This is a genomic window from Streptomyces sp. a15, from assembly GCF_059026085.1.
The window spans coordinates 57,066-112,245 of sequence record NZ_JBWLKM010000015.1 but is presented as its reverse complement, the minus strand read 5'-3'; the positions used below and the strand labels follow the sequence as shown (position 1 = coordinate 112,245).

Annotated in this window: 56 protein-coding genes, 3 tRNA genes and 2 pseudogenes (2 of these 61 only partly in view); 32 read left to right on the top strand and 29 right to left on the bottom strand. The window is 69.6% G+C overall.

Features of this window, described 5'->3' with window-relative positions; all coding sequences use genetic code 11:
* The 7 genes from AC5P09_RS18255 to AC5P09_RS18225 all read right to left on the bottom strand — a co-directional run.
* Positions 1-1,149: the 5' portion of a DHA2 family efflux MFS transporter permease subunit gene (locus tag AC5P09_RS18255; RefSeq protein ID WP_493874923.1), read on the bottom strand. 294 nt of this gene lie to the left of the window's left edge; 1,149 of the gene's 1,443 nt are visible here — the first part of the coding sequence; the start codon lies at positions 1,147-1,149; its stop codon lies beyond the left edge, outside the window.
* A 126-nt stretch (positions 1,150-1,275) separates the two neighbouring features.
* Entirely contained in the window at positions 1,276-1,845 is a 570-nt protein-coding gene (locus AC5P09_RS18250; protein ID WP_493874922.1) for a TetR/AcrR family transcriptional regulator, read from the bottom strand.
* Positions 1,846-1,972: 127 nt separating this feature from the next.
* On the bottom strand, positions 1,973-2,401 hold the full coding sequence (locus AC5P09_RS18245; protein WP_411149753.1) for a MaoC family dehydratase: 429 nt from the start codon (positions 2,399-2,401) through the stop codon (positions 1,973-1,975).
* 4 nt (positions 2,402-2,405) lie between these two features.
* Positions 2,406-2,858: an FAS1-like dehydratase domain-containing protein gene (locus AC5P09_RS18240; protein ID WP_493874921.1), complete on the bottom strand. Its 453-nt coding sequence runs from the start codon at positions 2,856-2,858 to the stop codon at positions 2,406-2,408.
* A gap of 86 nt (positions 2,859-2,944) precedes the next feature.
* The gene (rpmG, locus tag AC5P09_RS18235) at positions 2,945-3,109 is read right to left on the bottom strand and encodes a 50S ribosomal protein L33 (RefSeq protein ID WP_003948671.1); all 165 of its coding nucleotides are present in this window, start codon (positions 3,107-3,109) and stop codon (positions 2,945-2,947) included.
* 96 nt (positions 3,110-3,205) lie between these two features.
* A tRNA-Met gene (locus AC5P09_RS18230) sits at positions 3,206-3,278 on the bottom strand.
* Positions 3,279-3,324: 46 nt separating this feature from the next.
* Positions 3,325-3,397, bottom strand: a tRNA-Thr gene (locus AC5P09_RS18225).
* 292 nt (positions 3,398-3,689) lie between these two features.
* Here AC5P09_RS18225 and AC5P09_RS18220 point away from each other — a divergent pair.
* The 3 genes from AC5P09_RS18220 (at position 3,690) to AC5P09_RS18210 (ending at position 6,231) form a co-directional block, all read left to right on the top strand.
* The gene (locus AC5P09_RS18220; protein ID WP_493874920.1) at positions 3,690-4,988 is read left to right on the top strand and encodes an amidohydrolase family protein; all 1,299 of its coding nucleotides are present in this window, start codon (positions 3,690-3,692) and stop codon (positions 4,986-4,988) included.
* Positions 4,989-5,194: 206 nt separating this feature from the next.
* The gene (locus tag AC5P09_RS18215) at positions 5,195-5,851 is read left to right on the top strand and encodes an SDR family oxidoreductase (protein ID WP_493874919.1); all 657 of its coding nucleotides are present in this window, start codon (positions 5,195-5,197) and stop codon (positions 5,849-5,851) included.
* Between the two features lie 2 nt (positions 5,852-5,853).
* The gene (locus AC5P09_RS18210) at positions 5,854-6,231 is read left to right on the top strand and encodes a nuclear transport factor 2 family protein (protein ID WP_493874918.1); all 378 of its coding nucleotides are present in this window, start codon (positions 5,854-5,856) and stop codon (positions 6,229-6,231) included.
* A 55-nt stretch (positions 6,232-6,286) separates the two neighbouring features.
* On the opposite strand, the gene AC5P09_RS18205 is transcribed toward AC5P09_RS18210, so the two are convergent.
* Positions 6,287-6,499 (bottom strand): hypothetical protein, encoded by a 213-nt coding sequence (locus tag AC5P09_RS18205; RefSeq protein WP_266435177.1) that lies wholly within the window; start codon positions 6,497-6,499, stop codon positions 6,287-6,289.
* A gap of 211 nt (positions 6,500-6,710) precedes the next feature.
* On the opposite strand from AC5P09_RS18205, the gene AC5P09_RS18200 reads away from it, so the two are divergent.
* The 6 genes and pseudogenes from AC5P09_RS18200 (at position 6,711) to AC5P09_RS18175 (ending at position 13,552) form a co-directional block, all read left to right on the top strand.
* Complete coding sequence (locus tag AC5P09_RS18200; protein WP_493874917.1) at positions 6,711-9,152, top strand: MFS transporter; 2,442 nt, start codon at positions 6,711-6,713, stop codon at positions 9,150-9,152.
* Positions 9,153-9,389: 237 nt separating this feature from the next.
* A pseudogene (locus tag AC5P09_RS18195) lies at positions 9,390-9,587 on the top strand (YceI family protein); the annotation flags it as partial.
* 179 nt (positions 9,588-9,766) lie between these two features.
* The gene (locus AC5P09_RS18190) at positions 9,767-10,084 is read left to right on the top strand and encodes a winged helix-turn-helix domain-containing protein (RefSeq protein WP_493874916.1); all 318 of its coding nucleotides are present in this window, start codon (positions 9,767-9,769) and stop codon (positions 10,082-10,084) included.
* 476 nt (positions 10,085-10,560) lie between these two features.
* On the top strand, positions 10,561-10,812 hold the full coding sequence (locus AC5P09_RS18185; RefSeq protein WP_493874915.1) for a hypothetical protein: 252 nt from the start codon (positions 10,561-10,563) through the stop codon (positions 10,810-10,812).
* A 720-nt stretch (positions 10,813-11,532) separates the two neighbouring features.
* Complete coding sequence (locus AC5P09_RS18180; RefSeq protein WP_493874914.1) at positions 11,533-12,666, top strand: hypothetical protein; 1,134 nt, start codon at positions 11,533-11,535, stop codon at positions 12,664-12,666.
* 97 nt (positions 12,667-12,763) lie between these two features.
* Positions 12,764-13,552 (top strand): NUDIX domain-containing protein, encoded by a 789-nt coding sequence (locus tag AC5P09_RS18175; RefSeq protein WP_493874913.1) that lies wholly within the window; start codon positions 12,764-12,766, stop codon positions 13,550-13,552.
* Here the strand turns inward: AC5P09_RS18175 and AC5P09_RS18170 are convergent.
* Positions 13,536-14,543: an NsdA family TPR-like regulatory protein gene (locus AC5P09_RS18170; protein WP_493874912.1), complete on the bottom strand. Its 1,008-nt coding sequence runs from the start codon at positions 14,541-14,543 to the stop codon at positions 13,536-13,538. The genes AC5P09_RS18175 and AC5P09_RS18170 overlap by 17 nt on opposite strands.
* An 807-nt stretch (positions 14,544-15,350) precedes the next feature.
* Between AC5P09_RS18170 and AC5P09_RS18165 the strand changes: the two genes are divergently transcribed.
* The 8 genes from AC5P09_RS18165 to AC5P09_RS18130 all read left to right on the top strand — a co-directional run bounded on the left by AC5P09_RS18165 (position 15,351) and on the right by AC5P09_RS18130 (position 20,748).
* Positions 15,351-15,617, top strand: a complete 267-nt coding sequence (locus tag AC5P09_RS18165; protein WP_493874911.1) for a DUF6284 family protein — start codon at positions 15,351-15,353, stop codon at positions 15,615-15,617.
* The gene (locus AC5P09_RS18160; RefSeq protein ID WP_493874910.1) at positions 15,614-15,940 is read left to right on the top strand and encodes a hypothetical protein; all 327 of its coding nucleotides are present in this window, start codon (positions 15,614-15,616) and stop codon (positions 15,938-15,940) included. The genes AC5P09_RS18165 and AC5P09_RS18160 overlap by 4 nt, the downstream gene beginning before the upstream one ends.
* Entirely contained in the window at positions 15,937-16,839 is a 903-nt protein-coding gene (locus AC5P09_RS18155; protein WP_493874909.1) for a DUF2637 domain-containing protein, read from the top strand. Before AC5P09_RS18160 ends, AC5P09_RS18155 begins: the two co-directional genes overlap by 4 nt.
* On the top strand, positions 16,839-17,186 hold the full coding sequence (locus AC5P09_RS18150; RefSeq protein ID WP_493874908.1) for an RRQRL motif-containing zinc-binding protein: 348 nt from the start codon (positions 16,839-16,841) through the stop codon (positions 17,184-17,186). Before AC5P09_RS18155 ends, AC5P09_RS18150 begins: the two co-directional genes overlap by 1 nt.
* A gap of 2 nt (positions 17,187-17,188) precedes the next feature.
* Positions 17,189-17,506 (top strand): hypothetical protein, encoded by a 318-nt coding sequence (locus AC5P09_RS18145; protein ID WP_493874907.1) that lies wholly within the window; start codon positions 17,189-17,191, stop codon positions 17,504-17,506.
* Positions 17,507-17,614: 108 nt separating this feature from the next.
* Positions 17,615-19,744: an FtsK/SpoIIIE domain-containing protein gene (locus tag AC5P09_RS18140; protein ID WP_493874906.1), complete on the top strand. Its 2,130-nt coding sequence runs from the start codon at positions 17,615-17,617 to the stop codon at positions 19,742-19,744.
* A 204-nt stretch (positions 19,745-19,948) separates the two neighbouring features.
* The gene (locus AC5P09_RS18135) at positions 19,949-20,413 is read left to right on the top strand and encodes a hypothetical protein (RefSeq protein WP_493874905.1); all 465 of its coding nucleotides are present in this window, start codon (positions 19,949-19,951) and stop codon (positions 20,411-20,413) included.
* Positions 20,414-20,427: 14 nt separating this feature from the next.
* Positions 20,428-20,748, top strand: coding sequence for a MazG-like family protein (locus AC5P09_RS18130; RefSeq protein WP_493874904.1), 321 nt, complete (start codon positions 20,428-20,430; stop codon positions 20,746-20,748).
* A gap of 98 nt (positions 20,749-20,846) precedes the next feature.
* Here AC5P09_RS18130 and AC5P09_RS18125 read toward each other — a convergent pair whose 3' ends face one another.
* Positions 20,847-21,497 (bottom strand): hypothetical protein, encoded by a 651-nt coding sequence (locus tag AC5P09_RS18125; RefSeq protein ID WP_493874903.1) that lies wholly within the window; start codon positions 21,495-21,497, stop codon positions 20,847-20,849.
* Between the two features lie 147 nt (positions 21,498-21,644).
* Between AC5P09_RS18125 and AC5P09_RS18120 the strand changes: the two genes are divergently transcribed.
* From AC5P09_RS18120 to AC5P09_RS18095, 6 genes are all read left to right on the top strand, one after another.
* On the top strand, positions 21,645-22,814 hold the full coding sequence (locus AC5P09_RS18120) for a DNA cytosine methyltransferase (protein WP_493874902.1): 1,170 nt from the start codon (positions 21,645-21,647) through the stop codon (positions 22,812-22,814).
* Complete coding sequence (locus tag AC5P09_RS18115) at positions 22,811-23,704, top strand: bifunctional DNA primase/polymerase (protein ID WP_493874901.1); 894 nt, start codon at positions 22,811-22,813, stop codon at positions 23,702-23,704. The genes AC5P09_RS18120 and AC5P09_RS18115 overlap by 4 nt, the downstream gene beginning before the upstream one ends.
* Positions 23,701-24,057 carry a hypothetical protein gene (locus AC5P09_RS18110; RefSeq protein ID WP_493874900.1) on the top strand — a complete coding sequence of 119 codons (357 nt, stop codon included), beginning with the start codon at positions 23,701-23,703 and terminating at the stop codon, positions 24,055-24,057. Before AC5P09_RS18115 ends, AC5P09_RS18110 begins: the two co-directional genes overlap by 4 nt.
* Positions 24,054-25,199, top strand: coding sequence for a DUF3631 domain-containing protein (locus AC5P09_RS18105; protein ID WP_493874899.1), 1,146 nt, complete (start codon positions 24,054-24,056; stop codon positions 25,197-25,199). Before AC5P09_RS18110 ends, AC5P09_RS18105 begins: the two co-directional genes overlap by 4 nt.
* A gap of 190 nt (positions 25,200-25,389) precedes the next feature.
* Positions 25,390-25,599: a helix-turn-helix transcriptional regulator gene (locus tag AC5P09_RS18100; RefSeq protein ID WP_493874898.1), complete on the top strand. Its 210-nt coding sequence runs from the start codon at positions 25,390-25,392 to the stop codon at positions 25,597-25,599.
* The gene (locus AC5P09_RS18095) at positions 25,596-26,960 is read left to right on the top strand and encodes a tyrosine-type recombinase/integrase (protein WP_493874897.1); all 1,365 of its coding nucleotides are present in this window, start codon (positions 25,596-25,598) and stop codon (positions 26,958-26,960) included. The genes AC5P09_RS18100 and AC5P09_RS18095 overlap by 4 nt, the downstream gene beginning before the upstream one ends.
* A gap of 154 nt (positions 26,961-27,114) precedes the next feature.
* Here the strand turns inward: AC5P09_RS18095 and AC5P09_RS18090 are convergent.
* A tRNA-Tyr gene (locus tag AC5P09_RS18090) sits at positions 27,115-27,196 on the bottom strand.
* Positions 27,197-27,430: 234 nt separating this feature from the next.
* Here AC5P09_RS18090 and AC5P09_RS18085 point away from each other — a divergent pair.
* Positions 27,431-27,919, top strand: coding sequence for a YajQ family cyclic di-GMP-binding protein (locus AC5P09_RS18085; RefSeq protein ID WP_266435209.1), 489 nt, complete (start codon positions 27,431-27,433; stop codon positions 27,917-27,919).
* A 110-nt stretch (positions 27,920-28,029) separates the two neighbouring features.
* On the opposite strand, the gene AC5P09_RS18080 is transcribed toward AC5P09_RS18085, so the two are convergent.
* Positions 28,030-28,296 carry a GlsB/YeaQ/YmgE family stress response membrane protein gene (locus AC5P09_RS18080; RefSeq protein WP_266435211.1) on the bottom strand — a complete coding sequence of 89 codons (267 nt, stop codon included), beginning with the start codon at positions 28,294-28,296 and terminating at the stop codon, positions 28,030-28,032.
* Positions 28,297-28,473: 177 nt separating this feature from the next.
* Between AC5P09_RS18080 and AC5P09_RS18075 the strand changes: the two genes are divergently transcribed.
* Positions 28,474-29,724 (top strand): APC family permease, encoded by a 1,251-nt coding sequence (locus AC5P09_RS18075; RefSeq protein ID WP_493874896.1) that lies wholly within the window; start codon positions 28,474-28,476, stop codon positions 29,722-29,724.
* 180 nt (positions 29,725-29,904) lie between these two features.
* On the opposite strand, the gene AC5P09_RS18070 is transcribed toward AC5P09_RS18075, so the two are convergent.
* From AC5P09_RS18070 to AC5P09_RS18010, 13 genes are all read right to left on the bottom strand, one after another.
* A complete protein-coding gene (locus tag AC5P09_RS18070; RefSeq protein WP_493874895.1) occupies positions 29,905-31,062 on the bottom strand; it encodes a barstar family protein in 1,158 nt (385 codons plus the stop codon).
* 11 nt (positions 31,063-31,073) lie between these two features.
* Entirely contained in the window at positions 31,074-31,466 is a 393-nt protein-coding gene (locus tag AC5P09_RS18065) for a YccF domain-containing protein (protein ID WP_307676680.1), read from the bottom strand.
* Positions 31,463-32,326, bottom strand: a complete 864-nt coding sequence (gene htpX, locus AC5P09_RS18060; protein WP_493874894.1) for a zinc metalloprotease HtpX — start codon at positions 32,324-32,326, stop codon at positions 31,463-31,465. Before htpX ends, AC5P09_RS18065 begins: the two co-directional genes overlap by 4 nt.
* Before the next feature lie 207 nt (positions 32,327-32,533).
* Positions 32,534-34,057 (bottom strand): NADH-quinone oxidoreductase subunit N, encoded by a 1,524-nt coding sequence (locus AC5P09_RS18055; protein WP_493874893.1) that lies wholly within the window; start codon positions 34,055-34,057, stop codon positions 32,534-32,536.
* The gene (locus tag AC5P09_RS18050) at positions 34,054-35,628 is read right to left on the bottom strand and encodes an NADH-quinone oxidoreductase subunit M (protein ID WP_493874892.1); all 1,575 of its coding nucleotides are present in this window, start codon (positions 35,626-35,628) and stop codon (positions 34,054-34,056) included. Before AC5P09_RS18050 ends, AC5P09_RS18055 begins: the two co-directional genes overlap by 4 nt.
* 6 nt (positions 35,629-35,634) lie before the next feature.
* Positions 35,635-37,629, bottom strand: a complete 1,995-nt coding sequence (locus AC5P09_RS18045) for an NADH-quinone oxidoreductase subunit 5 family protein (protein ID WP_493874891.1) — start codon at positions 37,627-37,629, stop codon at positions 35,635-35,637.
* Positions 37,626-38,051 carry an NADH-quinone oxidoreductase subunit NuoK gene (gene nuoK, locus AC5P09_RS18040; protein WP_493874890.1) on the bottom strand — a complete coding sequence of 142 codons (426 nt, stop codon included), beginning with the start codon at positions 38,049-38,051 and terminating at the stop codon, positions 37,626-37,628. Before nuoK ends, AC5P09_RS18045 begins: the two co-directional genes overlap by 4 nt.
* Positions 38,051-38,704, bottom strand: coding sequence for an NADH-quinone oxidoreductase subunit J family protein (locus AC5P09_RS18035; RefSeq protein ID WP_493874889.1), 654 nt, complete (start codon positions 38,702-38,704; stop codon positions 38,051-38,053). Before AC5P09_RS18035 ends, nuoK begins: the two co-directional genes overlap by 1 nt.
* A complete protein-coding gene (locus AC5P09_RS18030; protein WP_493874888.1) occupies positions 38,701-39,372 on the bottom strand; it encodes a NuoI/complex I 23 kDa subunit family protein in 672 nt (223 codons plus the stop codon). Before AC5P09_RS18030 ends, AC5P09_RS18035 begins: the two co-directional genes overlap by 4 nt.
* Before the next feature lie 2 nt (positions 39,373-39,374).
* A complete protein-coding gene (locus tag AC5P09_RS18025) occupies positions 39,375-40,343 on the bottom strand; it encodes a complex I subunit 1/NuoH family protein (protein ID WP_307676672.1) in 969 nt (322 codons plus the stop codon).
* The gene (locus AC5P09_RS18020; RefSeq protein WP_493874887.1) at positions 40,340-42,241 is read right to left on the bottom strand and encodes an NADH-quinone oxidoreductase subunit C; all 1,902 of its coding nucleotides are present in this window, start codon (positions 42,239-42,241) and stop codon (positions 40,340-40,342) included. The genes AC5P09_RS18025 and AC5P09_RS18020 overlap by 4 nt, the downstream gene beginning before the upstream one ends.
* The gene (locus AC5P09_RS18015) at positions 42,238-42,855 is read right to left on the bottom strand and encodes an NADH-quinone oxidoreductase subunit B (RefSeq protein WP_493874886.1); all 618 of its coding nucleotides are present in this window, start codon (positions 42,853-42,855) and stop codon (positions 42,238-42,240) included. Before AC5P09_RS18015 ends, AC5P09_RS18020 begins: the two co-directional genes overlap by 4 nt.
* Positions 42,846-43,274, bottom strand: a complete 429-nt coding sequence (locus tag AC5P09_RS18010; protein ID WP_307676669.1) for an NADH-quinone oxidoreductase subunit A — start codon at positions 43,272-43,274, stop codon at positions 42,846-42,848. The genes AC5P09_RS18015 and AC5P09_RS18010 overlap by 10 nt, the downstream gene beginning before the upstream one ends.
* A gap of 194 nt (positions 43,275-43,468) precedes the next feature.
* Here AC5P09_RS18010 and AC5P09_RS18005 point away from each other — a divergent pair, with 194 nt between their 5' ends.
* The 5 genes from AC5P09_RS18005 to AC5P09_RS17985 all read left to right on the top strand — a co-directional run bounded on the left by AC5P09_RS18005 (position 43,469) and on the right by AC5P09_RS17985 (position 50,495).
* Complete coding sequence (locus AC5P09_RS18005) at positions 43,469-44,707, top strand: sensor histidine kinase (protein ID WP_493874885.1); 1,239 nt, start codon at positions 43,469-43,471, stop codon at positions 44,705-44,707.
* Positions 44,708-44,857: 150 nt separating this feature from the next.
* Entirely contained in the window at positions 44,858-46,219 is a 1,362-nt protein-coding gene (locus AC5P09_RS18000) for a sensor histidine kinase (protein ID WP_493874884.1), read from the top strand.
* 330 nt (positions 46,220-46,549) lie between these two features.
* Positions 46,550-47,209, top strand: coding sequence for a response regulator transcription factor (locus AC5P09_RS17995; protein WP_307680173.1), 660 nt, complete (start codon positions 46,550-46,552; stop codon positions 47,207-47,209).
* A gap of 270 nt (positions 47,210-47,479) precedes the next feature.
* Positions 47,480-49,405 (top strand): 2-oxoacid:acceptor oxidoreductase subunit alpha, encoded by a 1,926-nt coding sequence (locus AC5P09_RS17990; RefSeq protein WP_493874883.1) that lies wholly within the window; start codon positions 47,480-47,482, stop codon positions 49,403-49,405.
* A complete protein-coding gene (locus tag AC5P09_RS17985; protein WP_493874882.1) occupies positions 49,398-50,495 on the top strand; it encodes a 2-oxoacid:ferredoxin oxidoreductase subunit beta in 1,098 nt (365 codons plus the stop codon). The genes AC5P09_RS17990 and AC5P09_RS17985 overlap by 8 nt, the downstream gene beginning before the upstream one ends.
* Positions 50,496-50,553: 58 nt before the next feature.
* Here AC5P09_RS17985 and AC5P09_RS17980 read toward each other — a convergent pair whose 3' ends face one another.
* The 3 genes from AC5P09_RS17980 to AC5P09_RS17970 form a co-directional block, all read right to left on the bottom strand.
* Positions 50,554-50,793, bottom strand: coding sequence for a hypothetical protein (locus AC5P09_RS17980; RefSeq protein ID WP_307680172.1), 240 nt, complete (start codon positions 50,791-50,793; stop codon positions 50,554-50,556).
* A gap of 131 nt (positions 50,794-50,924) precedes the next feature.
* Positions 50,925-51,494 (bottom strand): DUF6082 family protein, encoded by a 570-nt coding sequence (locus AC5P09_RS17975; RefSeq protein WP_493874881.1) that lies wholly within the window; start codon positions 51,492-51,494, stop codon positions 50,925-50,927.
* A 232-nt stretch (positions 51,495-51,726) separates the two neighbouring features.
* The gene (locus AC5P09_RS17970; RefSeq protein WP_493874880.1) at positions 51,727-52,134 is read right to left on the bottom strand and encodes a winged helix-turn-helix transcriptional regulator; all 408 of its coding nucleotides are present in this window, start codon (positions 52,132-52,134) and stop codon (positions 51,727-51,729) included.
* 94 nt (positions 52,135-52,228) lie between these two features.
* Here AC5P09_RS17970 and AC5P09_RS17965 point away from each other — a divergent pair, with 94 nt between their 5' ends.
* Together AC5P09_RS17965 and rarD are read left to right on the top strand one after the other, a co-directional pair.
* Positions 52,229-53,083, top strand: a complete 855-nt coding sequence (locus AC5P09_RS17965) for an SDR family oxidoreductase (protein ID WP_493874879.1) — start codon at positions 52,229-52,231, stop codon at positions 53,081-53,083.
* Between the two features lie 185 nt (positions 53,084-53,268).
* A complete protein-coding gene (rarD, locus tag AC5P09_RS17960; protein WP_493874878.1) occupies positions 53,269-54,282 on the top strand; it encodes an EamA family transporter RarD in 1,014 nt (337 codons plus the stop codon).
* An 80-nt stretch (positions 54,283-54,362) separates the two neighbouring features.
* Here the strand turns inward: rarD and AC5P09_RS17955 are convergent.
* Positions 54,363-55,180: pseudogene (locus AC5P09_RS17955) on the bottom strand (MFS transporter); its annotated part runs 262 nt beyond the window's last position; the annotation flags it as partial.

The window sequence follows — 55,180 nt, the reverse complement described above, 5'->3', positions numbered from 1 at the left end:
CATCACCAGGTTGGCGGCGGGAGCGAAGTACAGGGCCATGCCGACGCCGCTGATGATCAGGCCGGGCAGCTGGGCACCGTAGGACGCGTCGGCGGTGACCACGGAGGCCATCCAGGCGAGGCCGGCCGCTTGGAGGAAGAGGCCGGCGGCGACGACGGGGCGGCCCCCGATGCGGTCGGAGAGTATGCCCGCGATGGGCGCCACGAGCATCGGCATGCCGGTCCAGGGCAGCATCCGCAGGCCCGCCTCGGTGGGCGAGTAGCCGAGCACGCCCTGCATGTACTGGCTGAGCAGGAAGATCGACCCGAACATGCCGAGGAACATCAGGAGGCTGGCCGCGTTGATCCCGGAGAAGGCGCGGGAGCGGAACAGCCGCATCGGCAGCATGGGGTGCTTGGCGCGGATGCTGTAGAAGACGAAGCCGGTGAGCAGCGCCGTCCCGGCGAACAGGCCGGTCAGGACGAGAGGGCTGGTCCAGCCGTCGACGGGGCTGCGGACCAGGCCGTAGACGATCCCGAAGAGGCCGCTGCTGGCGAGCACGGTGCCGAGCACGTCGAGCCGTGCATCGGAGCCGCGGGACTCGGCCAGGCGGAGTCGGGCGAGCGGCAGCAGGGCGATGCCCAGCGGGACGTTCAGCCAGAAGATCCACTGCCAGGAGATGTGTTCGGTGAGGCTGCCGCCGATGAGCGGTCCGGAGGCGACGGCGAGTCCGTTGACGGCGCCCCAGATGCCGTACGCCATTCCGCGCTTGGCGGCGGGCACGGCCGCTGTGAGAAGGGTGAGTGTCAGCGGCATCATGATCGCCGCGCCTACACCCTGGACCGCGCGGGCCGCGATGAGGGAGTCGATGCCGGGCGCCATGGCCGCCGCGGCGGACGCTGCGGTGAAGACCGCCGTGCCGATGATGAAGAGCCGGCGGCGGCCGAAGCGGTCGCCGAGCGCCGCGCCGAACATGAGGAAGACGGCGAAGGTGAGCGTGTAGGCGCTCACCGTCCATTCCAGGTCGTCCAGCGCTCCCCCGAGGTCCTTGCGGATGGAGGGCAGGGCGGTGGTGACGACGAGGTTGTCGAGAGCCGCCATGAATCCGGCGACGCTGGTGATGACGAGGGCCCAGACGGCTCCCCCGCGACGTGCTGTCTGCTGTGACATCTCTCCCCCAGAGAGTGAGTCAGAGCGTGACCAGAGAGTGTTGAGCGACTGATCACCAAGATCGGTTAGTTATTGATGACTAACTTTCACGCGCATAAAAAGGCGCCTATGACGCCTTCTCGTTTCCTAGTGCTCCAGCCGGCCCTTGGCCCGCGCCGACGGATAGAGCCCTTCCCAGACCCGGTGCTCGGGCGGGAAGCCCATGGCGACCAGGCAGTTGACGAGCATTCCGTACGCCAGGAAGGTCGTCGTCTCGTTGACGTCGGCACCGAGGGGCAGGTGGACGGTGTCCCACAGCCGCATCCAGCCGGCCCGCACCGCCTCGCCGAACTCGTGCTCACCGGCCTCCTCGGCGGCAGCCACGGCGACGTACATCTGCATCTGCATCATCAGCTGCTCGGGGTGCTCCGCGATGACCTTGGTGTACGCGTTCGCCATGGCATGGAGGGCCTCTTCGCCCTCGAGCCCTTCGGCGGCCTCCTTGAAGGTGCGGATGGTGTCCTCCACGCACCGCTCGGCCGCCGCGAGGAAGATCGCCTTCTTTCCCGGGAAGAGCCGGAAGAGGTAGGGCTGCGAGACGCCGACCCGCTTCGCGATCGCCTCGGTCGAGGTGCCGTGGTACCCACCACGGGCGAACTCGGCCGTCGCCGCGCGGATGACACTCTCGCGCCTCTCTTCTGCGCTCATCCTGACCATGCCAGTAAGTTAGTACTCAATCACTAACTACGTCAAGGCTGCCGGACTTAGCCTTTTAAGTGGTGAGATGCGCCTGTGCGTAAGGGGCGCCCCGCAATGGAGGACGCCCCTTACCGCTACTCCAGGGTCAGGCCAGTCGTACGACCGCCCGCGACATCCCCAGCACTTTCTGCCCGGCACTGGTCGCGGTGAGGTCGACGCGGACCGTGTTGTCGTCGAGCTTGGCCGCGACCTTGCCGCTGACCTCGATGGTGGCGCCCTGGTCGTCGTTCGGGACGACGACGGGCTTGGTGAAGCGGACGCCGTACTGGACGACCGACCCCGGGTCGCCGGCCCAGTCGGTGACCACGCGGATCGCCTCGGCCATGGTGAACATGCCGTGCGCGATGACGTCCGGCAGCCCGACCTCCTTGGCGAACTTCTCGTTCCAGTGGATCGGGTTGAAGTCGCCGGAGGCGCCGGCGTACTGGACGAGGGTGGCCCGGGTCACGGAGAAGGTCTGGGCGGGCAGCTCGGTGCCGACCTCGACGTCGCTGTACGCGATCTTGGCGGTCATCTGCTCACGCCTCCTCGGCCGCACGGGCCACGAGCTTGGTCCAGGCGGTCACGACGTGCTCGCCGGCCTCGTCGTGGACCTCGCCCCGGATGTCCACGATGTCGTTGCCCGCCATGGACTTGATCGCCTCGATGGTCGAGGTGACGGTGAGCCGGTCGCCGGCGCGCACAGGGCGGACGTATGCGAACTTCTGGTCACCGTGCACCACCCGGCTGTAGTCGAGGCCGAGCTGCGGGTCCTGGACGACCTGTCCCGCCGCCTTGAAGGTGATCGAGAACACGAAGGTCGGCGGCGCGATCACATCGGGGTGACCGAGCGCCTTGGCGGCCTCCGGGTCCGTGTACGCCGGGTTGGCGTCCCCCACCGCCTCCGCGAACTCACGGATCTTCTCCCGGCCCACCTCGTAGGGGTCGGTGGGCGGGTAGCTCCGCCCGACGAAGGACTGGTCGAGCGCCATGGCTCGGCACCTCCTGAAGTCTGCTGTACCGAAACGACGTGAGGCCGCCCCCCGACTGCGGGGGCGGCCTCACGTACGAGCCTGATTTATCGCGTTTCGCGGTGCGCGGTGTGCGCGTTGCAACGCGGGCAGTGCTTCTTCATCTCCAGTCGGTCCGGGTTGTTACGCCGGTTCTTCTTGGTGATGTAGTTCCGCTCCTTGCACTCCACGCAGGCCAGCGTGATCTTCGGGCGGACGTCGGTGGCAGCCACAGGAGTGCTCCTTGACGAACGGATGGGACGGTTTAAGCATTAACGCATAGAAGAGTAGCCGATCGAAGGACCGACCCCACAATCGGCTACTGTCAGTAGCGGTGACCGGACTTGAACCGGTGACACAGCGATTATGAGCCGCTTGCTCTACCGACTGAGCTACACCGCTGAGATGCGATCGGGCCCCGCCTTGCGACGGGAACCTTTCACACCAGAGCCCCAATACGGAATCGAACCGTAGACCTTCTCCTTACCATGGAGACGCTCTGCCGACTGAGCTATTGGGGCGAGCGATGAAGACATTACACGCTCGCCCGCCGTTCGCCCAAATCCGTTTCGCGGCTCCCGTCCTGCCCCGATCTGCGGTCCTCCCACGGGCCTCGCAGGCCCCTCCGGTGCGGCGGACCACACCGGTACGACTATTGCGCTCCTCCCTGTCGCGAGCGGGTGGTCACCCTAGGCTCGACTCACTCTGCGTGATCTTGCGTCCCCTTGCGATCTTTCCGCAGTCCTTAGCCAGCAGTCCCCGAGCCCCCTCCGTAGTCCCCGAGCCCCGCAGCCCCCGAGCCCCTGGAGCGCGATGCCCGACAGTCAGCCGCAGCCGCCCCCCTCCTCGTCCGGTTCGTCGTCCTCGTCCTCGTCCGGTTCGTCGTCGAGTTCGCCGTCCGGACGGGCCGAGGGGGCGTCTCTCCTGTTGTGCGGCGCGCGACTCGCGGACGGCCGGGCCGTGGACGTACGGCTGGGCGGCGGGCGCATCGAGGCGGTCGGTACGGCGGGGAGTCTCTCGGCGGGCGGGGCACGCGCGCGTGGCGCGCGCCTGGACCTCGGTGGCTATCTGCTCCTGCCGGCCCCGGTCGAGCCGCACGCCCACGCCGACACCGCGCTGTCCGCCGACGACGAGGGTCCGGTTTCGTACGACATCCAGGACGTCCAGCGTCGGGCCACCGAGGCCGCCCTGCTGCAACTCGGGCACGGAGCCACCGCGCTGCGGGCACACGTGCGCGTGGGCGACGTCCCGGGGCTCGGCGCGCTGGCCGCCGTACTCCAGGCACAGCGGGCGCTGCGCGGGTTCACCGAGCTGACGACCGTGGCGATGCCGAGGGTGCTGACCGGGGTGGCCGGGGCCGACGGGCTCGCGATGCTGCGGGACGCGCTGAAGATGGGCGCCTCCGTGGTGGGCGGCTGTCCGGATCTCGACCCCGATCCGACGGGCTATGTACAGGCCGTCCTGGATGTCGCCTCCGAACACGGCTGCCCCGTGGACCTGCACACCGACGCCACCGACCCGGCCCGCCTGTCCCGGCTCGCGGCCATGGCCGGCGGACTGCGCCCCGGAGTGACCCTCGCGCCCTGCGGCGGTCTGGGGCGCCTGCCCGCCGAGGTGGCGTCCCGGACCGCCGACCAGCTCGCGGCGGCCGGCGTGGCGGTGGTGTGCCTGCCACAGGGCGGCTGCGGGGGTGTCGACCGGCGGGGCACGGCTCCGGTACGGCTGCTGCGCGCGGCCGGAGTGCGGGTGGCCGCGGGCAGCGGTGCTCTGCGGGACGTCTCGAACCCCGTCGGGCGCGGCGACCCGCTGGAGGCGGCCTATCTCCTGGCCTCCCGCAACGGCCTGCGGCCCGAGGAGGCGTACGACGCGGTGAGCGCGTCGGCCCGGGCGGTGCTGGGGCTGCCGGAGGTACGCGTGGAGGCCGGGTTCCCGGCCGAGTTGCTCGCGGTACGCGGTGAACGACTGGCGGGGGCGCTCTCGCTCGCGTACAGCCGGATCGTGGTGCACCGAGGGCGCGTGGTGGCGCGGACGAGCGCGGTACGGGAGTACTGCGACACGGCTGCGACAGGGGAGTTGGGGCTGCCTCGGCAGGGGCGGGGGCAGTTGTCGTAGGGGGCCGTTGTCGTAGGGGGCCGTTGTCGTAGGGGGCCGTTGCCGAAGGGGGCAGGCGTCGTAGGGGGCAGGCGTCGTAGGGGCAAGCGTCGTAGGGGGCAGTTACCGAAGAGGGCGGTCACCGGGCGGTGTGCCTGATGTGTAGGCCCTGAGGTGTGGCCGGAGTCGTGCGGCGGATGCGGCTCTTCGGGCGTACGGTCGGAAGCATGCGCATTGTCATCGCTGGTGGTCATGGTCAGATCGCGCTGCGGCTGGAGCGGCTGCTCTCCGCGCGCGGGGACGAGGTCGCGGGGATCATCCGCCGCGCCGAACAGGGCGACGACCTGCGGGAGGCCGGTGCCGAACCGGTGCTGCTGGACCTGGAGTCGGCCTCGGTCGAGGAGGTCGCGGCGCAGCTGCGGGGCGCCGACGCGGCGGTCTTCGCGGCGGGCGCGGGTCCGGGCAGCGGGGTGGCCCGCAAGGACACGGTCGACAAGGGTGCGGCGGTGCTGTTCGCGGACGCGGCGGTCCGGGCGGGCGTACGGCGCTTCGTGGTCGTGTCGTCCATGGGCGCGGATCCGGCGCACGAGGGCAGTGAGGTCTTCGACGTCTACCAGCGCGCCAAGGGCGAGGCGGACGCGTACGTGAGCGGACTGGACGCCCTGGACTGGACGATCCTGCGCCCCGGTTCGCTGACGAACGACGCCGGCACCGGTCTCGTACGGCTGGAGGCGCACACCGGCCGGGGCGCGGTGCCGCGGGACGATGTGGCGGCCGTACTCGCGGAGTTGGTGGATTCCCCGGCGACTGCCGGGCTGACCCTGGAACTGGTCAGCGGGCCCTCGCCGGTGTCGGTGGCGGTGAAGTCGGTGGCGGGGAACTGAAGATGGCCGCCGAGGGGGTGCCGGCCACGCGGGAGGCGCTGCTGCGGCGGATGTACGAGGTGTTCTCCACCGACGAGCGGGACGTCTTTCTCGCGCGGTGCCTGGCCCCGGACGTGGACTGGCCGAACATGCTGGACGGGGTCCGGCTGCACGGCCGCGAGGCGGTACGCGCGTACTGGGCACGGCAGTTCGCGGCCGGGCATCCCCTCGTAGGGCTGGAGGGGCTGCGGCTCGACGGGGACGGCGAGGCGGTGGTCGCCACCGTACGACTCGGGATGCGGGACGCGAGCGGGGAGCACTGGGCCGGGACGGTCGAGCATGTGTACCGGTTCGACGGGGACGGGTTGGTGGCGCGGATGGACGTACGGACCGGTTCGTAGCGGTACGCGGCCGCGGGGCTCGCGCCCAGAACCTCCCAGAACTTCCTAGAACCTCCTAGAACAGGGGCAGCTGCCCGGGATAGACGGGGACTGCGTACCCGTCCAACGTGGGCTGCGCGGCTCCGAGTTCCGCCTGCCGCCGGGAACCGGGGCACGAGACGAGTACGCCGTTCTCGCGCGCGCCGGGTGGGTCGTGCCGGGCGAAGCGTCCGGCGACGACGGCGATCTCGCGACGGCATTCGGGGCAGTGTCTGCGGCGGGTGGACATGGGATCAGTGTGCCCCGGGGGTGTTCGCCGTACCGGGAGCCCGTCTTCGCCGTACCGGGAAGCGGTCTGCCGATGGGAGAAACCGAGGCAGCCGGCGACCCCGAATCCTTCACCATCCCTCCCCGAAAACCGACCACACTTGCTTAAGTCAATCAACTGACTTAGCTTGGACATGTCGCGCTGCCCCCAACCCCACCCGGAGGCTCGACCCATGTCCCACGCGCTGCCGCGCCCCACCGACGACGGAGAGGTCGCGGGCCCCAGGGCCAACACCGTCGTAGCGGTCCTGGCCTTCGGCGGGATCGTCGTCTCGTTGATGCAGACCCTGGTGATCCCGATCGTCCCGGAGCTGCCGCAGCTTCTGAACGCCCCGGCCTCGGACACCGCCTGGGCCGTCACCGCCACGCTGCTCGCGGCCGCCGTCGCCGTACCGATGATGGGGCGGCTCGGTGACATGTACGGCAAGCGCCGCATGCTCCTGATGAGCCTGGTCCTGCTGGTGGCCGGATCGGTCACCGCCGCCCTCAGCGACTCCCTGACCCCGATGATCGTCGGACGCGTCCTGCAGGGCATGGCGGGCGGTGTGATCCCGCTCGGCATCAGCATCATGCGGGACGAACTGCCCGCCGAACGGCTCGGTTCCGCAACCGCCCTGATGAGTGCGTCCCTGGGGGTCGGCGCCGCCCTCGGACTACCCGCCGCCGCGCTGATCGCCGACAACTTCGACTGGCACATGCTGTTCTGGAGCTCGGCCGTCATGGGCGCCGTCGCCCTCCTGCTGGTCCTGCTCCTCGTACCCGAGTCCAAGGTCCGCACCGGCGGCCGCTTCGACCTGGTCGGTGGCCTCGGCATGGCGGTCGGCCTGGTCTGCCTGCTGCTGGCCATCTCCAAGGGCGGTGACTGGGGCTGGGGCAGTGGCACGATCCTCGGGCTCTTCGCGGCGGCCGTCGTGGTCCTGCTGGTGTGGGGCTGGTGGGAACTGCGCACGGAGCAGCCGCTGGTCGACCTGCGCACCACCGCCCGCCGCCAGGTGCTGTTCACCAACCTCGCGTCGATCGCCCTCGGCTTCGGCATGTTCGCGATGTCCCTGGTCCTTCCGCAGCTCCTGCAGTTGCCTGAGGCGACCGGCTACGGTCTGGGCAAGTCGCTGCTCACCGCCGGCCTGGTCATGGCGCCGAGCGGCCTGGTGATGATGGTCATCGCCCCGGTCTCCGCGGCCCTGTCCAAGGCCAAGGGCCCCAAGGTGAGCCTGATGCTCGGCGCCCTGATCGTGGCCGCCGGCTACGGCCTGCAGATCCTCCTGATGGACGAGGTCTGGCAGTTCGTGATGGTCTCCTGCGTCATCGGCACCGGCATCGGCTTCACGTACGGCGCCATGCCCGCCCTCATCATGGGCGCCGTGCCGCCGTCCCAGACCGGCGCCGCGAACAGCCTCAACACCCTGATGCGGTCCATCGGTACGTCGGTCGCGAGCGCCGTCGCCGGCGTCATCCTGGCCCAGATGACCACCGACCTCGGCTCGGTCGCCCTGCCCTCCGAGGACGGCTTCAAGACCGTCCTCGCCATTGGCGGGTGCGCGGCGCTGCTTGCCTTCGGCCTCGCCGCGTTCATTCCGCGCAGGGGGGCGGTCGAGGTGGGGGCGGTGGGTGGCGGCGGGGGTCCGGCCGTCGGGGGTCCGGTAGTTGGGGCGCCGGCAGTCGAGGACGGGGCAGTTGGGGGTCCGGTAGTTGCGGGGCCTCGGACGCCGGACGGTGAGCCGGTTGCGGTCGGGCAGGCTGGGCAGGCCGTCGGCGTGGCGTCGGTACATGCGGGGGCGCTCGCCTCCGTCGCGAGCGCCGAGGGTGACGACGGTCCGAGCGGCTCACTCACCGGCCCCGTCGGCGTCGGCAACGGCGTCACGGTCAGCGGACACATCCTCGGGGCCGAGCGCGTCCCCGTGGCCGCGGCCGCGGTCACCCTGATCTCCCTCGGCGGGAAGCAGCTCGGCCGGTCGGTCTCGCGGAGCGACGGTTCGTACGGCGTGGACGCGCCAGGAGCCGGTTCGTACGTCCTGATCGCCTCCGCCGACGGCTACCAGCCGCAGGCCTCGACGATCGTCGTCGCCGGTGACGCGCCGGTTCCGTACGACATCCTGCTCAGCGGCACCAGCGGTCTCGCCGGTGTGGTGCTGTCCGCCGACAGCGGGGCCCCGGTCGCGGAGGCCGTGGTCATCGTGACCGACGTCCGCGGGGACGTCCTGGCCACCGGACGCACCGACGGTCTGGGCGAGTTCGTCATCGCCGACCTGGTGCCGGGGACCGTGACCCTGGCGGTCAACTCCCCCAAGCACCGCCCGCTGGCCCTGCCCGTCGAGATCGGCGGCACCGGGACCACCCGGATAGAGGTCGAGCTGCGGCCGGGGGCGCAGGTGCGGGGCACGGTACGCGGAGCGGGCGCCCCGCTGGGTGACGCGCTGGTGACCCTGGTGGACGCCGCGGGCAACGTGGCCGCCACGGCCACGACCGGCCCCGACGGGGCGTACGCCTTCTCCGACCTGGACAGCGGCGCGTACACGGTCATCGCGACGGGCTACCCGCCGCGGGCCGCCTCGGTGACGATCGCCGGCGGTGGTGTGGACGACCATGACATCGAACTCGTCCACGCTGGTGAGTAGTTCGAGCCGAGGCGTTGTTCACGCCCTCATCTGACCCGGCCGGCCCACCCGGGCAGGCGCCTTGAGCGCGGGGCGCCTGCCCGGGGCCGGCGGAGAAACGGCGGGAGGGGCGGGGTGGAGGGGGGCCGGTCGTACGCCGTCGCCAGAGGCGGCGAGGAAGGCATCCACCCCCACCCGCACCCACACAGGACACGGGACACGGGGGCCGCCCCACCCGGGACCGACCGAGCCCCGGCCATCAGTGCGGTCGGTTACGCCTCCACCGCGTCCACCGCGCTCGTCACGGTGAGCGGCCGCGCCGACGTCGGCCAGGTGGTCCTCGGCCGGCAGGCGGGCGTCGAGCTGCCGCCACCGGGCCCGTGGACCATCGACCCGGCCCACTCCTCCGTCGGGGCGGTCCCCCAGCACCTGGGTATCGCCAGCGTGCACGGCCGCCAGCAGCGTGGTCCCAGGTCACGGCCGCCCGACCATACGGCTACCACCCATGGCTGAACCTCAGGCAAGACGGGGTGTTTCTTCCAACGGGCTTGAGTGCCCCAACTGCCCTCGAAACAGGTCAACTTTCTCTGCGGAGGGTGCAGCACAAGCCAGAGCGGAGGCCTACGATCGCCGGCATGCAGTTGACTCCCCACGAGCTCCTCGGCCGTTGGCTTCTCGTAACGCTTGGCGAGATGGGCGGCGCGGGTTCCAAGCAGGACGTGCTTCGGAGGATCCACGAGCGATACGGCTCGCAACTCACTGAGACCGACCACCTGCCGCAACCCTCCAACGGGGAAGTCAAGTGGGAGAATCGGACCGCCTGGCAGCGGAATCGGATGGTCAAGGCACGGCTCCTCAAGCCATACGAAAGGCATGGTGATCCGTGGGAGCTCACCGAGGCTGGTTGGGCGGCTCACCGTGCTCTTGTGTCCGGTGACGGAGGGTCTGCTTGAAGGTGGATTACGACGGCTCAGGCGGAAGGCACGGCCAGCGAAACGATGAGTGTCCGACTGCGTGACAACGCCGACGGACAACCGCGCACACCTGCGGACCGTCGCAGCAGGCGAGAGGCACCCCAGCCCAAGGCCGAGCGCGCACCCAAGTTGCTTCGGGTCGAAGCGGCCAACGCGGAAACGCCTTGGAGCCTGAGCCATGGTGGCCCTAAAGTCGCGTCGTCCCGACAACAGGTGCCCCGGGGCGCCCGAGGCGAAAGCCGAACCAGTAGGAGCAGAGAAGTACAGCAACCACAGCAACCGGTCCTCCTGTCCCGTAGTGTCCCCCCGAGGCCGTTGCGCAACTGCTATGACCGCTGTGACTGGTCTGCATAGAGCTACGGATACAAGGTCCGGCATCCAGTGCGGGGCGCCGCCCGTCACAGCGGTGCCAGATGCCACTGATCCTCGCCAGGCGACTTGGGCAGCATGAGCGTATGTCCGTGCGGTCAGCCGCCGAGAAGGGCGTCGAAGGCGTTCTGTTCGGCTCGCGGAGCGTTCTCACCACCTTCCCGGTGGCTGCTGGTGCAGTCGGCCTGAGTCTCCGCGACGGCGAGCGACGGCTGAACTGGATCAGGATCCACTCCTTCGAACGCGGCACCGGGCTCACGGACGAAGCAGGGAGCGACCGTGAACGGCTCTACCGTCCTACCTTCAACCTTGGTCCGCGTCTGGTCCGGAAACCCTGATCAGCCCCGGATCCGGGCGTAACAGGGGGAGACAAGTCGCCTGCTTTCGATTCCACTCGAGAGTTGGCCCCCGAACGCGAAGAGACCCCCTCCGTCCTGCGTTTCCGCAGATCGGAGGGGGTCTACCTTCATGTGGCGGCGCCAGGATTCGAACCTGGGAAGGCTGAGCCGGCAGATTTACAGTCTCACAGCGAGGGCCTCGCCATCAGTCCTGTGAACTGGAGGTTCAGTTGCAGTCCCGAGGCCAGACAGGCTCACCGTCCACACGTCGTCCACGGACGTCGTGTTAGTCCGAGTGTGACCCGGCACAAGTTCAACCCCGCAGAGCACTGACCAGAGTGGCCAGTGCCCCGACCAATGCAGCTACTGCCGTGATGATCGACGCCCAGCGGTTAAGTCCGTTGGCGTTGCTGTCGCCACGTTCCCCCACGGCAGAGTTGTCGGGCTTCATCGAACTGATTCCTCCACTGCTTCACGGCCGGTCCAGGTTCACTGGCACGCGCCAAGACTGTGCCTGCCTCTCATCAAGACCGGCCCTTCGTGAGTAAGCGAACATGTCCGGCATGGAGTCGGCGACCGCCTCGGCCAACTTCGGCGAAGTCCGGACAGCTAAACCGCAGGCGACATAGCGTCTTGCTCCAACAGTCGGACGCCCACGGACGATGACAGACAAGGCCGGACAGCAGCGGACAGCCGGACAGTTACGGACAGGGGGATTGGATGAGCGTGGCCGATCGGTTGCAGGAGCTGCGGGTGCGGGCAGGGAACCCAACAATCCGTGAGATCGAGCGCCTCATAGCCAGGCAGGGGCAGGGGCAGGGGCGCACCATGGCACGATCTACCATTCAGGAGAAGATTTCGGGTACAAGTTCTGCGAACCTCTCCCAAGTTTTGTCAATCGTGGAGGCGCTTGCCGAACATGCCCGCCTTGCGAACGCTCCCCTTCCCGCACGGGAGACAGATCAAAGCGTCTGGCGTGAACGAGTTACAGCATCCTTCAAGCATGCCAGCCGCAAAGCAGCGGAGCCAATTCCACCCGCCGAGACGCATGAAAACCCGTGGAGCGTCGGGCCGCTCATACATGCCCAGATGTACGACCTGATAGAAATTGTGGAGAGTTCTCAGCAGAGTCCAACTGATACTTGGCTTCCGAGCGTCATCGGCCCCATGCTCAAAGCCCAGATGTCGGTCTCTTCCTTTATGGAGCGCGCAGCACAAGACGACCCCCAAACGATCATTCGAACCGTGGCAGCACTTCACCTCAGCTTCCCTCCCCCACCCCCGGAAGACGACCCGTGGGGCGCAACAGGGAACCCGTGGGCAGTCACAGACAACAACATGACCGTGGGTGCACTTCTAACACATACAGCGAGACATCAAGGAGCGAATTCAACGCCTGCCCTGGTGGCAGGTATGAGACGAGCTGACCTTGGAGAACTAGTAAAGGTATATCTGCAGGCCCTAGCTAAAACTCAGACCGCCGTCGGCATCCAGAAGGCATGTGTACTTCTCAGAGCAGCTTCGCTCGACAGAGATGCCGTTGCTCTTTTGCGCTTCGTAGGTTCACTGCGACGCACTAGCGAGTCTATAGAAGTCGCCGATCGCTTCCATAATAATAGCCAGATCGCAGACAGGGACCGAATCTTGCAAGGAATTAGCGAAGGAGGCCCATACGGCATCAAGGCAGCCTTGGAAGGGATACGGGGGAGAAGCACCGAAGAGGAATACAAACTCGAAATCCTTCGCGGCATCCCCCACGAGAAGCATGAAGAATACGCCAAAAATCTCAGTGCCTCTGGATTTCTAGAAATGGCGCAGACCGTGCGAGATGCAGTAAACATTCCGCCGTTCTGAACCGAGGTATGGGAACGAGGCAAGGTGCACCGGAGGCAGGGTGACGCTTGGCCGCTACGCTGGTACACACCACCTCAGAACGGAGAGTGCTCCGCGGATGGGACCGAAGACGACCAAGGTCTACGAGACGCTTCGCGCACGGCTCGCCGCCGGCAAGTACGCCCCCGGCGACAAGTTCCCCTCAGAACGCACGCTGGTCGAAGAACTCGGCATCGGCCGAACCGCACTCCGCCAAGTACTGGCCCGACTCGTATCCGAAGGTGCGTTGGAGGTTCACGGGCGAAGCTCGTACCGAGTGCCAGGGGCAGTCAGCGTGAAGGCCCCGACGGGGCTCGAACCGTGGCGCATCCACGGCGAACGCGACCTGTACGACAACCGCTGGGTCAAACTCCAACTCTGGGACGTGGAGCCGCCCGGCATGGAGCGGTTCGAGCATCACGTAGTGAGGCTGCACCACGTCGCCATCACGGCAGTACTGGATGACCAGGATCGCGTCCTCATGATGTGGCGGTACCGCTTCGTCCCACAGCAATTCGGCTGGGAACTGCCCGGCGGCATCGTGGACGAAGGGGAGGACCCGGCGGACACGGCGCTTCGGGAGGTTGTGGAAGAGACGGGTTGGCGCCCGACGTCGCTGGAACACGTCGTCACCTATCAGCCCATGGTCGGCATGGTCGACTCGCCTCACGAGATCTTCGTGGGCCACGGAGCCGAACAGGTGGGTTCACCGACGGACCCGGAAGAGGCAGGACACATTGAGTGGGTGCCGCTGGCCGACATTCCCGGGCTGATGGCTCGCGGTGAGCTGATGGGCTCCGGCACCCTCGTGGCTCTACTCCACATCCTTGCGAACCGTGGCAAGCAGGGGCTTACAGCCGCGCACTGAGCAGGTCGACACGGCGGCGCTGCCGCACCGAACCGGTGCGGCTCGCCAACAGCCGTGCCTGCCTGAGATGGGTGTTCGCGTCGTCGTACTCGTCTCGCGCCAGGTGAGCCTGTACGAGGTCAGCGTGAAGTCCTGCCTGCGCTCGGACAAAGGACGGGTCCACCACGTTCAGGGCGCCGTACAGGCTGGTCACCGCGTCGTCGTCCCCCAGTAGAGCAAGGACGTTGCCGCGCCATCGAGCCAAGTGAGCGCCGTTCAGGAAGATGCTCAGCATGTCCGGGTCTCGGTCATCGGAGCCAGGCGGAATGGTCGTCATGGCCGCATCGAGTGCCCGCCGGCAGTCATCAGGCATTCCGGCATGGGCGCACAACTCCGCTTCCGCGGCGTACAGCCATGCCCGGAGGCGGGGAGATCCGGCCTGGCCAAGGGTGCGTTGCGCATCGCGGACCAGGTCGACGCCGAGAGACGGCCGGCCAGCCTCGCACAGTACGTACGCCTGCTCTGCCATCGCGTGCGCGAGGTACATCGGAGCCTCAGCATCGCGCGCTGCCCGCTTCGCAAGCTCGTAGTGCCGCCAGGCACGTTCGACCGCCCCCGAGTCGATCGCCTGCCACGCAGCAAGGGTCGACGCCCCCGCGAGCGCAAGAGCCACGGGGCGGCGCGTACCCGGCAACACCGCGAAGTTCAGCGCGTCTTCGAGGCGTGCGAGATGCCCCGTCATCTGGTCTACAAGGCCCGAAGCGCCCAACTGCCGGTCCATCGTGCGCAGTAGCTCGGTCTGATCGTTGAACGTCTTCACCATGGATTCGCTGACGCTGCTGGCTGAATCGATCCTGCTCAACAGTTCGTCGTACCCGTCGGCCATCGACGGAGCGACCGCGAGCGGGCTGCCCCGCAACTCTGCGTCCGTGACGCCGAGAAGCTGCCGCAGGATTGCTGCGTAGCGGTCCGAGATCGTGCGCTTGCCGTTCTCCCACTCGGAAACGTACACCCGCAAACTCGCGGTTGAAGCAACGTCGGTGACGTGCCGTCGGGCGTACTGCTCGATCTCGCGAACCAGTCGCTCCTGAGACCAGCCACGCGCCGTTCGCGCACTCCGAAGTCCTGTGCTCACAGGCCACCGTCCGGCGATAGGTCCACACACTGACCTTCCCAGCATGCCTCACATCGCCGCAGGTCAATAGGGGTTAACAAGACGGGAGTTAAGTCCTGTTGGCTACCGGGTCCCCCTCTCAACCGGTCTTCTGGAAGTGCACCGAGGCGGGCAATCGCCACTCGAACCGGCGAAGGGCCTTGACTCTGGTGCGCACCAGATGCCACTCTTCTGGTGCGCACCAGATTACGGATCGCTTCCGATTCGCGGTGTGCAAAGCAGAGGGCGGGGACGCTGCAATCCCGCTAAAGGCCAGGCAGAACAGGGTTTCGGCCCGTACTGGCGAGGTGGCCCGGTGACCGCGAGCAACGGCCGGAGAGTGGGGACTTGGTCCCCCTTGCAGTGCTTACCCCGTTCCCTTCGGCCGACAGGAGTTCTGATGCGCCAACGACAGCTTTGGGCGTCGCCGTGATGGACCAGCCGGCGTCGCCTGTGCGCTAGCTCGGTCCACTGTCTTTCAGCCTTCGCGGCGGCTCACGCCGCGCCGGTTGCCTCCCCCGGCCGTCCGGTCCCGCACCTTGCGGAGTCCGTACGGGCGGGGTGGCAGGGAGCCGGACATTCCGACCCCAACGGCAAGCGCCCCCGGTGCTCGAACACCGGGGGCGCGGTTCGGGCCGTTGCCACCTTGCAGGGAGAACACGACCCATGAAGTACATCGTCACTGTTCAGGACGCTGTTACCGCATTCGCCGACTGGAACGAGCCGACGGACACCGAGCTTGACGCGATCGAGCAGGAGTTGCCGCTGATCCTGGCGGACGTCGACCTGTTGGACGCGCAGATCATGACGCTTGACCGTGCCCCGAGCGAGCTGGACGCGCGGCGTGTCCGCCGGGCCCGCCGCCGGGTGCTCGCCGCCCGCCGCGAGCTGGCGAACACGGTCGCGCCGCTGCTGCCGGGGGTGGGAGCGTGAGCGGGAACCTGACGCTGGACGGCCTCACCCTCCCGCTGCGGGCGCTGCGGGTGCTGGCGGTCGACTTCGGACACCTGCCCGCGCCGACCGTGGACGTGACCACGGTCTACCCGGACCGGCTGCAACTGCGCTTCCACGACGACCTGTCCGCCTTCGAGGCGTGGCGGGACGCTCTGGGGGTCGACCCGGACGACGTGGTCTATCGCGAGGAGAGCGCCGGCCGGACGCGCGTGTTGAAGGCGACCGCCGACTTCGCGGGCGCCGTGCTGGAGCTGACCGGCTACGGCGACGTGCACGTTGCGTCGGAAGCGGGTGCGGCATGAACCGCACCGGTAAGACGCTGCTGGTACTGGCCCTGGTCGCGGTCGTCGCCATGGCGTTCCGGGTCTCGTGGAACGCGCTGCGGGACATCGCGAACGCGGTCGGCGCGGACCACACCGCCGCCACCCTCTATCCGTTCGTAGTCGACGGCCTGATGGCCCTGGCCCTGGTCGCCACCCTCGTACTCGCCGACAAGGACCGCACGTTCGCGCTGCGGGTGCTGGGCACCTACACGCTCGCCTCGCTCGTCCTCAACTACGTGCACGGCCTCGTGCCGGAACTGCACGGCCGCACGGTCGACTGGGGACGGCTCGCCGACTGGGACCCCGCCAACTGGGCGTTGGTCCTACTGGCCACGTCACTTCCGGTCGGGTCGATCTACTTCGGATCCGACCTGGTCGCCAAGGTCCTGCACCACCGGCCCGCGCCGATTCCGGCCGTAGACACGGATGCGGAGGAATCCACCAAGACCGAGATGAATCGGTCTACGGCTGACCTGCCGGATTCGACCCCCGCCCCGATCACGGCAACGGTGGTGCGGGTGCCCGATCCAGTGGCCGTTGACTTCGTGAAGTCGACGCTTCCGCTCAAGCCGGTCCCCGCGATCGCCGCGCCGGTCGAGTCGGCTCCGGTCACGTCGATCGGCCGGCACACGGTGGCTGCCGAGTCGCCCCGATCGCGCCGCGCCACCGGCCGCGTGCCGGCCGTCGCGAAGTCGACGCGGCCCAAGCGCACGCCGGAACAGTTGCTGGCCGAGGCGAGGGCGGCGACGGCCGATTGGCCGGACGCGAAGGTGACCGGCGAGGGCATCCGCCGCGCGGTGCACACGTCCCCGGCGAACGCGCGGTCACTGCGGGACACGATCCTCGCCGAACGTGCCGCATCGGCCGAGGTCGCGTGATGGGGGCGCTGCCGGTGTTCCGGTGGCGCCTGGCACCGGACGGCTACGCCACCCGCCGCCAACTCCGCGCACAAGGTCTACGCCCCGGTGGTCAGTGCGTGGCCGCGCAACTCGAACGGCCGCGCCGCCGCCGTGAACCGCTGGTCGCCTACCTCTACCGCGTCGACCTGGCCAAGCCCGTGAGGCCGATGACCCCGGGCCGGTGGGCGGCGCTGGCCAAGGCGAACGCCGCCCGCCGCATCTGCCCGGAGTGCCGGACGGATGCGGGCTACGTCATCCCCATGTCGCTCGGCATGTGTGTGCCCTGCGCCTACCCCGACCCTGCCGACTCCCCGAGGAGCGTCTGACCATGCGCAATGCCGACATCCGCCGCCTGGACCGCGCGATTCAGGCGGCCACGAAGAAGCTGGAAGCGGTCCGCCGGGGTGAGTGGTGGCCGCTGAACGGAAGCGAGCGCCGCGCCATGGCCCGCGCTCTGGCCGGCGGCTCGTACCGGACCGTGCGCGCCAGGAGCACCACCCGCGCCGAACAGCAGATGGACACCACCGGATCCGCCGCAGAGGCCCGGCTGAACGCCGAACTGATGGCCCTGCACGCCGAGCGTCAGCGACTCATCACCGAGGCCGCCCGCGCCAAGGCCGTCAAGAAGTCCTCCGGCTGGTGGTGACACCCCCGCACGCGTAGCCGGGGGCGGCCCTGCCCTGCCACGGATCCAGGCCGCCCCCGCACTCCCTCAACTCCCGCCCCGTTCGGGGCAGTCAGGAGCACTTCCAGCATGAGTGAGAACGTCGTTCACCTCCACAAGAACCCCGACCCCCGTGCTCAGGACCCTGCCGTGACCACCTTGACGGTGGTCCCCGACCCGGCCCCGGCCAAGCGGGTCCCGCTGTGGGTACGCTCCGGCCGCGCGGTGCGCACGGCGGTCACCCACGAGACGACCAGGACGACCGCCCGCGCCGTGGTCCGCCATGGTCTCTACACCGTCAACGGGGGCCGGATCGTTGCCCGCCGCACCTGGGACGGCAAGACCGGAGCCCGCTACGAACGCATGCTCCGCGCCGCTGAGGCCGCCGGGAACTTCGAGGTGGCCGAGGAGTGGGAGGAGCGCTTGCAGCGCTTCCGGGAGGCACGCCACCGCCGCCGCATGGACCTGCTCCACTCCCCTCTGGATGTGGCCAAGGGCGTCGGGGTCGGCGTCGGGATGAGCATCGGCGTGCTGGTTGCGCTCGGGGTCGTGATGGCCATCAACAACCACGACGTCACCGACGTCATCACGCCGCTCGCGGCCACGGTCGAGTTCATCGGCCTGCTGATCCGGATCGTTCAGGTCGTGTGGCCGTACGCGGTCGTGCTCGGTCCGCTGTTCGTCCTGCTGGGCATGTGGGCGGTCGGCAGCAAGCAGCAGGCCGCACCGCAGTGGGCGCTGCCCGCCAACGTCCGCAACGGTGAGGGCGAGCCGATCACCCCGTCCATCGTCGTCAAGGCCCTGCGCGACCTCGGAGTACCCGCGCTGCGCAACGCCATCAGGGAGATGGGCGACGCCGGCGCCTCCATGCTCGGACCGATCCGGATCGCCGGGTGCGGTGTCGAGGTGGACGTGACCCTGCCGTCCGGGGTGGCCACGAATGAGGTGCAGGGCAAGCGGCGCAAGCTCGCCGAGAACCTGACCCGGCACGAGCACGAGGTGTTCATCACCATCCCGACCGCCGCCCGCACGGTGCGCCTTTGGATCGCCGACTCGGGCGCGCTGGACGAGCCGATCGGCCCCTCTCCGCTGGTCACCGACGAGACGATGACCGCGAACTACAAGACCGGCAAGGCCCCGTGGGGGCAGGACCTGCGCGGCGACGCCGCCGCAATCAGCCTGTATCAGCGACACCTGTTGGTCACGGGTCTGTCCAACCAGGGCAAGACCGCCGCCTTGCGCGCCCTGGCTCTGTGGCTGGCCCTGGACCGGTCGGTGCAGTTCTGGATCGCCGACCTGAAGGGAATCGGCGACTGGGCCATGTTCGAGGGCATCGCGCAGGTGCTGATCGAGGGGCCGTCCGATGACCACGTCATCCAGGCAACCGAGATGGTCGAGGACGCGGTCGAGGAGATGAACCGGCGGATCGAGGAGCGTCGCCGCGATCCGAGCATCGTGTTCGAGCCGCTGATTGTGGTGGTGGACGAGGCGCAGTTGGCGTTCATGTGCCCGGTCGTCGGCGACGACAAGCGGCCCTACGGCGGAGCCAAGGCCACCTCGAGGTACTTCATGGGCGTCCGCAAGATTCACAACCAGGGGCGTGCGGTCGACGTGCTGATGTGGCAGGGCACGCAGGACCCCACCGACCAGAACCTTCCCAAGCTCGTGCGGGAAGGTGCCCACACCCGCGCGTCCCTCGTGCTGGGCACAGAATCACAGGCCCGGATGGCGCTGGGCGACAAGGCCGTGGACGGCGACGCCGCCCCGCACCTGCTGCGCCAGGGCCTGGACAAGGGAACCCTCGTGGTCGCCTCGGACGGCATCACCATCCCTGCCGGGCAGGCGTCCATCACGGTGCGCACCCACTTCATCGACGACGAGCCGGCCGCCGAGATCGCCGACCGGGCCAAGGCACTGCGCGACGGCGTCACCACCCTGCACGTCATCGACCAGGGCGAGGAGCGTGACGCACTCGCCGACGTCGCCACCGTCCTCGGCGACGCCCCGCGGCTGCGGACCAACGAGGTACTGAAGCGGCTGCACGCCCTGGACCCGAACGCCTACGGCGACCAGTGGACCAACGACCGGCTCAAGAGCCTGTTGGAGGAGCACGGCGAGGAGCCGAAGAAGTCGCACGGGGTCATGGTCGTCCACCGCGATCACGTCCTGCGGGCACTCGCCAACCGCGACGTAGAGGGTTCCGCTTCCGCCGCCGAATAGCGGGGAGGCACGGCCGTCCGGCCCGGGGAGGCGGGGAGAACTCCCCAACCCCCTCCCCGGGCCGCCTCCCCCACGTTGATCAGCGAAAACACCGCTTCGGGGAGGCGGGGAGCCTCCCAGCTCAGACCCCCGAAACACCCCTCCACACAGCACCCCGAAGGGGGTGCCTCAGCCTCCCCAACCGAGCACCGGAAGGCATTCCGCATGTACCCCGAACCCGCCCGCCACGCACCCGACCAGCGGGCCGTGGAAGTCCACCAGCCCACCCCGCTCCCACCCGCCGTGGCGATGCCGGCGCCGATGGTGGCCATGCAGCCGGGCACCATCCCGGCGGTGTCGAGCATCGTCCTGCCGGACGGACGCGTCGTCACCGGCTACGCCATCAACCCCATGCAGCCCGAACCCCTCGCCGCCAAGCCGCCGGTCTCCCGCGCGGCGGTGAACGTCGCCCTCGGGGGCGTCGGGTTCCTCGCCGTGTGCGGCGGACTGCTCCTGCTGACCACGTTCATCACCGCACTGACCGCGCTGATCACTCAGCTCATCACCCTCGCAGCCGTCATCTTCGGCGGATGGATCGCCGTGCAGGTGTTCGGCGCACGCAGCCACGGCGCCGGGACCACGGTCAACATCCGCAAAGCGATCTTCAAGCGCAACCACTTCCACGGCTGACAGGAGAAACCGACATGAGCGCCATCCTGATCCCCGTCGCGGCCCGCATCACCGCCGCCCTGAACACCGCCAACGGCACCGCCGAACACGAGACCGCAATGCGGCTGATGAAGGTCACCGAGGAAGCCGGCGAAGCGTCCGCCGCATACATCGGCATGACCGGCCAGAACCCCCGCAAGAACATCACCCACACCACCGCCGACGTCGCCGACGAACTGTGCGACGTCATCATCGCCGCCACCGTGGCCCTGCACTCCTTCACCACCACACCGGCCGCCGACCTCACCGCCAAGCTCGATGCCGTCGCCCGCCGCCTGAACGCCACCCGGCAGTAGCTACGCCGAGGGCCGCCCCCACCTCTCGCCAAAGAACGCGGGGCCGCCCTGAGCAGGGCGAGGCGGGAGCCGCGTGGGTCGCACGGTCCGGGGCGTGGTCAGCGCTTGAACGACTGCCGCTCGGCCTTGGTGACGATCCGGTTCGCCAGATCCATGAGATTGCTGATGGACGGCGCTTCTACGAGCAGTAGTTCGCCGTGCCCGCTGCCGTCTCCGAACCCGCAGCCGCTGTCACGGACCAGAGGTTCGAGCCAGTGGACGGTAGGGCGTTCGGCCGCGAAGTAGACGACCGGCCGATGCGACCACGAATGGCCTGAGGCGTGGCTACGACAGCTCGCCGCCGGGAAGCACCCGATGGAAGAGAGGGCGTAGGACAGACCCGCCACGCCGATCTCCAAGTTGTCCAGAACGCCTTCGTCCCGGTCGCCGTCTCCGACGATCTCCAGGATCTCGCTGCCCGGGTGCCGGGCAGCGAAGCCGGGCGGCAGGGAGTCGGGCGCCCCGTCCTCCACCGCCTTGGCGACGGCTTCGAACTCCTCAAGTGTCGCGGTCACTTGGTCCACCAGGTCGGCCAGGCGCCGTTCCTCTTTGATCGCCCAGAGGGCATCTTCGCGACTGGCGTCGCTGATGTCCCACACGCCGCGGAAGAACCCGTACCCCTCCTCATCGATCTCCTCCTCTGGAGGCATGGCCATCGGCACGCCCTCCGGGAAAGACGGATCGACCTTCAAGTCGATGCGTGGGATCACGAAAACCTCCTGATGGCTGCCGGAACACCCCGGTGCACGCCGAACGCCCACCTCTAGCTACGCCAAGAGCGGCCCCAACCTCACGCCAATGAATCCGGGGCCGCTCTTTGTCCACCAGCACCCTCAACAGGACTGGAGACATTCAGCATGACCGATCCGACCGACATTCGGCGAGCCCTTGGCGGGCCGCCGACGATCGTTGCCCTGTGCGCCGGCTACGGCGGACTCGAAACCGCCATCCGCGCGGGCATCGGCGGCCAGGTCGCCGCGTTCGCGGAGAACGACCCGTACGCGGCGGCCGTGTTCGCCGCGCACCACCCCCAGGTGCCCAACCTCGGGGACATTACCACCGTCGACTGGAACCAGGTCCGCGACCTGTACGCGCCGGACGTGGTCGGCGCCGGCTTCCCCTGCCGCAACATCTCGAACGCTGGACGAAGGGACGGAATCAATGGGCAGTGGTCTCGGGTCTGGAAAAACGTCGCTCAGGCTGTGGGCGTCCTTCGACCGCGTCTCGTGTTCCTGGAAAATGTGGCGGCGATCCGCTCGCGGGGGCGGGGTCTGGACGTCGTCGCCGCAGACCTGGCCGCGCTCGGGTATGACGCGCGGTGGACATGTCTACGAGCTGGTGACCCCGAAACCGGCGCCCCGCACCCGCGGGACCGCTGGTTCGCAATTGCCCATCCCGCTGATGCCGACCCCAACCACCTCGGACGGCACTGGCGGCCCCGGCACCTCACCGAAACGCAAGGGCGGACTGAACCTGCGCACCGCCGTGACCAGGCTCCCCGCCCCGCCTCCGGAGGCGTGAGCCTGCTCCCGACTCCGGCTGCGCGGGACTGGAAGTCGGGCGCCTCCAACCTGCTCGGCCGCAACGCCCGCCCGCTCAACGAGTTCGTGGTGAACCTGCTGCCCACGCCGAAGGCGTCGGACGACTCGAACGGCGGCCCGAACCAGCGTGACACCCAGGGCCGTTACTACCTGCCCGGCCAGGCCGTCCGCCTGGATGACCGATGGGTGGCCACGGACGGCACCGACTACGGACCGGCCATCCACAGGTGGGAGCACGTCACCGGACGGCCGGCGCCGTGCCCGACCGAGCCCGGCACCCGCGGCAACCGCCGCCTCTCCCCGGTCTTCGTGGAATGGCTCATGGGCCTGCCCACCGGCTGGATCACCGCCGTCCCCGACATCCCCCGCAAAGAACAACTCAAGATCCTCGGAAACGGCGTCGTGCCCCAACAGGCCCACCACGCCTACGGCCTGCTCCTCGGGGCCCGCAACGTCGCACGCCTCGAATGGGAGGCCGCCGCATGAACAACACCCTGACGACCGCCGCCCTGGACGCCGCCGCCCGTGGCTGGCACGTCTTCCCCCTACGCCCCGGCACCAAGCGCCCCGCCCTGCACGGTGAGGCCACCTGCCGGCTCACCGGCCCGTGCGCCAGCGGTCACCGGAAGTGGGAGGACCGCGCGACCACCGACCCGGACCGTATCCGCGCCGCCTGGTCGCGCGCCCCATTCAACGTTGGCATCACCACCGGCCCCTCCGGTCTGATCGTCGTCGACCTGGACACGCCAGAGCACAAGGGCAGTTCGGACGCGCCTGACGGCGCAACGACCTTTCGAGCGCTCTGCGAGCGCGCCGGCCACGCCGTCCCCGACACCTACCGCACCCGGACCCCGAGCGGTGGGACGCACCTGTACTTCACCGCGCCGGACGACGTCCGGCTCGGCAGCACGGCGGGCACCGTCGCCGACTCGGTCGACACGCGAGCGTGGGGCGGCTACGTCGTAGCGGCCGGCAGCATCACCCCCGCCGGACCCTACGAAGCCCTCAACGCCCCCGTGGCGGCCCCTCTGCCCGCGTGGCTGCAAAGCATCCTGCAACCCGCCCCCAGGGCGCCTCAGGCGCCCTCAGTGCCCGTAACGGCACAATCTCGGCGATACGCGGATGTAGCGCTCACTGCTGAGGCTCGAAACGTCGCCACTGCCCAGCTCGGGGAGCGCGAACGGAAGTTGTTCGTCGCCGCGCGCGCCCTGGGGCGGTTCGTCGCGTGGGGCGACCTCCCCCGGCACGTGGTCGAGCAGGCTCTTCAGGAGGCGGGGGAGGCGGCCGGCCTCACCGTCGCCGAGTGCCGCTCCACCCTCCGCAGCGCACTGAACTGGTCCATCACCCACAACCAGAGCAGGCGGGACGCGGCATGAACACCCCCTCCCGCCCCCCTCTGAAGAGCATCACCGCCACCCCGACCGACCCGCGCGCCGCCGAACCGGCCTCACCTCGTCCGGCCATGGGCGAGCCGAAAGGCGCCGCCCGCAAGGGCGTCCGCACTGCTGTTGGCCCTGACCCGCGCCAGGGTGACGGGCGCTACCCCGTGGCTTGGCTCTGCATCGCGGCCCCGCGCGGCGCCACCCCGACCGCCACGTCGAAGTGCCTGTGCGGCTGGGACCGCAGCGCCACCGGCCACCCGAGCGTGCTGGCCCTGATCACCGACCACACCGAACACCGCGACACCTGCCCGCTCCGGAGCTCCCAGGAAGGGAGGAACGCCGCATGACCGACACCATCGACGGCGCCACACTGCTGGACGAGGTGGAAGCCTTCCACCGCCGCTTCAACGTCTTCCCGCATGAGGCCGCGTACGTCGCCGTCGCATTGTGGGACGCACACGCCCACCTGCTCGACTGCTTCGACTCCACGCCCCGCCTCGCCTTCCTCTCCCCGGAACCTGGGTCCGGGAAGTCACGGGCACTGGAAGTCGTGGAAACCCTCGTCCCTCAGCCCATGACGGCCGTCAACGCGTCCGCCGCCGCCCTGTTCCGGTCCGTGTCCAACCCCAACGGCCGTCCCACGATCCTGTTCGACGAGATCGACACGATCTTCGGGCCCAAGGCAGGCGACAACGAGGAACTGCGCGGATTCCTCAACGCCGGACACCGCCGTACCGGGGTCACCTACCGGTGCATCGGCGACGGCGGCAACCAGACCGTTCAAGCCTTCCCCTCGTACTGCGGGGTCGCGGTCGCCGGACTCGGCGCCCTCCCGGACACGATCATGACCCGCTCGGTCATCATCCGAATGCGCCGCCGGGCCAGGAACGAGCAGGTGGAAGCCTTCCGGGCCCGCCTGCACGAGGCGGAGGGGCACGCTCTGCGTGACCGGCTCGCCCAATGGGCCGAACACGCCCGCGGCTTCGTCATGGGCGCCTGGCCAGACATGCCCGACGGCGTCACCGACCGCCCCGCCGACGTGTGGGAACCCCTGCTCGCCATCGCCGACGCGGCCGGCGGCAACTGGCCTACCCGAGCCCGCGAGGCATGCGTAGCACTGGTCACCGCGTCCAAGGCCAACGACAAAGGAAGCCTCGGGGTTCGGCTCCTGACCGACCTGCGCGATCACGTCATGGTCGGAATCGACCGCCTGCCCACCGTCGCCATCCTGGACCGGCTCAACGCCCTCGACGACGCCCCCTGGGCCGATCTGCACGGCAAGCCGCTCGACAACCGGCGGCTGTCGAAGATGCTCACGGAGTACATGACGGCCGACAACGAGCCGATCGCATCCCGCAACATCAAGACCGCCGGAAGCGTCCTCAAGGGCTACTACGCCGCCGATCTCTGGGACGCGTGGGCCCGCTACTGCCCCCCACCCCCGGAAAGTCCGCTACCTCCGCTACCCGGCACCGAAAACGTGGCCTGACCTGCAACAACGGGGTAGCGGCAACCGGCCTCGGTTGCCGCTACCCCGCCGCTACCCATCCGCTACCGCTACCTCTTCCCGCTACCCCGAACAGGCCCCTGACCTGCGAGGTAGCGGCGGTAGCGGAAGTAGCGGACTTCAGAGAAGGGGCTCTGAGCCCGCCCTCTCCTCACCCCAAGGAGATCCCCGCATGAGTACCCCGACCCGCCGACGCCGCGTGCCGAAGGACGAACTGATACCGCTGAGCGACGCCTTGGTAGAGATCGGCATCAGCCGGGCCACCTGGTACCGGTGGCGCGACCACGGCTACGCACCAGAGGCCAAGCGCACGCCCTCCGGTCGCATTTGCGTGCGCCGAAGTGTCCTGGACGCCTTCAAGGAAGAATTGGATGCCGCGTGACCGAGTGGAGCTACGCCGTAAAGATCTGGGCTATCCGCAAGCGTGAATCGCGGAATCCCTACCAACTCCGCTGGAAGGTGGGTATACGCCCGCACGCGGAGACCTTTCAGACCCTGGGCCTGGCGGAGAGTCGCCGGGCCCAGTTCGTTACCGCCTCCCGCGCTGGTGAGCCGTTCGACGTGGACAGCGGCTTGCCGAAATCCATGGTCGCCAAGGAACGGGACATCTCGTGGTACGAGCACGCTCGCAACTACATCGAGATGAAGTGGGATGCCGCGCCCGGCTCCACACGGCGCACTCTGGCTGAGGCCATGGCCAGTGTGACGCCCACCTTCGTGAAGGACACCAAGGGCATGCCCGACGCCAGAGTCGTCCGTCGCGCGCTGTACAGCTGGGCCTTCAATAGGAACCGTTGGGATGAGGAGATTCCCGACGACGTGGCCAAGGTGCTGGACTGGTTCCAGCGCAAGTCGCTCCCCACGTCTGCGCTCTCTGAACGCCTGATCGTTCGGGCCGCCCTCAATGCCCTCTCCAAGAAACTGGACGGCAAGACCGCAGCACCAGGAACGATCAGCCGAAAGCGCGCGATCTTCTACAACTCTCTTGAGTTCGCGGTAGAAGCGGACCTGCTCGCCGACAACCCGCTCACCCGCATGAAGTGGAAAGCACCGGAACAGGTGGTGGAGGAGGTAGACCCTGCCTGCGTTCCCAACCCCAGGCAAGCGGCCAAGCTGCTGACGGCAGTACGAGACCAAAGCCCGCGTGGCCGCCGTCTCGTGGCGTTCTTCGGCTGCATGTACTACGCAGCCGCGCGGCCGGCCGAGGTGATCGGGTTACGGCTCACGGATTGCGAGCTACCCCGGCGAGGGTGGGGCTTGCTTCAGCTCCGGGAGACTCGCCCCCGCTCCGGCTCAGCGTGGACGGACAGCGGCCAGGCACACGACAAACGGGGACTGAAGCACCGCCCCCGGAAGGCGGTCCGGCATGTGCCGATCCCGCCAGAGCTGGTCGCCCTGCTGCGCTGGCACGTGACCGCGTACGGCACGGCCCGCGACGGTCGGCTGTTCCAGACCATGCGGGGTGGGCTGATCCAGGACACCGGTTACGGCGAGGTCTGGGCTGAGGCTCGCACGCGTGCTCTGACCCCGGCGGAGTTCGAGTCGACGTTGGCCAAGCGCCCTTATGATCTTCGTCATGCCGCGGTGTCCACCTGGCTCAGCTCAGGTGTGGAGCCTCAGCTTGTGGCACAGCGCGCCGGCCACAGCGTGGCCGTGCTGTTCCGCGTGTACGCGAAGTTCCTGAAGGACGGGGACGAGGCCGCGAACGCCAAGATCTCCGCTCGTCTGGGACGGCACGCTTAACGGGCCCGAAGTCCTGTCCACGTCTCGTCCACGAACTCCGAGATAGGGCGTTCGAACGCGAGACAGAGTGAGACAGTGCGTCGATCGACAAGGCGCATGACGAAGGGCCCGTGACCTGCGATGTTCGCAGGTCACGGGCCCTTACGTTCCCGTGTGGCGGCGCCAGGATTCGAACCTGGGAAGGTAGAACCGGCAGATTTACAGTCTGCTCCCTTTGGCCGCTCGGGCACACCGCCGGGGTTTGCCGCCCTTCGAACCGCTTTTCGGCGGTGTTCCGTGGCAACGACGTAAACGATACCCGATGGGGAGGGGTGCTTCGCCACCCGATTGATCTGCGCTCGGAGGTCGGTGGGTGGCTAGGCTTGTCCGGATGCGGCCCGGGACCACGCCGGGCTCGGCGCTCGCCTCCACGTACGCCGATACGCACGTACGCACCCCGATACGCACCCCGATACAAGGAGCCACAGGACATGGCCGACTCCAGTTTCGACATCGTCTCGAAGGTCGAGCGGCAGGAGGTCGACAACGCCCTCAACCAGGCCGCCAAGGAGATCTCGCAGCGCTACGACTTCAAGGGCGTGGGTGCCTCGATCTCGTGGTCCGGTGACAAGATCCTGATGGAGGCGAACTCCGAGGACCGGGTGATGGCTGTCCTCGACGTCTTCCAGTCCAAGCTGATCAAGCGCGGGATCTCACTGAAGGCGCTGGACGCGGGCGAGCCGCAGCTCTCCGGCAAGGAGTACAAGATCTTCGCGACGATCGAGGAGGGCATCTCCCAGGACAACGCGAAGAAGGTGGCGAAGATCATCCGCGACGAGGGTCCGAAGGGCGTGAAGGCGCAGGTGCAGGGCGACGAGCTGCGGGTCAGCTCGAAGAGCCGCGACGACCTGCAGGCCATCATCGCCCTCCTGAAGGGCAAGGACTTCGACTTCGCGCTGCAGTTCGTGAACTACCGGTAGGTAGTGCGAGCGGACTGCTTGTACGAGGAAGGGTGGGCGCCCGCCGGTTTCCCGGTGGGTGCCCACCCTTCTCGCCTGCTGGCTGCGGTCAGAGGGGTGCTTCCTCGCGGTCAGTTGCGCGAGTTGCCGAACAGGAGGCGGTAGGCGATCAGGAGGACGAGCGAGCCGCCGATCGCCGCCGCCCAGGTCGTACCGTCGTAGAACTCCTTGGTGACCGGGTGGTCCAGCCAGCGGGCCGATATCCAGCCGCCGATGAACGCGCCCGCGATGCCGATGAGTGTCGTGCCGATGAATCCGCCCGGGTCGCGGCCCGGCAGCAGGAACTTGGCGATGGCTCCGGCCAACAGACCGAGGATGATCCAGCTGATGATGCCCATGGCCTGAACCTGCCCTTCCGTTCTGTGCCCGCACTGTCTTCTGCCTGTGACTTCCGTCGCGGCAGGCTGTCCTTGCGGGCAGTGCACGTACCGCTGTGCGCGAGTGTTCGTGCTGCGTTGATGAAGAGGACGTCACTGCTGCATCCGGCGGTTGCAGCGATCAGTAGGGTGCCGCACATGACACGTTCCGAAGCCGGGCTGCGGCGCACCCTGGGGGTGGGAGACGCAGTGGTCATCGGGCTGGGCTCGATGATCGGCGCCGGCATCTTCGCCGCCCTCGGGCCCGCAGCGCACGCGGCCGGGTCCGGGCTGCTGCTCGGGCTGGCGGTCGCCGCCGTGGTCGCCTACTGCAATGCCACCTCCTCGGCTCGGTTGGCGGCCCTGTATCCGGCGTCCGGCGGCACGTACGTGTACGGGCGCGAGCGGCTCGGGCCGTTCTGGGGTTATCTCGCGGGCTGGTCGTTCGTGGTCGGGAAGACGGCCTCCTGTGCGGCGATGGCGCTCACTGTCGGGACGTACGTCTGGCCGGGGCAGGCGCATGCGGTGGCGGTCGCGGCGGTGGTGGCGCTGACCGCGGTGAACTATGGCGGGGTCCAGAAGTCGGCCTGGCTGACCCGGGCGATCGTGGCGGTGGTCCTGGCGGTCCTCGCTTGCGTGGTGGTCGTGTGTCTGGGGTCCGGAGCCTCTGATGCCGGGCGGCTGGACATCGGGGCGTCGGGCGGGGTGGGCGGGGTGCTCCAGGCGGCCGGTCTGCTGTTCTTCGCGTTCGCGGGGTACGCGCGGATCGCGACCCTCGGCGAAGAGGTGCGGGATCCGGCGCGCACGATCCCTCGGGCGATCCCGCTGGCCCTGGGCATCACGCTGGTGGTGTACGCGTGTGTCGCGGTGGCTGTCCTTTCCGTACTGGGGGCGGGTGGTCTCGGCGACGCGACCGCGCCACTGGCCGACGCGGTGCGGGCGGCCGGGGTGCCGGGGCTGGTGCCGGTGGTGCGGGTGGGTGCCGCCGTGGCCGCGCTGGGCTCGCTGCTCGCCCTGATCCTGGGCGTCTCACGGACCACGCTGGCCATGGCGCGGGACCGTCATCTGCCCGGCGCGCTGGCCGCCGTGCATCCGCGGTTCCAGGTACCGCACCGGGCGGAACTGGCCGTGGGCGTGGTGGTCGCCGTCCTGGCCGCCACGGTGGATGTGCGGGGTGCGATCGGGTTCTCCTCCTTCGGTGTGCTGGCGTACTACGCGGTGGCCAACGCGTCGGCCTGGACGCTCGGTTCGGCTCCGGCGACGCGGGTGGTGCCGGCGGTGGGGCTGCTCGGGTGTGTGGTGTTGGCCTTCGCGCTGCCGGGAGTGTCGGTAGTGGTGGGGGCGGGTGTGCTGGCGGTGGGTGCGGTCGCGTATGGGGTACGGCGGGGGGTGGCGGGTCGCGGGCAGTAGCGGCCGAGGGGTCGGGAGGTCGGTGGGCGGGAGTGTGTGACGGCATTCCCAGGCGCCCGCCCGTGTCGGCAGCCGGGCGCTCTCGGCCATGGGTTCATCATGCAAGGCCCCACTGACAATCGGGCGGGGCTGTGGACAACCGCCGGCCTGTGGAAAACCCCGCGTGTGAAAGTCCGGCGCTCAGGCGAGGCGGACTTCGACGCCTCTCTCGGTCATGAAGGCGAGCAGCTCGTCGAAAGTCGGCGGGCGGTCGTCGAGCAGTGGGGTGACGCCGAGGCAGGCGCGGGCGATGTGGGCGTCGTGCCAGACGAGGGTGAGGGGCGGGGCGGCACCCCAGCGGCCTCGGAGGCAGTCGTTCAGGGCGCTGAGACCCCAGCCGAAGTAGCCACCGGGACCGTTCACCGCCTCGCCCACCGCGCAGAAGAAGCCGATGGCGTCGGTGATGTGGCGGCCGTCGAGGTCATAGACCGTGTCGGACGGCTTGTCCGGCGCTTCGTGCACGTGGTTGTCCAGGGCCGTGCGCAGCCAGAACCGACGGCCTTCCGGGCCGCACCTCGCCCATCGGTTGGGCTCTGCGGGCCGTCCGTCCCCCCACAGCTCCCAGACCTCACGAGCCGCCAGTGGAGGCCGCTCCGACCACAGGTCGAGGGTGAGGTCGACCAGGCCCGCACCGCGGGCGGAGGGGATCCAGGCCCGCAGTTCGCCCTCGGCGGCGGCCTGCACGGGCCGGCCGGAGGAGTCGATGCGCAGTACCTTCACCTGGCCGAGGTCCTCCTCGCCGGCGTCCAGTGCGGTGCGCAGGGCTCCGCTCGGCGCACAGCCCAGGAGGCGCAGCGGGGGCTCCAGGGGTTCCTCCTCGACCTCTCGCACACGGGCCAGGTCACGGCAGGTGCCCCATGGCTGGCACTCCGCGTCCCGCAGGCGGTAGCCCGGGGACAGCGGCGGGCACTGCGGATAGTCGTACGGGTTGTCTTCGGGTTCTCGGGCCTCGATCGTGACATCTCGCAGGGTCAGGTCACGGGCGCAGGGGCGGACGTCGAGAACGCGGGCGTCTTCGACGTACCACTCCCCGACCGCCGTCCCGGACTTGTCGAGCATCTCCAGGGCGAGGACGCCGAGCGGAACCGAGCCCTCGGCACGCACGCGTGCGAGGGCTTCGGAGAGCTCGCCCTCAGAAGCACAGCCCAGCAGGTCGTACCTGTCCCGCGTGGGCGGAGGGGGGTCGGCGAAGAGGTCGTCGGCGTCCTGGCACAGGGCCCACGTCTCCTCGTAGCCCTCCTCGCCCTCGAACTCGGCCTGTCCGTCGTACGACAGCAGGAGGTACTTAGGCTCCCCCACCCCCGGATCCGTCAGCGGGTCGCGAACGGCTGGTCGCTCGGCACGATTTCGCGGCCCAGGGGGAACAGCGAGACCGGGATGAGCTTGAAGTTGGCGATGCCGAACGGAATGCCGATGATCGTCAGGCACAGGACGAGGCCGGTGACGATGTGGCCGATGGCCAGCCACCAGCCGGCGAGGACCAGCCAGAGCACGTTGCCGAGGAAGGACGGGGCACCCGCGTCGCGGCGCTCGACCGTGGTGTAGCCGAAGGGCCAGAGGGCGTAGACGCCGATGCGGAAGGCCGCTATGCCGAACGGGATGCCGATGATGGTGATGCACAGGAGCAGGCCCGCGGCCAGGTAGGCGAGGAAGAGCCAGAAGCCGCTCAGCACGAGCCATATGACGTTCAGGATGGTTTTCACTGGGGTCGACCTGCCATCTTCTCGAGCCGGGCGATGCGTTCTGCCATCGGCGGGTGTGTCGAGAACATCTTGGAGAGTCCCTGGCCCGGGCGGAAGGGGTTCGCGATCATCATGTGGCTCGCGGTCTCGATGCGGGGCTCAGGGGGCAACGGAAGTTGTTTGGTGCCCAGTTCGAGCTTGCGCAGGGCGCTGGCGAGGGCGAGGGGGTCGCCGGTGAGCTGGGCGCCGGACGCGTCGGCCTCGTACTCCCTGGAGCGGCTGATGGCCAGTTGGATGAGGCTGGCCGCGAGCGGCCCCAGGATCATGATCAGCAGCATGCCGAGGAGGCCGGGGCCGTCGTCGTCGTTGGAGCGGCCGATAGGGATCAGCCAGGCGAAGTTGACCAGGAACATGATCACGGAGGCGAGGGCGCCGGCGACCGAGGAGATCAGGATGTCGCGGTTGTAGACATGGCTGAGTTCGTGGCCGATGACGCCGCGCAGCTCGCGTTCGTCCAGGATGCGCAGGATGCCCTCCGTGCAGCACACGGCGGCGTTGCGCGGGTTGCGGCCCGTCGCGAAGGCGTTCGGTGCCTCCGTCGGGGAGATGTACAGGCGGGGCATGGGCTGGCGGGCCTGAGTGGAGAGATCACGGACCATGCGGTAGAGACCCGGGGCCTCGAACTCGCTGACGGGGCGGGCACGCATCGCGCGTAGAGCCAGTTTGTCGCTGTTCCAGTACGCGTACGCGTTGGTCCCCAGGGCGACCACGACCGCTACGACGAGCCCCATGCGGCCGAAGAGGCTGCCGATGACGATGATGAGTGCGGACAGTCCCCCGAGGAGTACTGCGGTCCTAAGCCCGTTGTGCCGGCGGTGCACGGTACGCCCTCCAAGTCGCGCAGCAGGGGAACCCTTTGCTTGCTGATCTCGCTCGATGATCTTGCTTACTGACTCCGATGCCACCGGTGTCGTGGTGTCACGTCCAGTGGACCCTCCCGTTCTGGTCAACGCCAGGCGAGGGCCTCTAGTTCCCTTGTGCGTACGGCGGCCTGCGTGGGCCGTCCGGGTGAGGGCAGCGGTGAGCGCTCAGAAGAGCCCGGTGTCGGTGAAGCGCAGGACCAGCTGAGGTGCTCCGGAGAAGGCGATGCCGAGGACGCCGGTGAGGGCGATCGCGGCGGTGAGGGGGGCCGGGACGCGGTGGGCGGCGACGTCGCCCTCGGGGGCGCGGAACAGCAGGGTCGTCCACTGGAGGTAGTAGAACAGCGCGATCACGACGTTGACGGCCATGACCACGGCGAGCCAGCCGAGGCCCGCGTCGACGGCCGCGGAGAACACGGTGACCTTCGCGAAGAGCCCGATGATGCCGGGCGGCAGTCCGGCGAGGCAGAGCAGGAAGAAGGCCAGGAGGAGCGCGGCGAGCGGGTTCGACGCGTACAGGCCGCGGTAGTCGGAGACGCGGTTGAGGGACTTCGTACGGCCGACCAGTGCGGCCACCGCGAAGGCACCCAGGTTCACGGCGGCGTACATGAGGGCGTACGCGACCGTGGAGCCGATCGACTTCTCGGCGTCGTCGGAGTACGCGGCGGCGGCGATCGGGACGAGGAGGTAGCCGGCCTGGCCGACGGACGACCAGGCGAGCAGCCGTACCGCGCTGTACGCGCGCGTGGCCTGCTGGCGGAGGGCGCCGACGTTGCCGACGGTCATGGTGAGGGCGGCCAGCGCGGCGAGGGCCGGGCCCCAGACGTCGGCGTACGACGGGAGGGCGACGACGGTGATGAGGATGAGGCCGGAGAAGCCGACCGCCTTGCCGACGACCGACAGGTAGGCGGCGATCGGGAGGGGCGCGCCTACGTAGGTGTCCGGCACCCAGAAGTGGAAGGGCACGGCGGCCGTCTTGAAGGCGAAGCCGATGAGGGTGAGGACGACACCGGTCTGGGTGAGGGTGTGGAGCTGCCCGTCGACGTTCTGGATGCGGTCGGCGACCTGGGTGAGGTAGAGGGTGCCGGTGGAGGCGTACACGAAGCTGATGCCCATGAGGCTGACCGCGGTCGCGGTGACCGAGGACAGGAAGAACTTCAGGGCGGCTTCGGAGGATTTCCGGTCGCCGTGCCTGAGGCCGACGAGGGCGAAGGCGGGCAGGGAGGCGACTTCCAGGGCGACGATCAGGGTCGCGAAGTCGCGGGAGGCGGGCAGGAGGGCGGCGCCGGCCGCGGAGGACAGCAGGAGGAACCAGTACTCCCCTTCGGGGAGTCCCTTGTCGGCGTCCTTGAGGGCGGTGACCGACAGGAGGGCGGCGAGGAGGGCGCCGCCGAGGACCAGGAGCTGCAGGACGAGGGTGAAGCGGTCGGCGGTGTAGCTGCACACGTCGGGGGCGCCGGTGAGGCAGAAGGTGCTGCGGTCGCCGTCCAGGAGGGGCAGCAGCATGAGCGTCGAGACGGCGAGGCCCGCGACCGATCCCCAGCCGAGCAGCGCCTTCTTCTTCTCGCCCACGAACAGGTCGGCGACGAGGACGACGAGTCCGACGACCGCCGCGATGGTGGGCGGCGCGATGGCGAGCCAGTCGACGGACTGGACGAGATTCACGGCCAGCGGCTGGACCGGGGAGCTCATCGGGTGCCTCCTGCGAGGAGCTGTTGCACGGCCGGGTCGGTCAGGCCGAGGAGGGCCTTCGGCCAGAGGCCGGCGACGACGGTGAGGACGACGAGCGGAGTCCAGGCCGCGAACTCGTATGTCTGGACGTCGGCGAGCTTCGGCGCTTCCTGCCGTACGGCGCCCATGCAGACGCGGCGGACCACGATCAGCATGTACGCGGCCGTCAGCAGCGTGCCGAACGCCGCGATCGCCATGAAGGTGAGGAAGGCCGGGCGGCTGAGGTCGGCGGCGGGCTCGAACGCGCCGAACAGCGCCAGCATCTCGCCCCAGAATCCGGCGAGGCCGGGCAGGCCGAGCGAGGCGACGGCGGCGAAGGCGAGCAGACCGCCGAGACGGGGTGCCTTGCCGTAGAGCGCGGCGCCGGTGGCCTCGGCGAGGGTGTCGAGGTCGGACGTGCCGGTGCGGTCCTTCAGCGCGCCGACCAGGAAGAAGAGCAGGCCGGTGATGAGGCCGTGGGCGATGTTGGCGAACAGCGCGCCGTTCACGCCGGTCGGGGTCATGGTCGAGATGCCGAGGAGGACGAAGCCCATGTGGCCGACGGAGGAGTAGGCGATGAGCCGCTTGAGATCGCCCTTCGCTCCCTGTTTCGCCAGGGCCAGGCAGGCCAGCGATCCGTAGATGATCCCGACGACGGCGAAGGCGGCGAGGTAGGGCGCGAAGGTGCGGAAGCCGTCCGGCGTGATCGGCAGCAGAATCCGGACGAATCCGTACGTACCCATCTTCAGCAGTACGCCGGCCAGCAGGACCGAGCCGACGGTCGGGGCGGCGGTGTGGGCGTCGGGCAGCCAGCTGTGCAGCGGCCACATCGGCGTCTTGACCGCGAGCCCGATCCCGATCGCCAAAACGGCGATGACCTGCACGGATGTGGTCAGCGACCGGCCGTTGTCAGTGGCGAGTGCCACCATGTCGAATGTGCCCGCCTTGATTCCGATCAGGAGCAGGCCGAGCAGCATGACCACGGAACCGAGCAGGGTGTAGAGGATGAACTTCCAAGCTGCCTGGGTCCGTTGCTCACCGCCCCAGCGGGCGATGAGGAAGTACATCGGGATGAGGACCATCTCGAAGGCGAGGAAGAAGAGCAGCAGGTCGAGGACGGCGAAGGTCGCGAGGGTGCCGGACTCGAGGACGAGCAGCAGTGCGACGAAGGCCTTCGGGGTCGGTCCCGCGGGCATTTTGAAATAGGAGTAGAGCGCGCAGAGGAAGGTCAGCAGCGCGGTCAGGACCAGAAGGGGGAGGGAGATGCCGTCGATGCCGAGGTGGATGCGCACGTCGAGTGCGGGAATCCAGCTGATGTCGGTCGTGGCCTGCATCTTCGACGGGTGGTCGTGGTCGAAGCCGAGCGTGAGGACGACCGCGGCGACGAGAATCGCGCCGGTGACCGTCACACCGTGCCGCAGCACGGCCTGCTCGGGTGACTTCCCCTTCAGTCCGGGCGGTGGCGGCAGCAGAGCGGTGGCGGCGCCGAGAAGCGGGCCGACCACGATGAACGCCAGAAGGACCTGCATCACGGACTCGTTGATATCGATCACGCCTGCTCACGCTCCCGTGGCGACGAGGACGGCGGCGACCACCAGGACGACGGTGCCGGCGAGCAGCGCGCTCACATAGGTCTGCAGATTGCCGGTCTGGGCCCGCCGTACGGCGGCTCCCAGCAGGCGGGGCAGCGCACCCGCGCCGCGTACGTAGGTGTCGACGACCTCGCGGTCGAGGAACCGGACGAGGGTGGCTCCGGCCTGGACCGGGCGGACGAAGAGGGCCGTGTACACGGCGTCGAGGTGGAAGCCGACGGCCGCGTGGCGGTGCAGCGGGCCGAGCAGGAGTCGACCCGGGTCCGCCGGGTCGGGGGCGTAGGCCACGTCTCCGTACGCGGGCTTGTGGCTGGCGATGGCCTCGGCCTCGACCTGTCCGGCGGCGCCCTGGGGGTGGGCCGCGACCGCACCCAGCGGGACGCGGGCCGCGAGAGCGGTGGTGTGCCGCCAGGCCGCGTAGGTGACGAGGCCGCCGACCAGGGCCGCGCCCGTGCCGAGGACGGAGGTGGTCAGGGTCGGGGCCAGGTCGCGGCCGTCGAACCAGTCGGGCAGCGTGCGGTAGGCGAATCCGCCGACGGCGAGGGAGGGGGCGGCGAGCACCCACAACACCACGGTCATGGTGAGGGGCTGCCTGCCGTGGTCAGGGGCCTCGGCGCCGCGGCCGTGGAAGGCAAGCAGCCACAGGCGCGCCGCGTAGGCGGCGGTGAGGAGGGCGGTGAGCAGGCCGGCCACGAGGACGGTCCAGCCGGCGGCACCGGGGGCGTGCTCGGTGTGGCCGGTGACGACGTGCTCGGCGGCGCCGAGGACGGACTCCTTGGAGAAGAAACCGCTGAAGGGCGGGATCGCGGCGAGCGCGAGGAGCGCCACGGTCATCGTCCAGAAGGCGTCGGGGACGCGGTCGCGCAGGTTGCTCATGCGGGACATGGCGGCCAGCGAGTTGGTGCCGGCGGCGTGGATGATCACGCCGGCCGCGAGGAACAGCAGCGCCTTGAAGGCGCCGTGCGTAAGGAGGTGGAAGACGGCGGCACCGCGGTCGCCGACGGCGAGGGCGCCGGTCATGTAGCCGAGCTGGCCGATCGTCGAGTAGGCGAGGACACGCTTGATGTCGTCCTGGGCGAGCGCGGCGAGCGCCGAGCCGGCCATGGTGACGGCGGCCATGACGGCGAGGACGACCATCGCGGCCTGGGAGGCCTCGAACACCGGGAGGAGCCGGGCGATGAAGTAGACACCGGCGGCGACCATGGTCGCGGCGTGGATCAGCGCGGAGACGGGGGTCGGGCCCGCCATCGCGTCGGGGAGCCAGGTGTGCAGCGGGAACTGCGCCGACTTGCCCGCCACGCCGGCCAGGAGCAGCAGGGCGATCAGCGTCGGGTGGTCGAGTCCGCCGTTCGCGACGGCGCCGAGGACGCGGGTGATGCGGAACGACCCGGCGTCGGCGGCCAGAGCGAACAGGCCGATCAGGAAGGGGACGTCGCCGAGCTTGGTGACCAGGAAGGCCTTGAGGGAGGCGGCGCGGGCCTCCGGGGTCTCCCAGTAGTGGCCGACCAGGAAGTACGAGCAGATGCCCATGATCTCCCAGCCGACCAGCAGCACCATCAGGTCGCCGGAGTAGACGACGAGCAGCATCGCGGAGGTGAAGAGGGAGACGAGTGCGGCGTACGAGGGGTAGCGCGGGTCGTCGCGCAGGTAGCCCGTGGAGTAGATCTGCACGCAGGTGGCGACGAGGCCGACCAGGACGGCGACGAGGGCGGCGAAGCCGTCGATGTGCAGGGCGAGTTCGATCGGGACCGAGCCGGTGGGGGTGAGCTCGGTGGCTGCGTTCACCGCCTGGTCGCCGCCCTGGCGCACAGCGACCACTGCGGCGAGCGCGAGGGAGGTGAGCGTCGGCAGGACGGCGAGTGGGCGGACGAAGCCGGGGGCCGTGCGGCCCAGGAGCAGGCCGGCCGCAGCGCCCAGGAACGGAAGGAGGGGGACGAGGACGGCGAGGGTGGTCGTGGTCACGCGGTGGCCTCAGCCTTCCCGGCCCGGTCGGCCGGGCCGGCCGTGCGGGCGTCGCTGTCGGAGCCGTCGGGGCCGTCGGGGCCGTCCGTCGGGTGGCTCTCGTGGCCCTCGGCGGTGTCGCGGAGCTTGTCGATGTCCGCGGTGCCGCGGTTGCGGTGGACGGCGAGGACGATCGCCAGGCCGATGCCGATCTCGGCGGCGGCGATGGCGATGGTGAACAGGGTCAGGGCCTGGCCGGAGTGCAGGGTCTCCTCGGCGGCCCGGCTGAGCCAGACGTCGAAGGCGACGAGGTTGAGATTGACGGCGTTGAGCATCAGCTCGACCGACATCAGGACCAGGATCGCGTTGCGGCGGGCGAGGACGCCGTACAGGCCGGTGCAGAACAGGAGGGCGGAGAGGACGGCGGGATAAGCGAGGTGCATCAGCGGGCCCCTTCCGTGTCACGCCCGGTGTCCCCGGCGCCGGGGACGCCAGGGCCGGTGCTCGCCGCCGGGCCGGTGCTCGCCGCGTCCGCCTTGGTCTTGCGGGAGAGGACGATCGCGCCGACCAGAGCGGCGAGGAGGAGGACGGAGAGGGCCTCGAAGGGGAGGACCCAGTTCTGGAAGAGGCTGGCGCCGGTGGCCTCGGTGGAGCCGGCTGCCGGGCCGTCCAGGTCGATCCAGGTGGTGCGGAAGGCGTCGACGACGACCCACACCAGGGCGGCGGCGGAGGCGACGGCCACGGTGAGGGCGGCCCAGCGGTTGCCGGAGTCGGCGTCCGGGGAGCGGCCGATGGGGGCCCTGGTGAGCATCAGACCGAACAGGAGGAGGACGACGACGGAACCGACGTAGATAAGGACCTGCACCCAGGCGATGAACTCGGCGGTGAGCAGGAGGTACTCGACGGCGAGGCCGCCGAGGGTGACGACCAGCCACAGGGCGGCGTGCACCAGCTGCTTGGTGGTGACGGTGACCAGTGCGGCGCCGAAGGTGACCAGGCCGACGAGGAGGAAGGCGATCTCGACGCCGGTCGGGGAGAGGAAGCCGTGGGTCTCGGTGGCGGCCGTGAGGGAGCCGGCGGCTGCGGCGAGGGTCATGCGTCTCCCTCCTGCCGGGGCTGGTCCGTCTGCTGCTTCGACTCACCCGTCGGCCGGGTGGGCTGCTCGGCCGCGCGGGCCTGCTCGTCGGCGTGCGGCTCGGTCGAAGACTGGGCCTCCTGCTGGGCGGCCAGCTTCTCGGCGGTCTTGCGGGCGGCGGCGATCTCCTTCGGCTCCTCCGCGGCGGGGTCGAGGGCGGGCGGGGCCGGGACGGTCCACATCCACTCACGGAGCTTGTCGCGCTCGTGGGTGAGGTCGCGGATGTCGGTCTCGGCGTACTCGAACTCCGGGGACCAGAACAGGGCGTCGAAAGGACAGACCTCGATGCAGATACCGCAGTACATGCACAGGGCGAAGTCGATGGCGAAGCGGTCGAGGACGTTGCGGCTGCGTTCGCGGCCGCCGGGGGTCGCCGCCGGGACCGTCTCCTTGTGGGAGTCGATGTAGATGCACCAGTCCGGGCACTCGCGGGCGCACAGCATGCAGACCGTGCAGTTCTCCTCGAAGAGGCCGATCACACCGCGGGTGCGGGGCGGGAGGTCGGGCTGGACGTCCGGGTACTGCTCGGTGACGGTCTTCTTCGTCATCGTGCGGAGGGTGACGGCCAGGCCCTTGGCGAGGCCGGAGCCGGGGATGCGGGGCCGGGTGGGTGGGAGAGACGCAGCCATGGTTACTGGATCACCACCTTGACGATGCCGGTGAGGGCGATCTGGGCGAGGGAGAGGGGGACGAGGAGGGTCCAAGAGAGCTTCTGGAGCTGGTCCTCGCGCAGGCGTGGGTAGGTGACGCGGAGCCAGATGACGACGAAGGCCAGCACGGCCGCCTTCAGGAGGGTCCAGACCCAGCCGAGGCCGTCGGCGCCCCAGGGACCGTGCCAGCCACCCAGGAAGAGGACGGTGGTCAGGCCGCACAGGACGACGATTCCGGCGTACTCGGCGAGGAGGAACAGGGCGAAGCGGAGGCCGGTGTACTCGGTGTAGGCACCGAAGATGATCTCCGAGTCGGCGACCGGCATGTCGAAGGGCGGGCGCTGGAGTTCGGCGAGGCCGGCGACGAAGAACACGATCGCGCCGACGATCTGCCAGGGCAGCCACCACCACTCGAAGGCGTCGAGGATGCCGGGGATCGAGACGGTGCCGGCCGCCATCGCCACCGAGGCGGCGGTGAGCAGCATCGGGAGTTCGTAGGCGAGGAGCTGGGCGGCGGTGCGCAGGCCGCCGAGGAGGGAGAACTTGTTGGCGGAGGCCCAGCCGGCCATGAGCGAGCCGAGGACGCCCACGCCCATCACGGCAAGGACGAAGAAGACGCCCGCGTCGATGACCTCGCCGACGGCGCCCTCGCCGGGGCCGATGGGAATGGCGAGGAGGACCAGGAGGTACGGGAGGAGGGCTACGGCGGGGGCGAGTTGGAAGATACGGCGGTCCGCGCCCGCGGGAACGATGTCTTCCTTCTGCGCGAACTTCACGCCGTCGGCGACGAGTTGGGCCCAGCCGTGGAAGCCACCGGCGTACATCGGGCCGAGGCGGCCCTGCATGTGGGCCATGACCTTGTGCTCGGTCTGGCCCACGATCAGGGGGAAGGTGAGGAAGACGACGAAGACGATCACGAGTCGCAGGGCGACGTCGAGTGCGTCGTTCACTGCGGGCCTCCTGAGGGGTCTTCGGGGGTGCCGGGATCGGGGTCGGGGCGGGGGCCGGGCCTTGGGGGGTGCTTGGGGTTGGGTGCCTGCTCGGCTTCGGTATCCGCAACGGCTTCGACCTCGACCTCGGCTTCGGCTTCGGGAGCGTGGTCCGGCTCGGCTTCCGGTGCCTGCTCGGCATTGGGTGCCTGGCCGGCCCCTGCCTCGCTCTCGGCGTTCGGCTCGGGCTCAGCGCCTCGCTCGGGTTCCCGTTCGTCGAAGGCCGGGCGGGCGTGGTGCCAGGGGGCGTCCGGGCTGCGCGGGGTGGTGGGCGCCTTCGGGGGCGTGCCCTCGGTCTGCGGAGGTGCGGCGGCCTCGCCGGTGTCGCCGGCCGAAGCCGCCGCCTCGGGCCTGGCTCCCTGACTCGCCGACCCCTGCGAAGCGCTGCGGGCCCGACGCCGGGCACCGGGCGCATCGCTGGCCGGGGCAGCCGGGGGCGGGGCGCCCGTGGCCGACGTCTCCGTGGCCTTGGACGCCTCGCTCTGACTGGCCGAGCCCTCCGCCGCGGTGCGGGAACGCCTCGGTACAGCGGGCGCGCCCGTGGGCTGGGACGCCTCCGCCTGCTCCGCCGCTGTCGGACTCCCGGAGCCCTCCACTGGCGACGCCGAGGTCCGGCTCGCCGAGCCCTCGGCCGCCGTACCAGACTCACTCGGCCCAGCTGACGAACCCGGAGAGTCAGACGCCTTCGCCTGCCCCGCCGCGTCCTCCGCCGGAACCGCCTCGGCCCGACTCGCCGACCCCTCCACCGGAGCGGCCGACACCTGACCCGCCGCCCCCTCAGCCGCCGAACGCGACCGCCTCGGCCCAGTCGACGCACCCTCAATCGGCGCACCCGCAGACGGAGCCTCCTCCACCTGACCCGCCGCACCCGCAGACCCGGCCGCCTCCACCGGAGCCGCCGACACCTGACCCGCCGCCCCCTCAGCCGCCGAACGCGACCGCCTCGGCCCAGTCGACGCACCCTCAATCGGCGCATCCTCAGTCGGCGCACCCGCAGACGGAGCCTCCCCCACCTGACCCGCCGCACCCGCAGACCCCGCCGCCTCCACCGGAGCCGCCGACACCTGACTCGCCGACCCCTCAGCCGCCGTACGGGCACGCCGTACGGGCCGTTCGCCGGCCGCGCGCGCCGGGCGTTCGCCCGTGTCCCGCACCGGGCGATCCCCAGTACCCCTCACCGGGCGATCTCCAGCACCCCCCACCGGGCGTTCCCCGGTACCACCCCGCACCGGGCGGTCCCCCGCCCCCGCGCGCCCCGCGCCCCGTGCCGGGCGGGTTGGGGCCGGGGGGAGTTGGCCCTTCAGGGGGCCCCATTCGTTGGGGTCGGGGACGCCTGGGGGGAGCATTTGGCGGCGTTTGGGGCCGCCGTGTTCGGATTCGCCGGGTTCCTTGGCGCCGGGCCAGGCCTTGGCGACTCGGGAGGCGAGGACGAAGTCCTTGCGAAGGGGGTGGCCTTCGAAGCCGTCCGGGAGGAGGAGGTGGTCCAGGGAGGGGTGGCCCTCGAAGGCGACGCCGAACATCTCGTGGGTCTCGCGTTCGTGCCAGGCGGCGCCCGCGTACACGTCGACGGCGGTCGGCAGGGCGGGGGCCTCGTGCGGGACGGTCGTACGGACGAGCAGGCGGCGTACCGGGGAGAGGGCCACGACGTGGGCCGAGACGCGGAAGCCCGTGCCCGGTTCGTCGACCGCGCTCAGCCAGTCGAAGTAGGTGCAGCCGAGGCGGTCGCGGGCCGTTTCGAGCGCCGCGATCCAGGAGGCCGGCGGCACGTCCACCGTCAGGACCTCGTACGACTCCTCCGCCGTGGCCTCCGCGCCGAACAGTTCCTCGGCGGGCGCGGGCAGCCAGCCGACCACCGTCATCGCGCGTCCCCCTCAACAGCCGGCCCAACGGCCGGCGGCCGCACCAGCCCGCTCTGCAGCGCCGCGGCCGACGGCCGGGCCGTCCCGTACCGCTCCCCCAGCGACTCCCGGGCGATCTTCTCCTGGAGTTTGAGGATCCCCTGGAGCAGCGCCTCGGGGCGCGGCGGGCAGCCCGGGACATACACATCCACCGGGATGATCTGGTCGACGCCCTTGGTGACGGAGTACGAGTCCCAGTACGGGCCGCCGCAGTTGGAGCACGCGCCGAAGGAGATGACGTACTTCGGCTCGGGCATCTGTTCGTAGAGGCGCTTCACGGCCGGCGCCATCTTGTCGGTGACCGTGCCGGAGACGACCATCAGGTCGGCCTGGCGCGGGCCGGGCGCGAAGGGGATCACGCCGAGGCGGATGAAGTCGTGGCGGGCCATCGACGCGGCGATGAACTCGATCGCGCAGCAGGCGAGGCCGAAGTTGAAGACCCACAGGGAGTAGCGGCGGCCCCAGTTGAGGACCACCTTCATCGGCTCGGGGGCGAGCCGCGAGAGCACGCCGAGGCGCTTCGGCTCCGGCAGGTACACGGGCTCCGAAGGAGTCACTTCTGGTGTCACGTCCATGCCAGTACGCCCTTCTTGTACGCGTACAGCAGGCCCACGGCGAGAAAGCCCAGGAAGATGAACATCTCGACGAGTGTCGTCGCGCCGTACCCGTCGGCGGCGAACACCGTCGCCCAGGGGAACAGGAAGATCGAGTCGACGGCGAAGATGACGTACAAGAAAGCGTAGACGTAGTAGCGGACCTGGGTGTGGGCCCAGCCCTCGCCGACGGGGTCGACGCCGCACTCGTACGTCAGGAGCTTCTCGGGCGTGGGGACCACGGGTCGCAGCAGCCGCCCGGCTCCGAAGGCGACGGCCACGAACAGGACGCCGACGACGGCGAGCAGCCCGACGACCGAGTACGACTGGAAGTAGTCCGCCGCAACGACGACGGTCGGTTCCGGCACGTCAGTCCCTCGCTCCCTGACACTGGACGACATCTGGACGACACTGGACGACACTGGACGCTCTTCGACGATCTGTACGCACGGGAGTCTAGGCCCTGCTAAAGAGACCGTAAGCAGCCCGTCACGCCTTGGCACAAGCCACAGGTCGCCGGGGTGGGGTTATCCCCAGGGGATCGCGGCGGTCCGCCTCATGGCGCGGCGGCCCGCCGAGCGGCACGCTAACCCATATGACCGAACGTCTCCCGTCCTCGAGACCCAGCGGGGAAGCGGACAGCGACCGCCTGCCGCCTGCCCGTTTCGCCTTCGACCGGCACACCTGGAAGGAGATCGCGCACCTTCTGGCGAACCTCCCGGTGGCCCTGCTCGGATTCACCTACGTCATGACGGTGCTGGTCACCGGCTTCTGGCTCACCGTCACGGTGATCGGTTTCCCGCTGCTGGCGGCCGGCCTGATGGGCGCCCGGCAGCTGGGCAAGCTGGAGCGGGCGCGGGCCAGGGCGCTGCTCGGGGTGCGGATCGACGAGCCGAGCCCCCTCCCCCTGCGCAGCCGCAGGAACGGCTTCTTCGCGCAGCTGTGGATGGGGATCAAGGACCCGGTCGGCTGGCGCACGGTGCTGTACGACTTCGTCCGGCTGCCCTGGGGTGTCTTCACCTTCGCCATCACGCTGACCTCGTTGTTCGTGCTGTGGCCGGTGCTGCCGTTCATCGCGCGGGGTCTGACCAACGTGGACCGGGCGATGGTGCGCGGTCTGCTGTCGCCGTCCGACGAGCTGGAGCGGCGGATCGCCGAGCTCGAGTCGGACCGGGGGGTCGTGGTCGACACGGCCGCGGCCGATCTGCGGCGCATCGAGCGCGATCTGCACGACGGGGCGCAGGCCCGGCTGGTCAACCTGGCCATGGGCCTGGGCCTCGCCAAGGAGAAGCTCCTCGAGGACCCCGACACGGCGGCGGCGATGGTCGCGGAGGCGCACGGCGAGGTCAAGCTCGCGCTGCAGGAACTGCGGGATCTGGCCCGCGGCATCCATCCCGCCGTACTGACGGACCGCGGCCTGGACGCGGCCCTGTCCTCGGTCGCCTCGCGCTGCACGGTGCCGGTGAAGGTGACGGCCGACCTGCCGACCAGACCGGCCGCGGCGATCGAGGGCATCGCCTACTTCACCGTCTCGGAGCTGCTGCAGAACATCAGCAAGCACAGCGGGGCGAGGACCGCGTCGGTCGACGTGTGGCAGGCCGACGACCGGCTGCTGATCCAGGTGTGGGACGACGGCCACGGCGGCGCGCGTCTCGACGGCGGTACGGGGATGCGCGGCCTCGCCGACCGGCTGGGCGCCGTCGACGGCCTGTTCGTCATCGACTCACCGCCGGGCGGGCCGACGGTGGTCACGGCGGAGCTGCCGTGGCGGGACCGGTCGCTCGACGCGCGGGAGCCCAGGGGGGCCGGGGAGCCCAGGCGGTCCCGGAGGTAGGGAAAACCCCCCGTCCAGGACGCCGACTGACTCCATGGTCCGCGGACCTGCGGCCGAGCAGGGTGGAGATACGACGGCACAGCCTCGGGACCAGCAGGTGGACCAGCAGGGTCTGCGGAGCCTCAGGACGAGTAGAAACGGACGACGCCGATGGCCACGGACTACGGACAGGGCTACGGGCACGACAGCGGGCTCGGGTTCGCGGAGGGGACGCGCAGGCATCGGCTGCCCTCCGCGCTGCGGGCGCCGTTCGAGGCGCGCAGCTGGAGCGAGCTGGCGTATGTGCTGCTGGGCCTGCCGATCGGCGTGCTCCTGTTCACGTACGCCGTCACGATGGTCTCCCTCGGTGCGGGCCTTCTCGTGACGTTCCTCGGGATCCCGGTGCTGGCGGCGGGGCTCGCCGGGTGCCGGGGGTTCGGTGCGCTGGAGCGGGGCCGGGCGCGGGCGCTGCTGGGTCTGGAGGTGGGCGACCCGGAGCCGCTGCGGATGCGGAAGCAGGGCGTGATGGGCTGGATGGGGGCCGTCCTCGGGAGCGGCACCTCCTGGCGGACCCTGCTGTACGCGCTGCTGTACCTGCCGTGGTCGGTGTTCTCGTTCGTCGTCTCGGTGACCTTCTGGTCGATCGGGTGGTCGCTGATGACGTACCCGCTGTGGTTCTGGCTCTTCCCGATGTACGGCGGTCAGGACGGGCTCCAGCTGTACGGCGACGAAGGCCACCACATCTACCTGGACAACCCCTTCGAGATCGGCGTCACGGCGTTGGTGGGGCTGTTGTTCACGATGGCCACGCCGTGGATCGTGCGGGCGCTGACGATGGTGGACCGGGTCCTGGTGCACGGGCTGCTCGGGCCGACGCGGCTGTCGGCGCGGGTGGTGGAGCTGGAGTCGGACCGGGGGGTCGTCGTCGACACCGCCGCGGCGGACCTGCGGCGCATCGAGCGGGACCTGCACGACGGGGCACAGGCACGGTTGGTGGCGTTGGCCATGGATCTGGGGCTGGCGAAGGAGAAGCTCACGGAGGACCCGCAGGCGGCGGCGCGGATGGTCGGCGACGCGCACGGTGAGGTGAAGACCGCGCTTCAGGAGCTGCGGGACCTGGCACGCGGGATCCATCCGGCGGTGCTGACGGACCGCGGGCTGGACGCGGCACTGTCCGCGGTGGCGTCGCGGTGCACCGTGCCGGTGCAGGTGGAGGTGGATCTGCCCGCGCGGCCGGCGGCGGCGATCGAGGGGATCGCGTACTTCACGGTGTCGGAACTGCTGCAGAACATCAGCAAGCACGCTCGGGCGACGTGGGCGTCGGTGGATGTGTGGCGGGTGGAGAACCGGCTGATGCTGCAGGTCGTGGACGACGGAGTGGGCGGGGCGGACACGGCCGGCGGGTCGGGGCTGGCCGGGCTCGCGGAGCGGCTGGACGCGGTGGACGGAATCCTGGTGGTGGACTCGCCGGAGGGCGGGCCCACCCGGGTCACCGCGGAGTTGCCTTGGCGGGCGGAGCCGGCGATGCGGTGAGCTCCGCGGTTGGGCGGGGGCGGGCGGCGCGGCTGGGCGGCGGGGGTGTGGGTCGCCCCCGCCGCCCCTACCCGTTCTCATCCCCCAGGGGCTCTGCCCCTTCGACCCCGCCAGGGGGTTCCGCCCCCTGGACCCCCGTCGGCCTGGACGGCCTCGTCCTCAAACGCCGGACGGGCTGGATGGCTCATACATGCCCTTGTGATTCCCTTTGGTTCCCGATGATTCCCGTTGGCCGGGCCCGCCCGGGTCCGAATGCTGGAATGCTGGGCCTTGTCGTCCGGGCGGGCGTGGAGTCGGGGCTGTGGGGGGCCGTAGATCGTGGAGGACAGGGTGCGCGTGGTCATCGCCGAGGATTCAGTGCTGCTCAGGGAGGGCCTGACCCGGTTGCTGACCGACCGGGGGCACGATGTCGTCGCCGGGGTGGGTGACGGGGACGCGCTGATCAAGACCATCACCGAGCTGGACGCGGAGGGTGCGCTGCCGGACGTCGTGGTGGCGGACGTACGAATGCCGCCGACGCACACCGACGAGGGGGTACGGGCCGCCGTACAGCTGCGCAAGGCGCACCCCGGACTCGGTGTGCTCGTGCTGTCGCAGTACGTGGAGGAGCGCTACGCCACCGAACTGCTGGCCGGTTCCAGCCACGGGGTCGGCTATCTGCTCAAGGACCGGGTAGCCGAGGTGCGTGAGTTCGTGGACGCGGTGGTACGGGTGGCCCAGGGAGGTACGGCCCTGGACCCCGAGGTCGTCGCGCAGCTGCTGGGGCGCAGCCGCAAGCAGGATGTGCTCGCGGGACTCACCCCCAGGGAGCGTGAGGTCCTGGGGCTGATGGCCGAGGGGCGGACCAACTCCGCGATCGCCCGGCAGTTGGTCGTGAGCGACGGGGCCGTCGAGAAGCACGTCAGCAACATCTTCCTGAAGCTGGGGCTGTCCCCGAGCGACGGCGACCACCGGCGCGTCCTCGCGGTCCTCACCTACTTGAACTCCTGAGAGTCTGACACCCTGTCAGAAATGGGGCGCCCGCTGAGCGGGATGTGCGGGTCCACCGATCCCGAGAACCGAAGAATGAGGGGCAGCGTCTTCAAGGGCAAGCGCTGGGGGCGAGTAAATCGTGACAAGTCGGGGCGTCCAACCATCTCAAAAGCGTGTCCATCATGCGAATGACCCAGGGAAGGCGACCCTTACGGTCGTAGGGTTGATCCTGGGAGGGCCTGCGGGAAGGCCGCTCCCAGACAGCCGCCTCGAGGGAGGTCCAGTTCAGTGACGCAGGTCAGTAGTCCAGCGGAGCAGGCCGACGGAACCGTCGTGGGAGAGCAGCGCAAAGCGGCAGGCGTGAAGGACGTCCGCCGTCTGAACCGGGTCATCATCCGTTTCGCGGGTGACTCGGGTGACGGGATGCAGCTCACCGGTGACCGTTTCACCTCGGAGACGGCATCCTTCGGCAACGACCTGTCGACCTTGCCGAACTTCCCGGCCGAGATCCGGGCCCCCGCCGGCACCCTGCCCGGTGTCTCCTCCTTCCAGCTGCACTTCGCCGACCACGACATCCTCACGCCGGGTGATGCGCCGAATGTGCTGGTCGCGATGAACCCGGCGGCGCTGAAGGCGAACATCGCCGATCTGCCGCGCGGCGCGGAGATCATCGTCAACACGGACGAGTTCACCAAACGGGCGATGGCGAAGGTGGGGTACGCGGCCTCGCCGCTGGAGGACGGGTCCCTCGACGGTTACCAGCTCCATCCGGTCCCCCTGACCACCCTGACCGTCGAGGCCCTCAAGGATTTCGACCTCACTCGCAAAGAGGCCGAGCGCAGCAAGAACATGTTCGCGCTCGGCCTCTTGTCATGGATGTACCACCGGCCGACCGAGGGCACCGAGAAGTTCCTGACCTCGAAGTTCGCCAAGAAGCCGGACATCGCGGCCGCCAACATCGCCGCCTTCCGCGCGGGCTGGAACTTCGGTGAGACGACGGAGGACTTCGCGGTCTCCTACGAGATCGCGCCGGCGACGACGGCGTTCCCGACCGGCACGTACCGGAACATCTCCGGGAACCTGGCGCTGTCCTACGGGCTGGTCGCGGCGTCCCGGCAGGCGGACCTGCCGCTGTTCCTGGGCTCGTACCCGATCACTCCGGCGTCCGACATCCTGCACGAGCTGAGCAAGCACAAGAACTTCGGCGTGCGTACCTTCCAGGCGGAGGACGAGATCGCCGGGATCGGGGCGGCGCTGGGTGCGGCGTTCGGCGGTTCGCTGGCGGTGACGACGACGTCCGGTCCGGGCGTGGCGCTCAAGAGCGAGACGATCGGGCTGGCGGTGTCCTTGGAGCTGCCGCTGCTGGTCATCGACATCCAGCGGGGCGGCCCGTCGACGGGTCTGCCGACCAAGACCGAGCAGGCGGACCTGCTGCAGGCGATGTACGGGCGCAACGGTGAGGCGCCGGTGCCGATCGTCGCGCCGCGTACGCCGGCCGACTGCTTCGACGCGGCCTTGGAAGCGGCCCGGATCGCGCTGACCTACCGCACGCCCGTCTTCCTGCTCTCCGACGGCTATCTGGCCAACGGCTCCGAACCCTGGCGCATCCCCGACCTCGACGAGCTCCCCGACCTGCGGGTGCAGTTCGCCCAGGGCCCCAACCACACCCTCGACGACGGCACCGAGGTGTTCTGGCCGTACAAGCGCGACCCGCAGACCCTGGCCCGCCCATGGGCGATCCCGGGCACGCCGGGCCTGGAGCACCGGATCGGCGGCATCGAGAAACAGGACGGCTCGGGCAACATCTCCTACGACCCGGCCAACCACGACTTCATGGTCCGCACCCGGCAGGCCAAGATCGACGGCATCGACGTACCGGACGTGGAGGTCGACGACCCGCACGGCGCGCGCACCCTGGTGCTGGGCTGGGGCTCCACGTACGGGCCGATCACGGCGGCGGTACGGCGGCTGCGCACCGCCGGCGAGGCCATCGCGCAGGCCCATCTGCGCCACCTCAACCCCTTCCCGGGCAATCTCGGCGCCGTCCTTGAGGGCTACGACAAGGTGGTGGTCCCCGAGATGAACCTCGGCCAGCTCGCCGCCCTGGTCCGGGCGAAGTACCTGGTCGACGCCCACTCCTACAACCAGGTCAACGGCATGCCGTTCAAGGCAGAACAGCTCGCCACGGCTCTGAAGGAGGCCATCGATGGCTGAGACGTCCACGGAAGGCACGGGCACGATCGAGGCGCTTTCGCTCGTCCCCAAGGCCGAGGCCCGCCAGTCCATGAAGGACTTCAAGTCCGATCAGGAAGTGCGCTGGTGCCCCGGCTGCGGTGACTACGCCATCCTCGCCGCGGTCCAGGGCTTCATGCCCGAGCTGGGCCTGGCGAAGGAGAACATCGTCTTCGTCTCGGGCATCGGCTGCTCGTCCCGCTTCCCGTACTACATGAACACCTACGGCATGCACTCCATCCACGGCCGTGCCCCCGCCATCGCGACCGGCCTGGCCTCCAGCCGCCGGGACCTGTCGGTGTGGGTGGTCACGGGTGACGGGGATGCGCTGTCGATCGGCGGCAACCACCTCATCCACGCCCTGCGCCGCAACGTCAACCTGAAGATCCTGCTGTTCAACAACCGGATCTACGGCCTGACCAAGGGCCAGTACTCGCCCACCTCCGAGGTCGGCAAGATCACCAAGTCGACGCCGATGGGCTCCCTGGACGCCCCGTTCAACCCGGTGTCCCTGGCGCTCGGCGCGGAAGCCTCCTTCGTGGCCCGGACGATCGACTCCGACCGCAAGCACCTCACCGAGGTCCTGCGCCAGGCCGCCGCCCATCCCGGCACCGCGCTGATCGAGATCTACCAGAACTGCAACATCTTCAACGACGGCGCCTTCGAGGCACTGAAGGCTGCATCCAATGCAAAGACAGGGCAGCAGGCCGAGGAGGCCGTGATCCGCCTGGAGCACGGGAAGCCCATCCGCTTCGGCCCCGACGGCACCCGCGGCGTCGTACGCGACCCGTCGACCGGCGACCTGAAGGTGATCACGGTGACCCCGGACAACGAGGCGGACGTACTGGTCCACGACGCCCACGCCACGTCCCCCACCACCGCCTTCGCCCTCTCCCGCCTGGCCGACCCGGACACCCTCCACCACACCCCCGTCGGGGTGCTCCGCTCCGTGGAGCGACCGGTGTACGACACCCAGATGACGGACCAGCTCGACACCGCGATCGAGCAGAACGGCAAGGGCGACCTGGGAGCGCTGCTGGCCGGCGGGGACACCTGGACGGTCGTGGGCTGACCTGCGTCCGACGTCCCAGGGCCCGGTGCCGTACGTCACGGCGCCGGGCCCTGTGACGTCATGCGTCAGGGATGTCCTTCTTGGCGCGGATCAGGGTCTCGCGGGTGATGACGACGATGCGCTCGTGGTCTGCGCGGGAGGCGTCCGGGGGGAGGTGGGGTTCCAGGGCGGCGGTGGCTTCGGTGCCGATGACCGCGAAATCACCGTCCGTAAGTTCGAAGAGGTCAGGGCAGGACTCACCGGACAGACTTCCCCTCTGCTGGGGGGTGGCGCCCAGGCGACGGGCGATACGGGCGATACGGGCAGGCAACCGGTCATTACGCACCGTGAAGCTCTAACCGAACAACCTGCCCATCACGCACAAGTACACCCGTGCGCCGTCCCTTGTCCGACCACTCGGGCGCATGAGTCAGCCGCACGGCGCACACCTCAGTCGCACGGCGCGTCCGGCGCAGTGGGCCCCGGCCCCACGATCCACCACTCGTCAGGGTCGTCGGCCAACTCGTCCAGAAGGATGTCCACCGCCTCGCCGATACGTTTCTCCAGCGAGCCGGCCTTGAGGCTGCGCCGGTGCTCGACCGTGCGTGACCAGAACTCCCGGAAGAGATCGCTGCGGCACTGCATCCGCAGGTGGCCCAGCAGCTCGTCCTGGTCGACGATGCCGACTCTGTGGGCGAGCAGGACCGTCTGGTAGGCGCGGTTGGCGAAGAGCATCTGCCGGCGCTTCGCCTCGGAGATCCCGTCGAGGGTGCTCAGAACCGCGGCGAACGACGGGTCGTCGATGGCACGGTCCCATTGGTCCATCATCAGGCGGTGGTGCTGAAGCAGGTTGGCGCGATGCAGCTCCGCGGTCATCCCGGCGACTTGACGGACGAGTTCGAGCAGGAGTTCCTCGTGTCGTCGATGACGGCCGCCGCGCACGAAGGGAGCCCTCATTCGACCCAGCCCCGCCACCACGGCGGAGCCGACCCTGTGCGCGGCCAAATTCCGTGTGCCCATGTCAAGGCATCCCCCTGGATCCGGTTACCGTGCGCCGATATTGATGGCATCGCAGGCCGGTGCACAGTAGGCGTGGCACTCCGCGTTCCAGCGTGCCCTGCGGCTCAAGGCGGCGTGGGAGGCGGAGGGAGGGCGCATTGGAGGACGTGAGGCTCACATCGACCGGCGCCCTGCCATACGTGTGCCCCGCGGGCGCCGCCCGCATACGTTCGTTCGACCCTCGCCGGACGCGTCAGCCCTGCTCAGACGCCATCTTCCGCGCGTCGTACACCTCCCGCGCCTTCCGTACCTCCCCCATCCGCGCGTCGGTCCACACCGCCAGCGCCCGCACCTGTACGGCCGCCTCGCGACCCAGGCCGGTGAGGGAGTAGTCGACCCTCGGCGGGATGACCGGCTTGGCGTCGCGGTGGACGAGGCCGTCGCGTTCCAGGGTCTGGAGGGTCTGGGTGAGCATCTTCTCGCTGACGCGGCCGATGGCCCGGCGCAGCTCGCTGAACCGGTAGGGGCGGTCGAGGAGCTGGATCAGGACCAGGACACCCCAGCGGCTGGTGACGTGTTCCAGGACCAGGCGGTGCGGGCACATCTCCTCGGCGACCAACGGACCCGTCGACGGGACGCTCACCTCATTGCTTACTGCCATGCCAGTACCTTACTTCAAAGTGGGTACTTTCGCAGAGTTAGCGCACACCCTATGGTTAGCGGCAGAGACGCACCCCACAAGGAGATCGCAGATCATGAGCATCGTTGTCACCGGAGCCACCGGAAACCTGGGCCGCCACGTCGTGGAGCAGTTGCTGGAGAAGGTCCCGGCCGAGCAGATCACCGCCGTCGTCCGCAACGCGGAGAAGGCCGCCGACTTCGCGGCGCGCGGCGTGAAGATCGCGCTCGCCGACTACAACGCCCCGGCCTCCTTCGACGGGCTGTTCGCGGCCGGTGACAAGGTGCTGCTCATCTCGGGCAACGAGTTCGACAAGGGCCGCGTCCAGCAGCACACGATCGTCATAGACGCCGCGAAGGCGGCCGGAGTGGCGCTGCTCGCCTACACCAGCGCTCCGGGCGCCCTGACCGCCGCGCTCGCCGACGACCACCGTGGCACCGAGGAGGCCCTGACCACCTCCGGTGTGCCGTACGCGCTGCTGCGCAACGGCTGGTACCACGAGAACTACACCGAGAACCTCGCCCCGGTGCTGGAGCACAGTGCGGTCGTCGCCGCCGCCGGTGAGGGCCGGGTCTCCTCCGCCTCGCGCGCCGACTACGCGGCCGCCGCGGTCGCCGTACTGACCGGCGAGGGGCACGAGAACAAGACGTACGAGCTGGGCGGCGACGAGGCGTGGAGCTTCGCGGAGTACGCGGCCGAGCTGAGCCGGCAGACCGGCAAGGAGATCGGCTACTCCGCCGTCCCCACCGACGCCCTCATCGGCATCCTGACCGGCGCCGGGCTGCCGGAGCCGTTCGCCGCGACCCTGGCCGGCGTGGACGCGTCGATCGAGAAGGGCGAGCTGGTCGTGTCCAGCGGCGATCTGTCCCGTCTGGCCGGCCGCCCGACCACGCCGCTCACCGAGGCGATCGCCGTCGCGCTCAAGGGCTGACCCGCACGACGGGGCAGATGAAGCAATGGAGCAGATGAAGCACCCCAGGGCCGGACTCCCCCGGTAGGGCCCTGGGGTCCGGGTCACCCCCGTCTGTCATGACCGTATGCCGATACGGACATGACAGACGGGGGTGCTCGGCGTTACCTTCTTGCAGGCGAGCTGGATGTGAGAAGGAGGGGCCCGTGGCCGGGACGTCGAAGGGCGAGCAGCGCATAGGTCTGCTGAACGGCTTCGCGGCGTACGGGATGTGGGGGCTCGTTCCCCTATTCTGGCCTCTGCTGAAGCCCGCCGGAGCGGTCGAGATCCTCGCCCACCGGATGGTGTGGTCCCTGGCCTTCGTGGCCGTCGCGCTCCTCGTCATCCGGCGCTGGGCCTGGGTCGGTGAGCTGCTGCGGCAGCCGCGCAGGCTCGCGCTGATCACCGTGGCCGCGGCCGTCATCACCGTGAACTGGGGCGTCTACATCTGGTCGGTGAACTCCGGTCACGTCGTCGAGGCCTCGCTCGGCTACTTCATCAACCCGCTGGTCACCATCGCCATGGGCGTCCTGCTCCTGAAGGAGCGGCTGCGGCCCGTGCAGTGGACGGCGGTCGGCGTCTGTCTCGCCGCGGTCCTCGTGCTCACCGTCGGCTACGGCCGCCCGCCGTGGATCTCCCTCACCCTCGCCTTCTCCTTCGCCACGTACGGCCTGGTGAAGAAGAAGGTCAACCTCAGCGGCGTCGAGTCGCTGGCGGCCGAGACCACGATCCAGTTCCTGCCCGCGCTGGGCTATCTGCTGTGGCTCGGCGCGCAGGGCGACTCCACTTTCGCCGACGAGGGCGCGGGCCACGCGACCCTGCTCGCCGCGACCGGCATCGTCACCGCGCTCCCCCTCGTCTGCTTCGGCGCGGCCGCGATCCGTGTGCCCCTGTCCACGCTGGGGCTGCTGCAGTACCTGGCCCCGGTCTTCCAGTTCCTGCTCGGCATTTTCTACTTCCACGAGGCCATGCCGCCCGAGCGCTGGGCCGGGTTCGCGCTGGTCTGGCTGGCGCTGACGCTGCTCACCTGGGACGCCCTGCGCACCGCCCGCCGCTCCGCCCGCACGCTCAGGGCCGAGATGAACAGGCCCAGCGCCACCATCCCGACGGGCACCAGCAGTGCCGTACGGAACGCGGAGAGCGTCGCCTCGGGGCCCGACCCCGTGGATGCCAAGCCGTAGACGGCCGTCACCGCCGAGATCCCGATCGCCGAGCCGAACTGCGTGGCGGTGTGCAGCAGCCCGCTCGCCAGCCCCTGCTCGGACTCGGCGACCCCGTCCGTCGCCGCGATCGCCAGCGGCCCGTATGCCAGCGCGAAGGCCGTGCCCGCGATGATCAGCGTCGGGAACATCGCGACGTACGACCAGTCCATGCCGACCGGCAGGAACAGCCCGTACGCGACGACCGCCAGCACGAAGCCGCCGACGATCACGCGGGTGTTGCCGAAGCGGGCGACCAGTTTCGGGGTGAGGGTCGGGGCGAGCACCGCGTCGCACCCCATGATCACCAGGGCGATCGCCGTCTGGAGCGAGGACCAGCCGCGCAGCTCCTGCAAGTACAGCGTCACCACGAACTGGAAGCCGAAGAAAGCCCCGACGAACAGCAGCGCGCCGAGGTCCGCGCGTACGACGGAGCTCATGCGCAGAATGCCGAGCCGGACCAGCGGGGCGGCCGTCCGGCGCTCCACGGCGACGAACACGGCGGCCAGCAGCAGCGCCGCGAGGGCGGACGCGGCCGTCAACCGCCAGCCGTCCAGGCCGTGTTCCAGGCGTACGACGGTGTAGGCGGCCAGCAGCATGGCGCCGGCGGCGGTGCTCGCGCCGGGGAGGTCGAAGCCACGGCGCCGCCCGACCGGAGCATCCTGCGCCGGCACCACTCGTACGGCCGCCAGCAGCAGCGCGCCCGCCAGCAGCACGGGCGCGAAGAACACCCAGCGCCAGCCGAGCTGGGTGAGCAGGCCGCCGACGACGAGGCCGAGCGAGAAGCCGCCGGCCGCGGTGCCGGCGAAGACCAGCAGGGCCTTGTCGCGCCGCGGGCCCTCCTCGTACGAGGTGGTGATCAGGGACATGGCGGCCGGCG

Coding starts and splice junctions, on each gene's coding strand:
- AC5P09_RS18250 (WP_493874922.1), bottom strand. CDS start 1,845: ATGGTCAGGATGAGCGCAGAAGAGAGGCGCGAGAGTGTCATCCGCGCG.
- AC5P09_RS18245 (WP_411149753.1), bottom strand. CDS start 2,401: ATGACCGCCAAGATCGCGTACAGCGACGTCGAGGTCGGCACCGAGCTG.
- AC5P09_RS18240 (WP_493874921.1), bottom strand. CDS start 2,858: ATGGCGCTCGACCAGTCCTTCGTCGGGCGGAGCTACCCGCCCACCGAC.
- AC5P09_RS18220 (WP_493874920.1), top strand. CDS start 3,690: ATGCCCGACAGTCAGCCGCAGCCGCCCCCCTCCTCGTCCGGTTCGTCG.
- AC5P09_RS18215 (WP_493874919.1), top strand. CDS start 5,195: ATGCGCATTGTCATCGCTGGTGGTCATGGTCAGATCGCGCTGCGGCTG.
- AC5P09_RS18210 (WP_493874918.1), top strand. CDS start 5,854: ATGGCCGCCGAGGGGGTGCCGGCCACGCGGGAGGCGCTGCTGCGGCGG.
- AC5P09_RS18205 (WP_266435177.1), bottom strand. CDS start 6,499: ATGTCCACCCGCCGCAGACACTGCCCCGAATGCCGTCGCGAGATCGCC.
- AC5P09_RS18200 (WP_493874917.1), top strand. CDS start 6,711: ATGTCCCACGCGCTGCCGCGCCCCACCGACGACGGAGAGGTCGCGGGC.
- AC5P09_RS18190 (WP_493874916.1), top strand. CDS start 9,767: ATGCAGTTGACTCCCCACGAGCTCCTCGGCCGTTGGCTTCTCGTAACG.
- AC5P09_RS18185 (WP_493874915.1), top strand. CDS start 10,561: ATGTCCGTGCGGTCAGCCGCCGAGAAGGGCGTCGAAGGCGTTCTGTTC.
- AC5P09_RS18180 (WP_493874914.1), top strand. CDS start 11,533: ATGAGCGTGGCCGATCGGTTGCAGGAGCTGCGGGTGCGGGCAGGGAAC.
- AC5P09_RS18175 (WP_493874913.1), top strand. CDS start 12,764: ATGGGACCGAAGACGACCAAGGTCTACGAGACGCTTCGCGCACGGCTC.
- AC5P09_RS18165 (WP_493874911.1), top strand. CDS start 15,351: ATGAAGTACATCGTCACTGTTCAGGACGCTGTTACCGCATTCGCCGAC.
- AC5P09_RS18155 (WP_493874909.1), top strand. CDS start 15,937: ATGAACCGCACCGGTAAGACGCTGCTGGTACTGGCCCTGGTCGCGGTC.
- AC5P09_RS18150 (WP_493874908.1), top strand. CDS start 16,839: ATGGGGGCGCTGCCGGTGTTCCGGTGGCGCCTGGCACCGGACGGCTAC.
- AC5P09_RS18145 (WP_493874907.1), top strand. CDS start 17,189: ATGCGCAATGCCGACATCCGCCGCCTGGACCGCGCGATTCAGGCGGCC.
- AC5P09_RS18140 (WP_493874906.1), top strand. CDS start 17,615: ATGAGTGAGAACGTCGTTCACCTCCACAAGAACCCCGACCCCCGTGCT.
- AC5P09_RS18135 (WP_493874905.1), top strand. CDS start 19,949: ATGTACCCCGAACCCGCCCGCCACGCACCCGACCAGCGGGCCGTGGAA.
- AC5P09_RS18130 (WP_493874904.1), top strand. CDS start 20,428: ATGAGCGCCATCCTGATCCCCGTCGCGGCCCGCATCACCGCCGCCCTG.
- AC5P09_RS18120 (WP_493874902.1), top strand. CDS start 21,645: ATGACCGATCCGACCGACATTCGGCGAGCCCTTGGCGGGCCGCCGACG.
- AC5P09_RS18115 (WP_493874901.1), top strand. CDS start 22,811: ATGAACAACACCCTGACGACCGCCGCCCTGGACGCCGCCGCCCGTGGC.
- AC5P09_RS18110 (WP_493874900.1), top strand. CDS start 23,701: ATGAACACCCCCTCCCGCCCCCCTCTGAAGAGCATCACCGCCACCCCG.
- AC5P09_RS18105 (WP_493874899.1), top strand. CDS start 24,054: ATGACCGACACCATCGACGGCGCCACACTGCTGGACGAGGTGGAAGCC.
- AC5P09_RS18100 (WP_493874898.1), top strand. CDS start 25,390: ATGAGTACCCCGACCCGCCGACGCCGCGTGCCGAAGGACGAACTGATA.
- AC5P09_RS18085 (WP_266435209.1), top strand. CDS start 27,431: ATGGCCGACTCCAGTTTCGACATCGTCTCGAAGGTCGAGCGGCAGGAG.
- AC5P09_RS18080 (WP_266435211.1), bottom strand. CDS start 28,296: ATGGGCATCATCAGCTGGATCATCCTCGGTCTGTTGGCCGGAGCCATC.
- AC5P09_RS18075 (WP_493874896.1), top strand. CDS start 28,474: ATGACACGTTCCGAAGCCGGGCTGCGGCGCACCCTGGGGGTGGGAGAC.
- AC5P09_RS18055 (WP_493874893.1), bottom strand. CDS start 34,057: ATGAGCTCCCCGGTCCAGCCGCTGGCCGTGAATCTCGTCCAGTCCGTC.
- nuoK (WP_493874890.1), bottom strand. CDS start 38,051: ATGCACCTCGCTTATCCCGCCGTCCTCTCCGCCCTCCTGTTCTGCACC.
- AC5P09_RS18035 (WP_493874889.1), bottom strand. CDS start 38,704: ATGACCCTCGCCGCAGCCGCCGGCTCCCTCACGGCCGCCACCGAGACC.
- AC5P09_RS18030 (WP_493874888.1), bottom strand. CDS start 39,372: ATGGCTGCGTCTCTCCCACCCACCCGGCCCCGCATCCCCGGCTCCGGC.
- AC5P09_RS18020 (WP_493874887.1), bottom strand. CDS start 42,241: ATGACGGTGGTCGGCTGGCTGCCCGCGCCCGCCGAGGAACTGTTCGGC.
- AC5P09_RS18015 (WP_493874886.1), bottom strand. CDS start 42,855: ATGGACGTGACACCAGAAGTGACTCCTTCGGAGCCCGTGTACCTGCCG.
- AC5P09_RS18010 (WP_307676669.1), bottom strand. CDS start 43,274: ATGTCGTCCAGTGTCAGGGAGCGAGGGACTGACGTGCCGGAACCGACC.
- AC5P09_RS18005 (WP_493874885.1), top strand. CDS start 43,469: ATGACCGAACGTCTCCCGTCCTCGAGACCCAGCGGGGAAGCGGACAGC.
- AC5P09_RS18000 (WP_493874884.1), top strand. CDS start 44,858: ATGGCCACGGACTACGGACAGGGCTACGGGCACGACAGCGGGCTCGGG.
- AC5P09_RS17985 (WP_493874882.1), top strand. CDS start 49,398: ATGGCTGAGACGTCCACGGAAGGCACGGGCACGATCGAGGCGCTTTCG.
- AC5P09_RS17975 (WP_493874881.1), bottom strand. CDS start 51,494: ATGGGCACACGGAATTTGGCCGCGCACAGGGTCGGCTCCGCCGTGGTG.
- AC5P09_RS17970 (WP_493874880.1), bottom strand. CDS start 52,134: ATGGCAGTAAGCAATGAGGTGAGCGTCCCGTCGACGGGTCCGTTGGTC.
- AC5P09_RS17965 (WP_493874879.1), top strand. CDS start 52,229: ATGAGCATCGTTGTCACCGGAGCCACCGGAAACCTGGGCCGCCACGTC.